Annotated in this window: 49 protein-coding genes (1 of these 49 running past the window's edge); 27 read left to right on the forward strand and 22 right to left on the reverse strand. The window is 65.9% G+C overall.

Annotated elements, in window-relative coordinates; translation table 11 throughout:
- The 5 genes from AC1DIO_RS19145 to AC1DIO_RS19165 form a co-directional block, all read left to right on the forward strand.
- Positions 1-174 (forward strand): aldehyde dehydrogenase family protein (locus AC1DIO_RS19145; RefSeq protein ID WP_476853973.1); only part of this gene is annotated, 174 nt, incomplete at its 5' end.
- A gap of 102 nt (positions 175-276) precedes the next feature.
- Positions 277-1,296: a putative 2-aminoethylphosphonate ABC transporter substrate-binding protein gene (locus AC1DIO_RS19150; RefSeq protein ID WP_441509085.1), complete on the forward strand. Its 1,020-nt coding sequence runs from the start codon at positions 277-279 to the stop codon at positions 1,294-1,296.
- Between the two features lie 156 nt (positions 1,297-1,452).
- Positions 1,453-2,544: a putative 2-aminoethylphosphonate ABC transporter ATP-binding protein gene (locus AC1DIO_RS19155; RefSeq protein ID WP_441491356.1), complete on the forward strand. Its 1,092-nt coding sequence runs from the start codon at positions 1,453-1,455 to the stop codon at positions 2,542-2,544.
- Complete coding sequence (locus AC1DIO_RS19160; protein WP_476853903.1) at positions 2,541-4,256, forward strand: putative 2-aminoethylphosphonate ABC transporter permease subunit; 1,716 nt, start codon at positions 2,541-2,543, stop codon at positions 4,254-4,256. The genes AC1DIO_RS19155 and AC1DIO_RS19160 overlap by 4 nt, the downstream gene beginning before the upstream one ends.
- 185 nt (positions 4,257-4,441) lie before the next feature.
- The gene (locus AC1DIO_RS19165) at positions 4,442-6,106 is read left to right on the forward strand and encodes a Na/Pi cotransporter family protein (protein ID WP_441509088.1); all 1,665 of its coding nucleotides are present in this window, start codon (positions 4,442-4,444) and stop codon (positions 6,104-6,106) included.
- Positions 6,107-6,443: 337 nt separating this feature from the next.
- Here AC1DIO_RS19165 and purU read toward each other — a convergent pair whose 3' ends face one another.
- The 3 genes from purU to AC1DIO_RS19180 all read right to left on the reverse strand — a co-directional run bounded on the left by purU (position 6,444) and on the right by AC1DIO_RS19180 (position 10,624).
- Entirely contained in the window at positions 6,444-7,346 is a 903-nt protein-coding gene (purU, locus tag AC1DIO_RS19170) for a formyltetrahydrofolate deformylase (protein ID WP_476853904.1), read from the reverse strand.
- Between the two features lie 4 nt (positions 7,347-7,350).
- Positions 7,351-9,780 (reverse strand): GcvT family protein, encoded by a 2,430-nt coding sequence (locus tag AC1DIO_RS19175; protein ID WP_476853905.1) that lies wholly within the window; start codon positions 9,778-9,780, stop codon positions 7,351-7,353.
- Between the two features lie 73 nt (positions 9,781-9,853).
- The gene (locus AC1DIO_RS19180; RefSeq protein WP_441507400.1) at positions 9,854-10,624 is read right to left on the reverse strand and encodes a DeoR/GlpR family DNA-binding transcription regulator; all 771 of its coding nucleotides are present in this window, start codon (positions 10,622-10,624) and stop codon (positions 9,854-9,856) included.
- A gap of 473 nt (positions 10,625-11,097) precedes the next feature.
- Here AC1DIO_RS19180 and AC1DIO_RS19185 point away from each other — a divergent pair, with 473 nt between their 5' ends.
- The 3 genes from AC1DIO_RS19185 to AC1DIO_RS19195 all read left to right on the forward strand — a co-directional run bounded on the left by AC1DIO_RS19185 (position 11,098) and on the right by AC1DIO_RS19195 (position 14,542).
- Positions 11,098-12,042, forward strand: coding sequence for an ABC transporter permease (locus AC1DIO_RS19185; protein ID WP_476853906.1), 945 nt, complete (start codon positions 11,098-11,100; stop codon positions 12,040-12,042).
- Positions 12,039-12,908 carry an ABC transporter permease gene (locus tag AC1DIO_RS19190; protein WP_441507398.1) on the forward strand — a complete coding sequence of 290 codons (870 nt, stop codon included), beginning with the start codon at positions 12,039-12,041 and terminating at the stop codon, positions 12,906-12,908. The genes AC1DIO_RS19185 and AC1DIO_RS19190 overlap by 4 nt, the downstream gene beginning before the upstream one ends.
- Positions 12,909-12,982: 74 nt before the next feature.
- Positions 12,983-14,542, forward strand: a complete 1,560-nt coding sequence (locus AC1DIO_RS19195) for an ABC transporter substrate-binding protein (RefSeq protein ID WP_476775934.1) — start codon at positions 12,983-12,985, stop codon at positions 14,540-14,542.
- On the opposite strand, the gene AC1DIO_RS19200 is transcribed toward AC1DIO_RS19195, so the two are convergent.
- A complete protein-coding gene (locus tag AC1DIO_RS19200; RefSeq protein WP_441507396.1) occupies positions 14,520-15,446 on the reverse strand; it encodes a LysR substrate-binding domain-containing protein in 927 nt (308 codons plus the stop codon). The genes AC1DIO_RS19195 and AC1DIO_RS19200 overlap by 23 nt on opposite strands.
- A gap of 211 nt (positions 15,447-15,657) precedes the next feature.
- Here AC1DIO_RS19200 and AC1DIO_RS19205 point away from each other — a divergent pair, with 211 nt between their 5' ends.
- Entirely contained in the window at positions 15,658-16,725 is a 1,068-nt protein-coding gene (locus AC1DIO_RS19205; RefSeq protein WP_476853907.1) for an NAD/NADP octopine/nopaline dehydrogenase family protein, read from the forward strand.
- Positions 16,726-16,928: 203 nt separating this feature from the next.
- On the opposite strand, the gene AC1DIO_RS19210 is transcribed toward AC1DIO_RS19205, so the two are convergent.
- Positions 16,929-17,267 (reverse strand): carboxymuconolactone decarboxylase family protein, encoded by a 339-nt coding sequence (locus AC1DIO_RS19210; protein WP_441507394.1) that lies wholly within the window; start codon positions 17,265-17,267, stop codon positions 16,929-16,931.
- 147 nt (positions 17,268-17,414) lie between these two features.
- Between AC1DIO_RS19210 and AC1DIO_RS19215 the strand changes: the two genes are divergently transcribed.
- From AC1DIO_RS19215 to mnhG, 8 genes are all read left to right on the forward strand, one after another.
- Positions 17,415-17,648 carry a TRIC cation channel family protein gene (locus AC1DIO_RS19215; protein ID WP_476775936.1) on the forward strand — a complete coding sequence of 78 codons (234 nt, stop codon included), beginning with the start codon at positions 17,415-17,417 and terminating at the stop codon, positions 17,646-17,648.
- Positions 17,649-18,053: 405 nt separating this feature from the next.
- Positions 18,054-18,599: a GreA/GreB family elongation factor gene (locus AC1DIO_RS19220; RefSeq protein WP_441507392.1), complete on the forward strand. Its 546-nt coding sequence runs from the start codon at positions 18,054-18,056 to the stop codon at positions 18,597-18,599.
- Positions 18,599-21,505, forward strand: coding sequence for a monovalent cation/H+ antiporter subunit A (locus AC1DIO_RS19225; protein ID WP_441507406.1), 2,907 nt, complete (start codon positions 18,599-18,601; stop codon positions 21,503-21,505). The genes AC1DIO_RS19220 and AC1DIO_RS19225 overlap by 1 nt, the downstream gene beginning before the upstream one ends.
- Positions 21,496-21,837 carry a Na+/H+ antiporter subunit C gene (locus AC1DIO_RS19230; protein WP_441491350.1) on the forward strand — a complete coding sequence of 114 codons (342 nt, stop codon included), beginning with the start codon at positions 21,496-21,498 and terminating at the stop codon, positions 21,835-21,837. The genes AC1DIO_RS19225 and AC1DIO_RS19230 overlap by 10 nt, the downstream gene beginning before the upstream one ends.
- Entirely contained in the window at positions 21,834-23,471 is a 1,638-nt protein-coding gene (locus AC1DIO_RS19235) for a monovalent cation/H+ antiporter subunit D (protein WP_441507405.1), read from the forward strand. The genes AC1DIO_RS19230 and AC1DIO_RS19235 overlap by 4 nt, the downstream gene beginning before the upstream one ends.
- Entirely contained in the window at positions 23,468-23,953 is a 486-nt protein-coding gene (locus AC1DIO_RS19240) for a Na+/H+ antiporter subunit E (RefSeq protein ID WP_441507391.1), read from the forward strand. The genes AC1DIO_RS19235 and AC1DIO_RS19240 overlap by 4 nt, the downstream gene beginning before the upstream one ends.
- A complete protein-coding gene (locus AC1DIO_RS19245) occupies positions 23,950-24,231 on the forward strand; it encodes a K+/H+ antiporter subunit F (RefSeq protein WP_476853908.1) in 282 nt (93 codons plus the stop codon). The genes AC1DIO_RS19240 and AC1DIO_RS19245 overlap by 4 nt, the downstream gene beginning before the upstream one ends.
- Positions 24,228-24,596, forward strand: coding sequence for a monovalent cation/H(+) antiporter subunit G (gene mnhG, locus AC1DIO_RS19250; RefSeq protein ID WP_441507389.1), 369 nt, complete (start codon positions 24,228-24,230; stop codon positions 24,594-24,596). The genes AC1DIO_RS19245 and mnhG overlap by 4 nt, the downstream gene beginning before the upstream one ends.
- Positions 24,597-24,783: 187 nt before the next feature.
- Here the strand turns inward: mnhG and AC1DIO_RS19255 are convergent, their stop codons facing one another.
- The 4 genes from AC1DIO_RS19255 to AC1DIO_RS19270 are packed head-to-tail and all read right to left on the reverse strand — an operon-like array spanning position 24,784 to position 29,685.
- Positions 24,784-25,620, reverse strand: a complete 837-nt coding sequence (locus AC1DIO_RS19255) for an ABC transporter permease (RefSeq protein ID WP_441491345.1) — start codon at positions 25,618-25,620, stop codon at positions 24,784-24,786.
- Entirely contained in the window at positions 25,617-26,597 is a 981-nt protein-coding gene (locus AC1DIO_RS19260) for an ABC transporter permease (RefSeq protein WP_441491344.1), read from the reverse strand. The genes AC1DIO_RS19255 and AC1DIO_RS19260 overlap by 4 nt, the downstream gene beginning before the upstream one ends.
- Positions 26,598-26,655: 58 nt before the next feature.
- Positions 26,656-28,266 (reverse strand): ABC transporter substrate-binding protein, encoded by a 1,611-nt coding sequence (locus AC1DIO_RS19265; RefSeq protein ID WP_441491343.1) that lies wholly within the window; start codon positions 28,264-28,266, stop codon positions 26,656-26,658.
- Positions 28,267-28,314: 48 nt separating this feature from the next.
- Positions 28,315-29,685, reverse strand: coding sequence for a M20/M25/M40 family metallo-hydrolase (locus AC1DIO_RS19270; RefSeq protein WP_441491342.1), 1,371 nt, complete (start codon positions 29,683-29,685; stop codon positions 28,315-28,317).
- A gap of 115 nt (positions 29,686-29,800) precedes the next feature.
- On the opposite strand from AC1DIO_RS19270, the gene AC1DIO_RS19275 reads away from it, so the two are divergent.
- Complete coding sequence (locus AC1DIO_RS19275; RefSeq protein WP_476853909.1) at positions 29,801-30,700, forward strand: LysR substrate-binding domain-containing protein; 900 nt, start codon at positions 29,801-29,803, stop codon at positions 30,698-30,700.
- A gap of 32 nt (positions 30,701-30,732) precedes the next feature.
- Here the strand turns inward: AC1DIO_RS19275 and AC1DIO_RS19280 are convergent, their stop codons facing one another.
- Both AC1DIO_RS19280 and pbfA read right to left on the reverse strand, forming a co-directional pair.
- The gene (locus tag AC1DIO_RS19280; protein ID WP_476775942.1) at positions 30,733-31,743 is read right to left on the reverse strand and encodes a 2-hydroxyacid dehydrogenase; all 1,011 of its coding nucleotides are present in this window, start codon (positions 31,741-31,743) and stop codon (positions 30,733-30,735) included.
- A 34-nt stretch (positions 31,744-31,777) separates the two neighbouring features.
- The gene (gene pbfA, locus AC1DIO_RS19285; protein ID WP_476853910.1) at positions 31,778-33,139 is read right to left on the reverse strand and encodes a (R)-1-hydroxy-2-aminoethylphosphonate ammonia-lyase; all 1,362 of its coding nucleotides are present in this window, start codon (positions 33,137-33,139) and stop codon (positions 31,778-31,780) included.
- Between the two features lie 206 nt (positions 33,140-33,345).
- On the opposite strand from pbfA, the gene AC1DIO_RS19290 reads away from it, so the two are divergent.
- Together AC1DIO_RS19290 and AC1DIO_RS19295 are read left to right on the forward strand one after the other, a co-directional pair.
- A complete protein-coding gene (locus AC1DIO_RS19290; protein ID WP_476853911.1) occupies positions 33,346-34,209 on the forward strand; it encodes a LysR substrate-binding domain-containing protein in 864 nt (287 codons plus the stop codon).
- 114 nt (positions 34,210-34,323) lie between these two features.
- Entirely contained in the window at positions 34,324-34,860 is a 537-nt protein-coding gene (locus AC1DIO_RS19295) for a hypothetical protein (RefSeq protein ID WP_476775945.1), read from the forward strand.
- A 219-nt stretch (positions 34,861-35,079) separates the two neighbouring features.
- On the opposite strand, the gene AC1DIO_RS19300 is transcribed toward AC1DIO_RS19295, so the two are convergent.
- The 11 genes from AC1DIO_RS19300 to AC1DIO_RS19350 form a co-directional block, all read right to left on the reverse strand.
- A complete protein-coding gene (locus AC1DIO_RS19300) occupies positions 35,080-35,631 on the reverse strand; it encodes a cysteine hydrolase family protein (protein ID WP_476775946.1) in 552 nt (183 codons plus the stop codon).
- 65 nt (positions 35,632-35,696) lie between these two features.
- Positions 35,697-36,632, reverse strand: a complete 936-nt coding sequence (locus AC1DIO_RS19305; protein ID WP_476775947.1) for a pyridoxal-phosphate dependent enzyme — start codon at positions 36,630-36,632, stop codon at positions 35,697-35,699.
- Positions 36,633-36,698: 66 nt separating this feature from the next.
- Complete coding sequence (locus AC1DIO_RS19310; protein WP_476776027.1) at positions 36,699-37,748, reverse strand: LacI family DNA-binding transcriptional regulator; 1,050 nt, start codon at positions 37,746-37,748, stop codon at positions 36,699-36,701.
- A gap of 1 nt (position 37,749) precedes the next feature.
- Positions 37,750-38,961: an alanine racemase gene (alr, locus tag AC1DIO_RS19315; RefSeq protein ID WP_476853912.1), complete on the reverse strand. Its 1,212-nt coding sequence runs from the start codon at positions 38,959-38,961 to the stop codon at positions 37,750-37,752.
- Positions 38,958-40,817, reverse strand: a complete 1,860-nt coding sequence (locus AC1DIO_RS19320) for a hydantoinase B/oxoprolinase family protein (protein ID WP_476853913.1) — start codon at positions 40,815-40,817, stop codon at positions 38,958-38,960. The genes alr and AC1DIO_RS19320 overlap by 4 nt, the downstream gene beginning before the upstream one ends.
- A 4-nt stretch (positions 40,818-40,821) precedes the next feature.
- Entirely contained in the window at positions 40,822-42,930 is a 2,109-nt protein-coding gene (locus AC1DIO_RS19325) for a hydantoinase/oxoprolinase family protein (protein WP_476853914.1), read from the reverse strand.
- On the reverse strand, positions 42,927-43,919 hold the full coding sequence (locus AC1DIO_RS19330; protein ID WP_476853915.1) for an ABC transporter ATP-binding protein: 993 nt from the start codon (positions 43,917-43,919) through the stop codon (positions 42,927-42,929). Before AC1DIO_RS19330 ends, AC1DIO_RS19325 begins: the two co-directional genes overlap by 4 nt.
- A gap of 1 nt (position 43,920) precedes the next feature.
- Positions 43,921-44,871 carry an ABC transporter ATP-binding protein gene (locus AC1DIO_RS19335; RefSeq protein ID WP_476853916.1) on the reverse strand — a complete coding sequence of 317 codons (951 nt, stop codon included), beginning with the start codon at positions 44,869-44,871 and terminating at the stop codon, positions 43,921-43,923.
- On the reverse strand, positions 44,868-45,833 hold the full coding sequence (locus tag AC1DIO_RS19340) for an ABC transporter permease (protein WP_476853917.1): 966 nt from the start codon (positions 45,831-45,833) through the stop codon (positions 44,868-44,870). The genes AC1DIO_RS19335 and AC1DIO_RS19340 overlap by 4 nt, the downstream gene beginning before the upstream one ends.
- Positions 45,826-46,761 carry an ABC transporter permease gene (locus tag AC1DIO_RS19345; protein WP_476853918.1) on the reverse strand — a complete coding sequence of 312 codons (936 nt, stop codon included), beginning with the start codon at positions 46,759-46,761 and terminating at the stop codon, positions 45,826-45,828. The genes AC1DIO_RS19340 and AC1DIO_RS19345 overlap by 8 nt, the downstream gene beginning before the upstream one ends.
- A gap of 11 nt (positions 46,762-46,772) precedes the next feature.
- Positions 46,773-48,230, reverse strand: a complete 1,458-nt coding sequence (locus AC1DIO_RS19350; protein WP_476853919.1) for an ABC transporter substrate-binding protein — start codon at positions 48,228-48,230, stop codon at positions 46,773-46,775.
- A gap of 559 nt (positions 48,231-48,789) precedes the next feature.
- Here AC1DIO_RS19350 and AC1DIO_RS19355 point away from each other — a divergent pair.
- The 7 genes from AC1DIO_RS19355 to AC1DIO_RS19385 all read left to right on the forward strand — a co-directional run.
- Positions 48,790-50,040 (forward strand): MFS transporter, encoded by a 1,251-nt coding sequence (locus AC1DIO_RS19355; RefSeq protein ID WP_476775955.1) that lies wholly within the window; start codon positions 48,790-48,792, stop codon positions 50,038-50,040.
- An 11-nt stretch (positions 50,041-50,051) separates the two neighbouring features.
- Positions 50,052-53,225: an amino acid adenylation domain-containing protein gene (locus AC1DIO_RS19360; protein WP_476853920.1), complete on the forward strand. Its 3,174-nt coding sequence runs from the start codon at positions 50,052-50,054 to the stop codon at positions 53,223-53,225.
- The gene (locus tag AC1DIO_RS19365; RefSeq protein ID WP_476853921.1) at positions 53,210-53,983 is read left to right on the forward strand and encodes a 4'-phosphopantetheinyl transferase family protein; all 774 of its coding nucleotides are present in this window, start codon (positions 53,210-53,212) and stop codon (positions 53,981-53,983) included. Before AC1DIO_RS19360 ends, AC1DIO_RS19365 begins: the two co-directional genes overlap by 16 nt.
- 216 nt (positions 53,984-54,199) lie before the next feature.
- Complete coding sequence (locus tag AC1DIO_RS19370) at positions 54,200-55,036, forward strand: DeoR/GlpR family DNA-binding transcription regulator (RefSeq protein WP_476853922.1); 837 nt, start codon at positions 54,200-54,202, stop codon at positions 55,034-55,036.
- An 18-nt stretch (positions 55,037-55,054) separates the two neighbouring features.
- Complete coding sequence (locus tag AC1DIO_RS19375) at positions 55,055-56,104, forward strand: ABC transporter ATP-binding protein (RefSeq protein WP_476853923.1); 1,050 nt, start codon at positions 55,055-55,057, stop codon at positions 56,102-56,104.
- Between the two features lie 40 nt (positions 56,105-56,144).
- The gene (locus AC1DIO_RS19380) at positions 56,145-57,443 is read left to right on the forward strand and encodes an ABC transporter substrate-binding protein (RefSeq protein ID WP_476853924.1); all 1,299 of its coding nucleotides are present in this window, start codon (positions 56,145-56,147) and stop codon (positions 57,441-57,443) included.
- 34 nt (positions 57,444-57,477) lie between these two features.
- On the forward strand, positions 57,478-57,671 hold the 5' portion of the coding sequence (locus tag AC1DIO_RS19385) for a carbohydrate ABC transporter permease (protein WP_476853925.1). 682 nt of this gene lie beyond the right edge of the window; the window shows 194 of its 876 coding nt (coding positions 1-194); it begins with the start codon at positions 57,478-57,480; its stop codon lies beyond the right edge, outside the window.

The following is a 57,671-nucleotide window of genomic DNA, read 5'->3' on the forward strand; positions in this document are numbered from 1 at the left end:
GTCGCGGAGCTCGAGGTCGGCACCGTCAACCTCTGGGAGGTTCCCGGCTACCGCATCGAGATGTCGCCCTTCGGCGGCATCAAGGATTCAGGCCTCGGCTACAAGGAGGGCGTCGTCGAAGCCATGAAGAGCTTCACCAACGTCAAGACCTGGTCCCTGCCCTGGACCGCATGACGAAGAAGACCAGCACAGGCGGAGCGATCCGCCTGTGTTTTACGATCTCAGGGGAAAACGCCGAAAGAGCGCTCTAATCGATCACCACGAGGGGATGAGAAGATGAAGAACTGGCTTGCTTCCTGCGTCATCGGGGCATTCGCGCTCGCACTGCCCGGCGTCGCCCTGGCGCAGAAGACGAAGGTAACGATCTACACAGCACTGGAGAACGACCAGCTCGGACCGTTCAAGGCCTCGATCGAGAAGGCCGTGCCGGACGCGGAGGTGGTCTGGGTCCGCGACTCCACCGGCGTCATCACCGCCCGCTTCCTGGCCGAAAAGGACAATCCGCGGGCGGATATGGTGATGGGGCTCGCGGCGTCCAGCCTGCTGATGTTCGAGAAGGCCGGGCTGCTGGAAACCTACAAGCCGGCCGGCGCCGATGCGCTGAAGCCGGTCTTCCGCGATCCCAACAGCCCCTATACTTGGACCGGCATGGACGCCTATCTCGGCGTCGTGTGCTACAATACGGCCGAGGCCAAGGGCGTGCCCGTGCCGGCCTCGTGGAAGGACCTGCTCAACCCGGCGTTCAAGGGCAAGATCGTGATGCCCCATCCGGCCTCCTCCGGCACCGGCTATCTGATGGTCGCCGGCTGGCTGCAGAGCATGGGCGAAGCCGAAGGCTGGAAGTTCATGGACGGGCTGCACGAGAATATCGGCGCCTATCTCCATTCCGGTTCCGCCCCTTGCGTCCAGGCAGCCCGCGGCGAGCGCACCATCGGTCTGGCGCTCGACATGCGCGGCGCCTCCGAGAAAACCAAGGGCGCACCGATCGAGGTCGTGATTCCGAAGGAGGGCGTGGGCTGGGAAATGGAAGCCAGCGCCATCGTCAAGGGCAGCAAGAACCTCGCCGTCTCCAAGAAGATCGCCGACTGGTCGACGACCAAGGCGGCGAACGAGCTCTACTCGCAGACCTACGCCATCGTGGCTGCACCGGGTGTCGAGAACAAGCCGGCCAACTATCCCGTCAATGCCGAGGCGGGGATGATCAAGAACGACCTGAGCTGGATGGCCGATAATCGCGAGCGCGTGCTCGCCGAATGGTCGAAGCGCTACGAGTCGAAGTCGGCGCCGAAGAACTGAGCCTTTGCCACGCCGCCGGCCCGCGCGAGCGGCCGGCGGCATGGTCTGTGCAAGACGCAAGTCCGTGCACGAAGCAAGTCCGTGCACCACGCAAGAGTGCGGCCTCGCCGTTGCCGGCGAGCCTGATCACTGCCTGTTCAGATGAAGGTCGGCATCATGTCCACGACTGCGCCCCCGTTCCTCTCGATCCGCGACCTCGCCAAGAATTACGGCGCGTTCCGGGCGTTGCACGATATCGATCTCGACATCCGCCGCGGCGAGTTCGTCTGCTTTCTCGGACCGTCGGGCTGCGGCAAGACGACATTGCTGCGGGCCATCGCCGGCCTCGACCAGCAGGATGGCGGCACCATCCTCATGGGCGGGCGCGACGTGTCGCGGGCCAGCCCGTCGGAGCGCGACTTCGGCATCGTCTTCCAGTCCTATGCGCTCTTCCCCAATCTCACCGTCACCGACAATATCGGCTACGGCCTGGTCAACCGGCGTCGCTCGTCTGCCGAGATCGCGCGCCGCGTCGAGGAGCTGCTGACGCTCGTCGGCCTGCCGGAGCAGGGCAAGAAATACCCGGTCCAGCTTTCGGGCGGCCAGCAGCAGCGCGTGGCGCTGGCGCGCGCGCTTGCCACCTCGCCGGAGCTGCTGCTGCTCGACGAACCGCTTTCGGCCCTCGACGCCAAGGTCAGGGTGCGCCTGCGCGACGAAATGCGCTCGCTGCAGCAGCGGCTCGGCGTGACCACGATCATGGTGACGCATGACCAGGAGGAGGCGCTCGCGATGGCCGACCGCATCGTCGTGATGCGGGACGGTGAGGTCGAGCAGATCGGCACGCCCGAAGAGATCTACCGGCGCCCCGCCACGCCCTTCGTCGCCGACTTCGTCGGGCACATGACCTTCATGGATGCGATCGTGACCGGGCCGGGCCGGGTCCGTGTCGACGAGCTCGACCTGCTCGTCGCCAATGCCACCCCCTTCGCCGTGGGGACGCCGGTGCGGCTGGCCATGCGACCGGAGGAGGTTCGCACCCGCAGCATCGGCGAGGATACGCCCAACCGCTTCGAGGCGCGGATCGGGGATCTGGCTTTCCTCGGCTCCTACTGCCGGGCGCATCTCGAGCCGACCAGCTCCCGTTCGACCCGGATCGCGGCCGATTTCTCGACCAATGCGATGCGCGATCTCGGCATCACGGCGGGACAGGTCTGCACCGTCGCTTTTCCGCCCGAGGCCCTGCATGTCTTTGCGGGGGGCGCACGATGAGCGACCTCGCACCACGGCTGACGATGATCGATGCGTCCGTGAAGGTATCGCCGGTGCGGATCAGCGAGCGCCATGTCGCCGGGGTCCTGATCGTCGCGCTCTGCGCGGTGCTGGTCCTGATCATCGCCCTGCCGCTCTGGGCGCTGCTCTCCAAGAGTCTCGAGGATACGCACGGGAACTTCGTCGGCCTGGCGAATTTCGTCAGCTATGCGACGACGCCGACGCTGTTCTTCTCGCTGCTCAACAGCCTCGCGGTCGCCAGCGCGACCACGGTCATCGTGGTGCCCCTCGCCTTCCTCTACGCCTATGCGCTGCGCCGCAGCTGCATTCCCGCCAAGGGCGTCTTCTATGCGGCGGCGATGATCCCTGTCTTCGCGCCGTCCCTGCTGTCGGGCCTCGCGCTGATCTATGTCTTCGGCAACCAGGGGCTGCTCAAGTCCTGGATGATGGGCGCCTCGCTCTACGGCCCGGTCGGCATCATCGCGGCGGAGACGCTCTACAGCTTTCCGCACGCCATGCTGATCCTCGTCACGGCGCTCGCCCTTTCGGACGGCCGGCTGCGCGAAGCGGCCGACGCGATGGGCACCTCGCGCTGGCGCATTTTCCGGACGATCACCCTTCCCGGCGCGCGCTACGGCGTGATCAGCGCGGTCTTCGTCGTCTTCACGCTGGTCATCACCGATTTCGGCATTCCCAAGGTGATCGGCGGGCAGTTCAACGTGCTGGCGACCGACGCCTACAAGCAGGTCGTCGGCCAGCAGAATTTCCCGATGGGCGCCGTGGTCGGCATCATCCTGCTGGTGCCGGCGGTGCTGGCCTTCTTCGTCGACCGCGTGGTGCAGCGGCGCCAGGGCGCCATGCTCTCGGCCCGCGCCGTTCCCTATGTGCCGCGCCCTGACCGGCGCCGCGATCTCGCCCTGCTCAGCTTCGTCGGCGTGATCGCCTTCGCGATCGTCAGCCCCTACGCGATCGCCTTCTGGGGCTCCTTCGTCAAGTATTGGCCCTACAACCTGTCCCTGACCTTGAGCAATTACAACTTCGCCGCGGTCGAGCCGGATGGCTGGAAGACCTATGCCAACTCGTTGCTGCTCGCGTCCCTGACGGCGGTGATCGGCACGGCACTGATCTTCACCGGCGCCTATCTGATCGAGAAGGTGAAGCTCTACCCGCGGCTGCGCGCCTTCGCCCAGTTCCTGGCCATGCTGCCGATGGCCGTGCCCGGCCTGGTGCTCGGCCTGGGCTATGTCTTCTTCTTCAATGCGGGCTGGAATCCGCTCGGCTTCCTGTACGGGACGCTGACGATCCTCGTGATCAACACCATCGCCCATTTCTACACGGTCGGGCACATCACGGCGCTGACGAGCCTGAAGCAGCTCGACAGCGAGTTCGAGTCGGTTTCCGCCTCGCTCAAGGTGCCGTTCTGGTCGACGTTCCGCCGGGTGACGGCGCCGATCTGCATGCCGGCTATCCTCGACATCGCGGTCTATGTCTTCGTCAACGCATTGACCACGGTCTCCGCCGTGATCTTCCTCTATGGCGCCGACACCAAGCTCGCCTCGATCGCGATCGTCCATATGGATGAGGCCGGCGCCATGGCGTCGGCGGCGGGCATGGCAAGCATCATCATGTTCACGGCCATTGCCGTGAAACTCGCCCATGCCGGCCTCGACCGCCTGGTCTTCGGCCGCCTGCAGCACTGGCGGCAACGCTAGATCATCGGGCCGGATATCGTATCCGGTCCGATGATCCAGCCTTCTGTGGCGCATCGGCTTTCCCGAAAACAGCAATCCACTTTTCGGGCMGATGATCCAGCCTTTCTGTGTTCGCATCGGCCTTCCCGAAAACTGCAATCCACTTTTCGGGCCGATGGTTTAGCGGCGCGCGGGAGAACGTGATCATGGCAGCGCAGACGCCAACCCAGATCCTGCTCGCGCTCGCCGGCGAGGTCGCCCTGCTGCTCTGGAGCGTGCAGTTGGTGACGGCAGGCGTTTCGGCCGCCTTCGGCAGCCGCTTGCGCGCGTTGCTGGCGACAGGTCTCGACAGTCGCTGGCGGGCCTTCGGCGCGGGTCTCATGGTGACGGCCGGCCTGCAATCCAGCACGGCGACCGCGATGATGATCGCCTCGTTCTCCGGCGCCGGTTTGATCGCGCTGGCGCCGGCCCTGGCGATGATGCTCGGCGCCAATGTCGGGACGACGCTGATCGTCCAGTTCGTCGGCTTCGACACCAGCATGATGGTGCCGCTCCTGCTCCTCGTCGGCTATCTCGGCATGCGCCGCTTCGGCCGGTTGGCCGCCAATGAAATGGCGAAGGCGCTGTTCGGGCTGGGCCTGATGCTGCTGTCGCTTCGCCTGATGCAGGCCACCATGGCGCCGGTCGAGCACTCGCAGGTGCTGCGCGCGGTTCTCGGCGCGCTCTCGGGCGATCCGCTGATCGCCCTGCTCCTGGCCGCGGTGCTCAGCTTTGCCGCCCATTCCTCGCTTGCGGCGATTCTGGTCGTGATGAGCCTTGCCGCGACCGGGGTCGTGGGAACCCAGACCATGCTGGCGATGGTGATGGGCTGCAATCTCGGCACGGCGCTCAATCCCCTGGTTCAGGCCATGAACGGGAATGCCGCGGCCAGGCGCGTGCCGGTGGGCAACCTCGCCAACCGCATCCTGGGCTGCACGGCCGGCCTGCTGCTTCTGCCCGTGCTGACACCGGTCGTGGAGCGGTTCGCGAGCCATCCGGCGCAATCGGCGGCGCTGTTCCACCTTGCCTTCAACATCGTGATGGCTGTGCTCTTCCTTGTCCCGCTGCCGGCTTTCGCGGGCATTCTGACACGCCTGCTGCCCGATCCCGCGCCGGAAGCCGACCCCTCGCGCCCGCGCTATCTCGATGCCGCAGCGCTCACCACGCCGACGCTCGCGCTCGCCAATGCGACCCGCGAGGTGCTGCATATGGCCGATGTCGTCGACGGGATGCTGAAGACGTCGCTGATGGCGTTCGAGGGCGACGATCCGGCCCGGGTGGCCGAGGTCAGCCGTGCCGACGACGTGCTCGACAACCTCTATAACCAGATCCAGCTCTATGTCGGCGCGATCGCGCATGAGACGCTGTCGCAATCCGACGAGCACCGGCTCTCGGAGGTGCTGACATTGGCGATCAATCTCGAGCATATCGGCGACATCATCGAGAAGAACCTGATGCAGATGGCCGGCAAGCGCATCCGCGACCAGCGCCGGTTGCCCGAGGACGCGCTTGCCCGCATCGCCGATACCCATGACCGGTTGCGCGATCACCTGCGCCTGGCGCTCACGGTCTTCATCTCGCAGGACGAAGCCACCGCGCGCCGGATCGTGCGCGAGAAGGAAACCTTCCGCGAACTGGAGCGGGAAGCGATCGAGGCCCATCTCGCCGAGATGCGCACCGGCAGCCGCGAAGCGGTGATCGTCAGCGCGCTCCAGCTTGATATCGCGCGCGATCTGAAGCGCATCGACGCCCATATCGCCGCCACCGTGCACGGACTTCTCGAACAGCGGGGAGCCCTGATGGGAAGCCGCCTGATGCGGGCGGCCGAGTGAGCGCACTTGCGGCTTGCCCACTCTTCGGGTGCGATGAAATCATCCTGCTCCCGCACTCCACCGTGTTCACCAGCAGCATGGTGACCGTTACCGGACCGCCGACGCCCGGAACGGGCGTGATGGGGGGCTCCTGGAGCAATGCCACCAAGACTGCGTCGCGGCTTTGCCTCCGGAATTGCGTGAAGACAAAGGGCTAAGGGATTGCAGGTGAATCCGATTTTCACCGGAAACGCTCTAGATCATCGGACCGGACATCGTATCCAGCCCGATGATCTAACCCTTTGTCTTTGCATCGGCTTTGCCCCGAAAACCGCAATCCACCTTTCGGGCCGACGCTCTAGCGAAAAATGACGGTCCGCCGGCCGGCCAGCATCACCCGCCGCTCGATATGCAGGCGCAGCGCACGCGCCAGGACGACCGCCTCGATGTCGCGCCCGACGCTGACGAGATCGTCGGGAGCCAGCGAATGATCGGCGCGCGCGACGTCCTGGTCGATGATCGGGCCTTCGTCGAGATCCGGGGTGACGTAATGGGCCGTCGCGCCGATCAGCTTCACGCCGCGATCATAGGCCTGATGGTAGGGCTTGGCGCCCTTGAAGCTCGGCAGGAAGGAATGGTGGATGTTGATCGCCCGTCCGTCGAGCGCGCGGCAGAGATCGTTGGAGAGCACCTGCATATAGCGGGCGAGCACGACCAGCGACGCATCGGTCTGCGCCACCAACTCCAGCAGCCTTGCCTCCTGCTCTGCCTTGGTCTCCGCCGTGACCGGCAGATAGTGGAACGGGATGCCGTAATTCTGCGCCAGCGGCTCGAAATCCCGGTGGTTCGAGACGATCGCGGGAATCGTGATGTTGAGGTTCCCCGTCGCCTGGCGGAAGAGCAGGTCGTTCAGGCAATGGCCGAAGCGTGACACCATCAGCAGGACGCGGGCCGGACGGGCCGTATCGACCGCGTCCCAGCTCATCTGGAAGGTGCCGGCCACGCCGTCGAACTCACGCCGGAACGCCGTGTCGTCGAAGCGGTCGCCGGCGGCGAAGGCGACGCGCATGAAGAAGCGAGCGTCGCGCGGATCGCTGAACTGCGCGCTTTCCAGGATGTTGCAGCCGTGCCGATAGAGCACGCCGCTGACGGCATGCACGATTCCCGGCCGATCCTCGCAGGCGAGGTTGAGGACACGGGCTGGCTTGCGCAGGACGATATCCCTGGGAATGGCGGGGGCGAGCGGCGTGAGATCGGTCATCCCTTCAGGCTCCGCGCGCCTGCCCGCGGTCGAGCGGTGCGGCGAGGCTCGCCGTCACGGGGATCGCCGTGCCCGCGAGATCGATCGTCCAGTTGCGCGCGTCGAGCCAGGCCTGGTCGATCGGCTCGTGACTTTGGGCCCAGCCGAGTGCGACGATTCCGCCGAGGGTTGCGCCGAAGGCCGCGGAGGTGATCTCGCCGACCGGCCTGCCATCGGCCAGGATCGCCTCGCCGCCCCAGGCCATCTGACCGTTCGGACGGGGGCCGACAAGCGCGACCAGCCGCTTGGTGCGCGGCGCCGCGCGGGCAATGGTGAGGGCGTCGCGGCCGATGAAATCGCCCTTGTTCAGCTTCACCGCGAAGCCGAGGCCGGCCTCGTAGGGATTGATGTCGGGCGTCAGCTCGCGTCCCCAGGCGCGGAAGCCCTTCTCGATGCGCAGCGAGTCGACCGCATAGTATCCGACATCGACAAGCCCGAGATCGGCGCCGGCCTCGTGCAGCAGATCGTAGATCGCGGCTGCGAATTCCGCGGGCACGTAGAGTTCGAAGCCCTCCCCCAGATAGGAGCGGCGGCAAGCCCAGGTCGTGGCATAGCCGATGGTGATCTGCCGGATCGCGTTGGCGGGGAAATCGACGGGATCGAAGGAGACGGGCGAGACGCGAGCGAGGATCTCGACGACCTTCGGGCCGGCCAGCGAGAGCACGGCATAGGCCGATGTCACGTCCGTCAGCGTCGCTCCCTCCGGGAGCTGGCGCCTGATCCAGTGCGCGTCGCGCGTCGCCTGGGCGGTGCCGGTCAGGAGCAGGTAGGTGTCGGGCGCGATGCGGGCGGCCGTGAGGTCGCTCTCGAAGGTGCCGCGCGCATTGAGCAAGGCCGTGTAGACCGAGCTGCCCACGGGAACCGCGACATCGTTGGCGGAGAGGCGCTGCAAGGCCGCTTCGGCCTGCGGACCCTGCAGCAGGAATTTGGCGAAGCTGCTCATGTCCACAAGCCCCGCCGTCTCGCGGCAGGCTCGATGCTCCGCGGCGACCGTTTCGAACCAGTTCTGCTGCCCGAAGGAATAGCTGATCCTGCGCTCATCCTCGGTGCGGGCGAAATAATTCGCGCGTTCCCACCCCATCTTGGAGCCGAAGACAGCCTGTTTGGCGGCCAGGCGCTCATAGAGCGGCGAGCGGCGGAAGGGCCTTGCGGTATCGAGTTCGCGGTTCGGCCAGGGCATGGCGTAGTGAAGGCCAAGCGTCTCCTTGATGCGATCCTTCAGCCAGGCCGGATTGTTGTTGAAGCTCGCGAACCGGCGAATGTCGACGGGCCAGAGATCGCTCGTGGCCTCGCCCGCGACGATCCATTCGGCCAGCGCGCTGCCGGCGCCGCCGGCAGAGGCGATCCCCATCGAGTTGAAGCCGGCGCCGATATAGACACCCGCCACTTCCGGAGCCTCGCCCAGAAGGAAATTGTTGTCCGGCGTGAAGCTCTCGGGACCGTTGAGGAAGGTCTTGATCTCGGCCGTCTCCAGGGCCGGCACGCGCTGCAGCGCGTTTTCCATCAGGATGGCGAACTGGTCCCAGTCATCGGGCAGGAGCTGGAACTCGAACGGATAGGGGATGCCGTCCATGCCCCAGGGTTTCGCGTCGGGCTCGAAGCCGCCCATCACCAGGCCGCCGACCTCCTCCTTGTAGTAGGTGTAGCCATCGGGATCGCGCATCACCGGCAGGTCCGGCGTCACGCCCTCGATTTTGCCGGTGACGATGTACATGTGCTCGGCCGAATGCAGTGGCACGGACACGCCGCACATCTGCCCGACCGCGCGTGACCATTGTCCCGCGCAGATGACCAGGACCTCGCATTCGACCCGGCCCTGATCGGTCTGCACCGCCCTCACCCGGCCCTTCTCCGTCTCGATGCCGGTCACGCGGATCCCCTCGCGCACGATTGCGCCGCGGCTACGGGCGCCGCGCGCCAGCGCCTGGGTGATGTCGGACGGGTTCGCCTTGCCGTCGCCGGGGAGCCAGACGCCGCCGACGAGATCGTCGGTGCGCATCACCRGCCATTTCTCGCCGGCCTCCTTCGGGCTCAGCTCCTCGATCTCCACGCCTTGAGCGCGCGCCGCCGAAATGGTCCGGCGCAGCTGTGTCATGCGTTCGGGCGTGCGAGCGACCGAAACCGAGCCGCAGCGTTTCCAGCCGGTGGCGAGCTCGGTCTCCTGCTCGAGCGAAGCGTAGAGCTCGGTGGAATAGCGGATCAGGCGCGTCATGCTCGACTGGCTGCGCAGCTGCCCGACCAGGCCGGCCGCGTGCCAGGTGGTGCCCGAGGACAGGCGCCCCTGCTCGAGCAGGAGCACATCGCGCCAGCCGAGCTTGGTCAGATGATAGGCGACGGAGCAGCCGACGATACCGCCGCCGATGATGATGACACGAGAGTGGGTGGGAATGGACATGAGCGCCTCCGCGATGGAGGCAGCCTAGCAGGCAAAATCCACAAAACAACAAAAAACCACAAAACGGGCAAAATCAGGAAACGAGCAGGCGCACTCCGTTCCTGGTCAGGTTCGCCGCGATCGGGTCCGGCGGAAGCCGGTCGACCAGCAGTCCCGCGCAAGCCTCGTCGCCGCCGATCCGGCTGGGAAGGACGAGGCCGAACTTGCTGCTGTCGGCCATCAGGAAGCCTTGCTCCGCCGCGTTCAGGAGAGCGCTTCGGATGGCCGCTCCGGCGCGCGTGTAGTCGGTCAGCCGCCCTTCCATGTCGACACCGCCAACGCTGACGAAGGAGACATCCGCCGAAAGGCGCCCGATCGCCCGCAGGGCCTCCGTGCCCGAGGTCGCATCCTCGTTGGGGTCGAATTCGCCACCGATCAGGAAGACGCGGGCGCCCGGCAGCCGGCTGGCCAGCCGCGCATTCTCGAGCGAGGTGGTATGCACGACCAGCCGCTTCCGGTCCGACCGCGCCAGCGCGCGCACCACGGCCTCGGTCGTGGTGCCGGAATCGAGCAGAATGGTCATGCCGTCGCCCAGCATGGAGGCGGCGAGCATGGCGATCAGGTCCTTGCCTGCGCGGTTCACGGTCCGGCGGCTGGCGAAGGAGGCTTCCGAACGCTCGGCCCGGATCGCTCCGCCATGAACGACAGCGAGCAGCCCCTCGGCCGACAAGGCCTTGAGGTCGCGCCGGATCGTCTCGCGGGAGACGTCGAGCGACAGGGCCAGTTCCTCGACGCTGATCGATTCCTGTCGTTCGAGACTGTCGAGGATGATGCGATGCCGTCGCGCAGCGATGTCGCGGGTCATGGAAACGGAGCCAAAAATCCTGGTCGGCGGAAGAAGCCGTCCCAATCTGCCACATGTCGTCGATTCGCGCTTGGCAATCGAACGGGGATGGCCGGGTTCCACTGTGGCCCGGCCGGACACGCTGAATCACGATCCGGCTGATGTGGAGAGTGGCCGCCAAGGCAGAAGACACCGCGCGGATGCCATAGCTTTGCAGAATGGCTTAGGCAGAAAAACGACTTTGACGAATAATCGACTCCCCTCCAAAGTTCGCTGACACGGTGCAAGCTCAGGTATGGATCGATTTTGGAACCGCTGATCACGAACGGGCATGCGCCAAGGGCGTGTTCTTCCCGATGGGCCGGGCCGCTAAGCCTCATGCATTTTCCGGGCACCATCGGAGCGATTCAAGACGTGGCCTTGCTCTCGCGACCGGGGCGCGGACCGCTGTTTTCCACCAGGTCGCAGCCTTCGACCGAGATCGATCCATCGCCATGACGGGCTTCGTCCTCAGGCGCCTGCTGTTCGCCATCCCGACGTTGCTGGTCATGTTGACGGCGATCTTCGTCCTCGTCCGGATGGTTCCCGGCGATGCCGCGCAGGTCGTTCTCGGCGACCAGGCCAGTGCGGCCTCGCTCGCCGCGCTCCGGGCGAAGCTCGGTCTCGACCAGCCGGTCTACGTCCAATACGTCTCGTTCCTGCTTAACGTCGCCCGCGGCGATCTCGGCCAGTCGTTGAGCAGCGGTCGCAGCGTCATCGAGGAAGTCAGGCAGGTGCTGCCGTCGACGATCGAGCTGACGGCAGCCGCGATCGTGATCGGCCTCCTCTTCGGCCTGCCTCTGGGCGTGGCGGCGGCACTGAGCCGCAACGGCTGGCTCGACTACGTCTCACGCGTCGTCTCGCTGATCGGCCTGTCCTTTCCCGCCTTCGTCTCCGGCATCCTGATGCTGATCGTATTCGCGATCCAGCTCGGCTGGTTCCCCGTGCTCGGCGGTTCCGGCGGCCGTCAGAGCTTCGCCGAGCACCTGCGGGGCCTGGCGCTGCCGGCGCTCAATCTCGGGTTGATCATGACCGCCTATGTCATGCGGGTGACGCGCGCTGCGATGCTGGGTGTCCTCACCGAGGATTACATCCGCACCGCCCGCGCCAAAGGAGTCGGCCCGGTCCGGCTCGTCGCCCGGCACGCGCTGCGCAACAGCCTGATCCCGATCATCACCGTGGTCGGTCTCTATTTCGGCACCCTGATCGGCAATTCGGTCCTGACCGAGATCATCTTCAACCGCCCCGGGCTGGGGAAGCTGATCCTCGGCGCTCTCAACTCGCGCGACTACACGCTGCTTCAGGGGCTGATGATCATCTTCGCCATCTGCGTCATCGCCGTGAACACGCTGACGGACCTGGCCTATGGCCTCGTCGATCCCAGGGTGAAATACTCATGAGCGCCGCTGCGGCTCCTTCCCTGGAAAGCAGGCCCGGCCGCCTGTGGCTGGCGCTCTCGCAGAACAGGCTGGCCTGGATCGGGCTCGCCCTGCTGGCGCTGATCGTCCTGGTCGCGCTGCTCGCCCCCTGGCTCGCGCCTTACGACCCGCTCGAACAGAACATCGCCGCCCGCCTCGAACCGCCCTCCGCCGAATACTGGCTCGGCACCGACAGCTTTGGCCGCGATGTCCTGTCCCGCCTGATCTACGGGGCAAGGGTCTCGCTCTTCGTCGGCTTCGCCGCGATCCTGGTCGCCATGCTGGTCGGGACGACGATCGGCGTGATTTCCGGCTATATCGGCGGCCTGTTCGATCAGATCGTGATGGGCGTGCTCGATGTCATGCTCGCCTTCCCGACCCTGCTGCTTGGCCTGATGATCGCCGCCATGCTGGGCGCCAGCCTGGAAAACCTGATCATCGCGATCGCGGTCACCGAGATCGCGCCCTTTGCCCGGGTCGCGCGGGCTCCGACCATCTCGCTGCGCGAGCGCGATTTCGTCGAGGCCTGCCGCTCCTATGGCTGCGGACCGGTCCGGATCATGACGCGCCATATCCTGCCGAACATGATGTCGGACGTGGTCGTGATGAGCTCGCTCTGGCTGGCGTCGGCGATCCGCACGGAGGCGTCCCTCAGCTTCATCGGGCTCGGCGTTCCCCCGCCCACCGCGACCTGGGGCGGCATGATCCGCGAGGGCTTCGAGAACATCCTCGACGCTTGGTGGCTCGCGGTGTTTCCGAGCCTGGCCATCCTGGTGACCGTGCTGGCGCTCAATCTGCTCGGCGACGCCCTGCGCGATGCCTCCGACCCACGGACCCAGTCCCGATGACCGAAGCCGCCACGCAGAAGAACCGCGCCCGGCGACCGGCGGCACCCATTGCAAGACCTAGGAGGACGACAGGAATGAAAGCCCGGATCATGGCCGTGACGCTGGCGACGGCCGCAGCCTTCTCGGTCGCGCCCTTGCAGGCCCCCTCTCAGGCCGCCGTGCTGCGCATCAGCCCCAACGGCACGGACATCGCGACGCTGGACCCGCACCGCGCCGTGTCGACGACGGATCAGTCCGTCGTCGCATGGATCTTCAACGGCCTGGTCCGCTTCAAGCCCGGCAGTGCGGACTCCGCCGATCTCGAACCCGACCTTGCCGAGCGCTGGGAGGCCTCGGACGACAAGACGGCCTGGACGTTCCACTTGCGCCGCAACGTCAAGTTCCATGGCGACTGGGGCGAGCTGACGGCCGACGACGTGGCCTTCTCGCTGAAACGCGCCGCCAGCCGCGACACCTCCACCTTCGCGGCAAGCCTCGCCAATATGGTCGGCGTCGAGGCCCTCGATAGCCATACAGTGAAGGTCACGCTGCGCGAGCCGGACGCGTCTTTCCTCAATCTGGTCAGCAATTATCGCGGCGGATACATCGTCAGCCGCAAGGCGGTCGAGGCGCTGGGCAACCGCTTCGCCACCAGCCCCGTCGGCACCGGGCCGTTCAGCTTCGTCGAGCACATCACGCAGCAGCGCGTGAAGCTCGCCGCCAACACGGCCTATTTCCGCGGCCAGCCGAAGATCGACGGCATCGACTACCGCTTCATCCCGTCCGACAGCAGCCGCGAACTGGCCTATTCCTCGGGCGAGCTCGACATCTTCTACGCCAAGCGCGAGCAGAAATGGGTCGATCAGGCCCGCCGTCGCGGTAATGTCGTCGTCGACATCTTCCGGCCTGGCGAATACCGCACCCTCCACATCAACCGCACGGTCGCGCCGCTGGACGACCTTCGCGTGCGGCAGGCACTCGCCCATGCCATCGACACGGCCCAGATCGAGCGCTTCGTCGGCGTCGATGTCGGCCCGCGCGGCTGCTCGGTCGTGCCGGACGGCTATCTCGGCTCGGATTGCTCCTATGGTGCCTACACGTTCGATCCGGCCAAGGCGGCCGCCCTGCTGAAGGAAGCGGGACATCCCAACGGCGTCACGATCCGGGCGACCACCTCCAACATCTCGGCCCATCTGCCGGCCATGGAGATCATCCAGGCCCAGTTGGCCAAGGTCGGCATCAAACTTGAGCTCAACGTGGTCGACCATCCGACCTATCACGACCAGATCCGCAAGAATGCGAGCGCCCTGGTCTTTTACGGCGCGGCCCGCTTCCCGGTGGCCGATACCTATCTGTCGGAATTCTACGCCTCGAAATCGGCGGTGGGCAAACCGACTGCGGTGGCCAATTTCTCCCATTGCGCGGTCGCCGATGCCGAGATCGACGCCGCGAGGCACGAGCCCGATCAGGCGAAGCAGATCGCCCTCTGGCATGAGGCGCAGCGCAAGATCCACGAGGATGTCTGCTCGGTGCCGATCAACGACATCCTCCAGGTCTGGGGGCGCAGCAGCAAGGTCGACTATGGCTATCCGCTCAAGGGCGCCTTGAACCTGTCGCTGCCGATCACCGAGGTCACGACCCTGGCAGAACGTTGAAGACCTCGCCCATCATGGCCGCGATCGCCTCCTGCGCAACGCGAAGGAAGGTCTCCACGAAGATCTTGTTTCGCGCCTCGCGTGGGTAACAGAGCCAAAGGTCGGTCTCGATCTTGAAGGAAAGGCGCCGGATCTCCACGCGGTCACGGACCGCGTGGGCGAACACCGGATCGAGGATCGAGATCCCCAGCCCCGAGGCGACGAGCTCGCAGATCGTGCCGGTCAGGTTCGCATCGGCAACGATACGGGGCTGGACGCGGTGCTCGGCCAGCCTGGCTTCGATCTGCACCCTCGTCTTGTTCTCCGACGCCAGGGCGATGAACGGAGTCCCCGCGATATCCTGAGGAGTGACGACATGCTTGCTGGCGAGGCTATGGCCGCGCGGCATGATGCAGACGAGCGGATGCGTCGTCAGCGGAACCGCATTCAGATACGGGTTCTCCATCGGCGCGCTGACGATGCCGACATCGATCTGCCGTCTGACGAGCCAGTCGATCACGACCTGCGAGCTGCGGCCCAGGATCGACACATAGGCGTCCGGATGCTTCGCGAGGAACCGGCTGGTGGCCTGCTGCGTCAGGTGGCCCGTCAAGGCCGGAAGCACGCCGACGGACAATTGGCCGATGTCTTCGCGCTGGATGGAATCGATGGCGCGCTCGATCTGCCGCAAGCCTGCGAAGGTCCTGTCGACCTCCTCGTAGAGGCGGATGCCCCTCTCCGAAGGGACCAGGCGCCCGCGCAGGCGCTCGAACAACTGCAGGCCCGCATCCTCTTCGAGATGGGAGATGAGCTTGCTGACGGAGGGCTGCGAGATGCCGAGGACATTGGCGGCCGCCGTCACCGATCCCGTCTCCACGACGGCCTTGAAGGCCTCGATTTGCCTGAGCTGCAGGGGCCGCTTCATCGCCTCGCCTCGTTGCCTTCCAGCGCTCCGTCMGGAGCGGGCCGGCGCGAATCCCTGCCGCCAGAAGAATGGGTTTCGGCTCTGAAGGTCAACGCCGAGGCTGGTTTCCACGCGGCTTGGGATCGCGCTGCCGATCTTCCATGCCCATCCGCGCCCGGCACAGGCATGGGCCGGGCCGTCTCGTTTCATTCGATCACATTGGAATAATCAGATGCGTGTCGCCATCATCGGCTCGGGCGGAATCGGGCGCGGCTATGCCGCCTACCTGTCGACCCATGGCCACCACCCCGTGCTCTTGTCGCCGAGCGGGGCGGCCCAGGCCGAATTCGCAGGGGCGGCGCTGCTGTCCGTGACGGGTAAGATCGAAGGGGAGTTTCCGCTCGCCGTGGCACGGAGCTGCGCCGAGGCCGTGGCCGGCGCGGATGCGGTGATCATCGCCGTGCAGGCCAACGGTTTCCGCAAGGTGTGCGATGCACTCGCGGCGCATCTGCGAGAAGGTCAGGCCGTCATCTTCAGCGCCCATTGCTCGTTTGCGGCGCTCTATCTGCATCGCCTGCTGGAGCAGCGCGGATTGGAGCTTCCGATCGCCGCCTGGGCGACCACGGCCCTGACCGCTCGGAAGAGCGGCCCCCGCAGCGTGCATGTCTCCGGCATCCGCAAGCGGCTGGACGTCGCCACCCTGCCCGTTCGGCATAGCGCAGCCGGACTGGCACTCTGCGAAGCACTGTTCGGGCATCGCTTCCAGCCGCGCGAGGACCTGCTGGCGATCATGCTCAGCAACCTCAATCCGCCCGCGCATATGGCCAACATGCTCGGCAATTTGACGCGGGCGGAACGCGGCGAGGACTGGCCGAATTACGGCTCGATCACCTCCGGGGTCGGGCGCATCATCGAGGCTCTCGACACTGAAAGGCTGGCCCTGGCCAACGCCTTCGGCCTCAGCGTGCGCAGCGTGCAGGAGCATTATGCGCTGTCCTTTGGCGTCGAGCCCGGCCCGGTCGGAGACATGGCTGCAGCGGTCTATCGCCTGCGGCCGGAGCTGGCCGGGCCCAAGACGCTCGATACGCGCTTCATCACCGAGGATGTGCCGTTCGGCCTGGTTCCCCTCGAATTCCTCGGTGCGATCTGCGGACTGCMCCTGCCGGTCCATCAAGCCGGGATTGCCCTGTTCGACGCAATCGCCGCTCGTGATTTCCGGGCCGAGAACGACCTCCTGCCGGCGCTCGGTCTCGCGGCGCTGAGCCCTGCAGAGCTGCACCATGAGCTTCGGAATGGCTAATTGTCCCGCCGGCATTCAAGACGTCCGCACCCGGTAAATTTCGGCAGCAGACAATACTGATGTCTGCCGCCGCCCCTGACTTGATTGGCCATTCTGCGAGTCGTCGCTTTTGAAATCGCCTTCAGTGCGATGCCCGTCTCGGCGAGCAACTTGAGCTTCTCAAGCTCCTCACGTGTCCAGGGTTCCGATTTTGGAAACCATCATTACCCCTCGGAATGACCCACCGAATTTGGCACGGCCTGATCAAAAGCTTCGAGCGCCACCGGTAGAGCTTGGATCACGATATTACCGACGGCGGGCATCCCTGCGAGAATCGCGCTGATCACCTCTTCTCTGCTCGCGCCGAACGCTTTCGCTTCGGCGACGTGGAAAGCAAGTCCGCTCTCCAAACGAACGGCTGCGAGAATGCCGATATAGACCAAGGCGGCCGTCTTCCGATCGAGCTGCGATGCCGCGCCGAGTTTTTGCACAGCCTCGAGCCACACGCTCTGATGCACCGGCGCTTCCTGGAGGAAGGTCTTGAAAGCGTTGCTGATCAGCATTGTATCGGTCACTCGCACTTGTCGTTCCGGGCCACTCCCGAAATACGCCATCTATAACTGCTGGTGCGGGATTCGCCCAAGAATTGCCGCAACCATCAGCGGCAATTGGCAATCCCCGCGCGGATGTTGGCCGATATCGGCGGGGGCATGACGCGCGACGTCCTTCTCGCTGAGATTCCACAGGTATTGCGATCGAATCTATATGCCGTTGCGGCACTCGCCGGCGCGTCCATCGTCGTCATCGGTGATCAAATTGGTTTTTCCCATGGCGCCTCGGCCCTGGCCGGAGCGGCTTTATGTCTCGGGCTTCGCTCCATGGCGATGAGACATGGTTGGCGGTTGCCGATTGCCACCTCTCCGCGCGAGGGCGCGCGACAATAGATGCCTCTGGAGATGAGAGAGGGTCGTGAACTTGCTGATGCCGAGAACTCAGCGTTTTAAAAAATAATATCGCCTTATAGAAGAATATTTTTGGATGACCTTTGCAATAGAAAGCGCCGCAGATCGACATCACGAGAGCATCGTCTCGTCAAATATCATTTGACGGGACGGTTATGACTTACTCACGTCCGATATCGGCTCCCTTGACTTCCCCACGGCGACATTCCACGTAGGTGATATGCGGATCGACGTCCTCACTCTTCACTTCGAGCGGGAGTGCCCCATCACAGGGGACTGACCCCGACCCGGCTGCGTCGCGGCCCGGTCCGGGCAGAGGCTGGCATTCCCGCGTACCGCGGGTTGCGCAGGTCACACAGAGCGGCAACCCATTCAGACATTCCTCTCATGACTGCCTGCAACTCGCTGGTGGCAAACATGATTTGCGCATTGAAACGACCAGTCACCGTGCTTCCGGCCAGCGATTATGTGCGGCTGCAAGAGCTGGCGCATTTGCTCGGCGAGCAAATTCATCCGCTCGCGTCCGCGCTTTTGCGCAAGCTGGACCGCGCCGCGTGGCGTGAGGCGGACGATATGCCGGAGCAAACGGTCCTGCTGGATGGTTTCGTCACCTATCGTGTCGGGGGCACGGGGCAGCCCGAACGCCGACGCTTGATCGATCCCGCAGACGGAATGTGGCCGCCCGCTGAGTTATCGGTGATCACGCCTCTGGGCATCACAGTGCTTGGGCTTTCGGTGGGCGATCGGGCCCCGATGATCGGGGCCGACGTTCGCGCGCCGCCATGGGTCGACGTCTTGGCGGTCGACCCTGTGACGACGTCGGGGATCGTCCGAGGGCTGGCCCCCTCGAATGCGCGCACGATCCACTCGTCGTTGGCGGATCAGCCTCGATGGCCTAAGAACGGACGACGCCTCCCAGGCAAAGGAGAATGATGGAACTTTCCCCGCTACTGCTGATCCTCATTCTGCCTTTCGTAGCCAGCCTGGCGGTGGTCCTGTCCCCGGGGGCCTCCCGCGAACCGGTGACCTGGATCACCGGTCTCACCTTGCTGGCCTGCCTCATCATGACCTTGTCGCTCTACCCATCCGTGAGCGGCGGAGATGCCCTCCGGCATCAGATCGACTGGATCCCGTCTCTCGGACTGAACTTCACGCTGAGGATGGATGGCTTCGCCTGGATCTTCGCGGCTCTCGTCAGCGGTATCGGCCTCCTGGTCGTCATGTACGCCCGGTATTACATGTCMGCCGACGATCCGGTCCGGCGCTTCTATCTGTTCTTTCTGGCATTCACGGGCTCGATGCTGGGCGTGGTCCTTTCGGGCAACCTGGTGCTTCTGGTCGTGTTCTGGGAACTGACCAGCATCTTTTCCTTCCTGCTGATCGGCTACTGGCAGCAGAGCCAGGCAGCGCGCGACGGCGCCCGCATGGCCATGACGGTCACGGGCATGGGGGGCCTCGCTCTGCTAGGTGGCGTGCTGATCGTCGGTCATATCGTCGGCAGCTACGACCTCGACGACGTACTCCGATCGGGCGACCTCATCCGTTCGCACACTCTATATGTCCCGGCGCTCCTGCTGATCCTCCTCGGCACGCTGACGAAAAGCGCGCAGTTTCCCTTTCATTTCTGGCTGCCCAACGCCATGGCGGCGCCGACGCCCGTATCGGCGTTCCTGCATTCGGCCACCATGGTCAAGGCCGGGGTCTTCCTCATGGCGCGGCTGTGGCCGGTGCTCTCCGGTACGCCGGAATGGTTCATGATCCTGGGCATCGCGGGAATGACGTCGTTCGTGCTCGGCGCTTACCTCGCCATGTTCCAGAACGACCTGAAGGGACTTCTCGCCTACTCCACGATCAGCCATCTGGGCCTGATCACGCTGCTGCTCAGCCTCGGCAGCCCGCTCGCCGCCGGCGCGGCCATCTTCCACATGCTCAACCACGCGACGTTCAAGGCATCGCTGTTCATGGCGGCCGGCATCATCGACCACGAGACCGGCACGCGCGATATGAGGCGGATCTCCGGACTGTTCCGGTACATGCCGATCACCGGCACGCTGGCCATGGTGGCCTGCGCCGCCATGGCTGGCGTACCGCTGCTGAACGGCTTCCTGTCGAAGGAGATGTTCTTCGCCGAAGCCGTGGAGACCCACGCCGATTCCTGGCTGGACACCGCCGCCCCCTACGCCGCCGTGCTCGGCAGCGCCCTGGCTGTGACCTATTCCCTACGGCTGATCCATTCGATCTTCCTGGGAGCGCCGCCCGAGAGCTTCCCCCGCGAACCCCACGAGCCGCCGTTCTGGATGCGGTTCCCGGTCATGTTCCTGGTCGTCGCCTGCCTCGTCGTCGGGATCTTCCCGGCCTACACCATCGGCCCGTTCCTGCATGTCGCGGTGTCGTCCGTGCTCGGCGGCGCCGCGCCGGAATACAGCCTGGCTCTGTGGCACGGCTTCAATCTTCCCCTGGCGATGAGCATCGTCGCGCTGGTTGCTGGCGTGCTTTTGTATCGCGTCGCCGGCGCTTACCTCGAACGTTGCGAGCGTCCCCCGCTTTTTGGTCGGATTCAGGGACAGCGCATCTTCGAGCGGGTCATGGTCGCGATTTCGTGGCGATGGGCGCATCTGTTCGAGGGCGCATTCGGCACCAATCGTCTTCAGCCCCAGATGCGCCTGCTGGTGGCGGTGGCTGTCGCCGCAGGGACCGTCCCGCTGCTCGCTTCGGGCCTCTCCTTCGGTCCTTCCGGCAATGGGACGACGGATTTCGCCTTCACCGGCCTTTGGTCCGTCGGCATGATCTGCGCCGTCGCAGCCGCCTATCAGGCCAAGTTCCATCGGCTGGCGGCCCTTGCCCTGCTCGGCGGGACAGGGCTCGTGACCTGCCTGACCTTCGTCTGGCTTTCTGCGCCGGACCTTGCGGCCACCCAGCTCGTCGTCGAGATCGTGACCACGGTGCTCATCCTGCTCGGTCTGCGGTGGCTGCCCAAGCGCTCGCAGGACGTGCCCGAACCGAGGGGCTGGCAACCGCGCCTGCGCCGCTTCCGGGACCTTGCCATCGCCGTCGTCGCAGGCCTGGGCATGACGGCGATCTCCTACGCGGTGATGACGCGGACGCCGCCGGACTCGATCGCGAAATTCTTCGTCGAGAAGGCCTATAGCGAAGGCGGCGGCCTGAATGTCGTCAACGTCATTCTCGTCGATTTCCGCGGCTTCGACACGCTTGGCGAGATCACGGTCCTCGCCGTCGTGGCACTGACCGTCTTCGCGCTGCTCCGGCGTTTCCGCCCCGCACCGGACAGCATCGAGAGGCCCGAGCAGCAGCGCATCCAGCGCTCCAATGACGAGGCTGAGCCGGACACGGAGGTCGGAGCGACCAAGGCGGAATATCTCTACGTGCCGTCCGTCATCATGCAGTGGATGTTCCCGGTCGTGATCGTACTGGCCGCCTATCTCTTCCTGCGCGGTCATGACGCTCCGGGAGGAGGCTTCGCCGCAGGCGTCGCGATGGCGGCGGGCTTCATCCTGCAATACATGGCGGCGGGGACGATCTGGGTCGAGGACAGGCTGCGCATCCTTCCCGTTGCCTGGATCGGCGGCGGTCTCCTGCTTGCGGCGTCCACCGGAGCGGCCTCGATGCTCCTGGGCGATTCCTTCCTCACCTCGTATTTCCGGTATCTGGAGCTGCCGATCGTCGGGAAGGTCCCTCTGGCGAGCGCGACCCTGTTCGATCTCGGCGTGTTCGGCGTCGTGGTCGGGGCGACGGTCCTGATGCTGATCGCTATCGCCCATCAATCCATCCGCCGCCTGCGCGCGGCCCGTCTCGAAGAGGAGCGCCAGCGATGGAACTGACGCTTGCGATCGCCATAGGCGTGCTCACCGGATCGGGAGTCTGGCTGGTCCTGCGTCCGCGCACGTATCAGCTCGTCATCGGCCTTTCGCTCCTCTCTTATGCGGTGAACCTTTTCATCTTCAGCATGGGCCGTTTGCGGGTCGCTGCAGCCCCCGTGCTGGGACCCGGCGGTGCAGGCAATCCGGCGGACCTGGCCGACCCGGTTCCGCAGGCGCTCGTGCTCACCGCGATCGTGATCAGCTTTGCGACGACCGCCCTCCTCCTCGTGGTGCTGCTCGTCGCCCGTGGGCTGACCCGCAACGATCACGTCGACGGGCGAGAGCCGAACTGATGGACTGGACGAGACACCTTCTCATCGTCCCGATCCTGCTCCCGTTGATCACGGGGGCGGCTCTCCTGCTGATCGACGAGCTGCGCCACACACTGAAGGCGTGTCTCAGCATTGCGTCGGGCGTGCTGCTCCTGGTGACCGCGATCGTTCTGATGCGACTGGCGGACGGGGTTGCCGACGGAGGCGGCGCCCTCTCCTCATCCTATGCCCTCGCCAACTGGCCGGCGCCGTTCGCCATCGTGCTCGTGCTCGATCGGCTGTCGGCGCTGATGCTCGCCCTCGTATCCACGTTGGCGGTCGCCGCGCTTGTCTTCTCGACGGCGCGCTGGCACCGGGCCGGCCCGCATTTCCACACGCTCTTCCAGTTCATGCTCATGGGGCTCGCAGGCGCGTTCCTCACGGGCGACCTCTTCAATCTTTTCGTCTTCTTCGAGGTCACGCTGGCGGCGTCCTACGGCCTGCTGCTGCACGGATCGGGCGCGTTCCGGGTACGAGCCGGCCTCCATTATATCGCGATCAACCTGGCCGCTTCGCTTCTCTTCCTCATCGGCGTCAGCCTGATCTATGGGACCGCCGGAACGCTGAACATGGCAGACCTCGCCGTCCGCCTCCCGGGACTGTCCGCAGAGGACCGGGCGCTCCTTCACACAGGCGCCGCGATCCTTGGCATCGCGTTCCTGGTCAAGGCCGGCATGTGGCCGCTCTGCTTCTGGCTGCCTTCCGCCTATATGGCGGCGGCCGCCCCCGTTGCCGCGATCTTCGTCGTGCTCACCAAGGTCGGCACCTATGTGCTTCTGCGCCTCTCCCTGCTGCTTTTTGCCCCCGAGGCCGGGGGCACGGCGGGCTTCGGCGGGACGGTGCTGCTCTGGGGCGGGATGGCGACGATCCTCTTCGCGACATCCGGGGTGCTTTCGTCCCAGGCGCTGGGCCGGCTCGCGGGCTTCAGCGTTCTGATCTCCTCGGGGACTCTGCTCGCGGCCGTCGGCATCGGCAACACTGCGGTCGTGTCGGGCGCCTTGTTCTACCTCGTCAGTTCGAGCCTCAGCGTCGCTGCCTTTTTCCTGCTGATCGAGCTGGTCGAGCGGACACGTGAACCAGCGGCAGACGTGCTGTCGGTCACCATGGAGGCGTATGGCGACGAGACGGACGAGAGCGAGGAGCACGAGGATCAGGAGGTCGGCGTGACCGTACCGGGGGCGCTCGCCATCCTCAGCGTCTCGTTTGGATGCGTCGCGCTCCTGCTCGCGGGCTTGCCGCCGCTATCGGGGTTCATCGCCAAGTTCGCGATGCTGACGGGCATGTTGAATCCGGACGGACTCGGCTCTCTCGCCGAGATCCCGGGGCGCATTTGGCTGCTGGTTGCGCTGGTCATCCTGTCGGGCCTTGCGACCCTTGTGGCCATGATGCGCAGCGGTGTCCGGATCTTCTGGGCGCCGCTTGAGGAACTCGTTCCGCGCGTGGTCATGGTCGAGGTCGCGCCGATCGTCGCATTGCTGGCGCTCTGCACGGTCCTGGCCGTGTGGGGCGGTCCGATGCTCAGTTACACGGAGGCTGCGGCCCGTTCGCTTCACGCCCCGTCGACCTATATCCAGAGCGTGCTGGGAACGGGTCATCCGCCGGGCGGTGCGCAATGAACCGCCTTCTCCCCTATCCGCTGCTGACCGCGGCACTGCTGCTGATGTGGCTCCTGCTGACCTCTTTCTCGACCGGGCAATTCCTCGTCGGGGCGGTCGTCGCGATCGGAGCCACCCTTGCGATGGCGGCGCTCCATCCATCCAAGCCCCGGCTGAGGCGATGGCAGCTTCTTCCGAAGCTTCTGGGCATCGTCACGCTGGATATCCTGCAGTCGAACATCGCCGTCGCCGGCATCATCATCCGCGGAGATCGTCGCGACCGTGTCGCGGGCTTCGTCGCCATACCGCTCGACCTGCGCGACAAGACGGCGCTGGCGGTGCTGGCATGCATCGTTACCAGCACGCCGGGGACCGCCTGGGTCGAATATGCCCCCGAATCCGGCGTGCTCCTGCTCCATGTCCTCGACCTCGCCGACGAGGCCGAGTGGATCGCCGTGATCAAGAACCGCTATGAGGCGCTGCTTATGGACATCTTCGAATGACGGCCGCGATCCTCCTGTGGGCAGTGACGGCCGCCCAGGCCATGCTCGTCGTCGCCATGGGGTGCTACGCCTACAGGGTCATCCGGGGGCCGCGARCGCAGGACCGGGTCCTCTGCCTGGACGCCATGTACGTTACCGCCATGCTCCTGGTGCTGACGATCGGCATCCGCTCGGGAAGGGCGATCTATTTCGAGGCGGCCCTGATCATCGCAGTACTGGGTTTCGTATCGAGCATCGCGCTCGCCAAATTTMTCATGCGCGGCGAGGTGATCGAATGACCCACGCCGAGAACCTCCCCGCCTGGGCGGCCCTGCTGACGGCCTTTTTGGTCCTTCTCGGTTCCGGGCTGACACTCCTCGGAGCCATCGGAACATTGCGCTTTCGCAGGTTCTTCGAGCGGGTTCATGCACCCACGCTGGGCACGAGCTGGGGGACGGGTGCGATCGGGCTCGCGTCCATTGTCTGCTTCTCGGTGCTGGGTTCCCGGCCCGTGGTGCATGAACTCCTGATCGGCGTTTTCATGATCGTCACGACGCCGGTCACCCTCATGCTGCTCGCCCGCGCGGCCCTCTATCGCGACCGAACGGAGGGAAACGGAGAGGCGCCTCCGCGCTCGCTCCTGCGCCGCACGCACGGTGGATAGGCGCTGCGTCGCAACCTGGAGCCGGCGGCCAGCGCAGCCCTCGATGCAGCGAAACACTTATCGGCGAGAGCCCGGCGCGACGCGAAAGATCGCTGCGGTCGCGTCGTCGCTCACCAGCAAAGCGCCGTCCGGAGCGACTTCTGCATGGTCGCCCCATGCCATACATGCCAGTTCAGCGGGTGTTGCCTCAGCGCTCCTGCAGCTTCGGATTGAGCGCGTCGCTCAGGCCCTCACCGACGAGATTGATGCAGAGCACCGTCAGCAGGATGGCCATGCCGGGGATCGCCGACATCCACCACGCCGTCCGCAGCATGGTGCGGCCGATGCCGATCATATAGCCCCAGGAGACGACGTTCGGGTCCGAGAGCCCAAGGAAGGACAGGCCGGATTCCGTCAGGATGGCCGTCGCCACCAGCAGGGACGAGACGACGATGACCGGTGGCAGGGCGTTGGGCAGGATATGCCGCGCCGCGATGCGAAAATCGGACATTCCCATGGAGCGGCAAGCCTGGACGTATTCCCGGTCGCGATGGGCCATGAATTCGGCCCGTGCCAGCCGCGCGACCGGCGGCCAGGACACGATCGCGATCGCGCTCATCACGCTGATCAGCGAGGGCCGGAAGATCGCGATGATCACCACCGCCAGGACGAAGGAGGGAATCGTCAGGAAGAAATCGGTGAGCCGCATCAGCAGGATGTCGCTCCCCCGGCCGCAATAGCCGGCGGCCGCTCCGACGACGACACCCAGGATCGTCGCGCACAGGCTCGCCGCCACCCCGATCAGCAGCGAGACCCGGCCGCCATGCAGCAGGCCGGCGAGGATATCCCGTCCGGTCACGTCGGTGCCGAGCGGAAAGCGCGCGGAGGGCGTCTGCGCCGGTCGCCCGATCATGTCGAAGGGATCGACCGTGTAGACCATCGGGCCGAATATCGCCGCGAGCACGATCGCCAGCAGCAGGACGAGGCCGACGACCGCGCCCCGGTTGCGACGGAAACGCCGCCAGAAATGCAAGCTCCGCTTCATCGCGCCAGGATCCTCGGGTCGATAAGGCCATAAACGAGGTCGACGAGCAGGTTGCAGAGCACGACCAGGATCGACGAGATGAACAGGATGCCGAGCAGCAGGTTCAGGTCGCGCTGCAGCAGGCCGTCGAACAGCAGGCGCCCGAGGCCCGGCCAGCCGAACACGGTCTCGACCAGGATCGAACCGCCGAGCATATGGCCGATCTGGACACCGCCCAGCGTCACAACCGGCATCAGCGCGTTGCGGGCTGCATGCGTCAGGCTGATGCGTCCCTCCGACAGGCCCTTGGCGCGGGCCGTCGTGATGAAATCGGATGAATAGACCTCGAGCATCGAGGCCCGCATCAGCCGGGCATAGACCGCGGCATAGAAGAGCCCGAGCGTCAGCGCCGGCAGCACGAGGTGGCGGGCGATGTCGAGGGCGCGGGCCAGCGGCCCCATCTGCGCGCCGATCGTCATCATGCCGCCCGAAGGCAGCACGCCCAGCGTCACCGAAAACAGCACGATCAGCATCAGGCCGAGCCAGAACTGCGGCATCGCATAGCACAGCAGCGCCAGCACCGAGACGATCGTGTCGACCCATTTGCGGTGCCGCATCGCCGCGACGACGCCACAGAGCACGCCGACCACGATGGCAATCCCGATCGCCGTCAGCATCAGCAGGAGCGTCGCCGGCATGCGGTCTGCGATCAGGTCCAGCACCGGCCGCTGCTGGACGTTGGAGACGCCGAGATCGAAGGTCAGCAGCTTGCCGAGATAGATGAAGAACTGCTGGTAGAGCGGCCGGTCGATGCCGAACGAGCGCCGGAGTTCGTCGACGAACTCCTTCGATGCACCGCCGGACTGCGCGCCGATGATCTCGGCCGCGTCGCCGGGCGCGAGGTGGAGCAGCGCGAAGTTCAGCACCGCGATGCCCAGCACGCTCGGAACCACCTGGAGCAGGCGAACGGACACGAAACCGAGTGACAGGGAGGACATCAGGCCGTTTCCCGGAACGAGGAGGTGATGACGGGGCGCGAGCGCATCGGCGTTCCCATCAGTCCTTGGAGACCCCGTCCCAGGATGAATACATCGAGATGCCGTTGGTGATCAGGCCCTTCACCTTGCGGTTCCAGACATGGGTGTAGGACATCTCCATCAGGAAGATCACCGGCAGCTCGTCGTGCAGGATCTGCTGCAGCTCGTCGAACTGCTTCTTGCGGGCAGCCGGATCAATCTCGCGGGCGGCGAGCCCGAAGAGCTGGTCGACCCGCGCATTCCGGTAGCCCATCGAGTTGGTGAAGGTGGCGCCCTTCCTGATGAAGTCGGAATGGAAGGTGCGCTCCACGCCGATCGAGGGATCGGAATAGTTATGCGAGAAGGTGCTGGTGAGATTGAAGCTCCAGTCGGTGTAGACGGCCTTCAGCCAGCCGCCGAGATCGGCGCTCTGGGTCTCGACCGCGATGCCGACCTTGCCGAGCTCCTGGCGGACATATTCGCCGAGCCGGGCCCAGTTCTCGCCATAGGGCAGGAAATGCTGGGTGATCTTGAAGCGGACCCCGTCGGCACCGCGCCGATAGCCGGCCTCGTCGAGAAGCTGGTTGGCCTTGCGCGGGTTGTACTCATAGGGCTTCAGCGCCGTGTTGAAGGCGGAGTTCGTGCTGACGACGGGACCGCGCGCCGGCTTGCCCTGGCCGTACCAGATCACATCGACGATGCGCTCGCGGTCAAGCGCGAGGCTGAGCGCCTGCCTGACCTTGAGATCGGCGAGCGGCTTATCGCGCATGTTGACCTCGAGCCAGAGATTGGGACCGAGCGCCTCGGCTCCGGCCTGCGAGGCCTCCAGCGCCGGGATCTTCTCGAGCCGCTGCACCTCCGCCTCGGGCAGGCTGCTCATCGGGGCGAGATCGACCTCGCCGGTCTCGATGGCGATCGCGCGCGCCGCGCCGTCCGGCATGATCCGCTGCACGACCTGGTCGAGACAGGGGAAGCCCTTGCGCCAGTAGCCTGGATTGCGCTCCAGCGTGATGTGGCTGCCCTTGCGCCATTCCTTGAAGCGGAACGGGCCGGTCCCGACCGGGTTCTGCATGATCGGCGCAGCGCGGACCGCAGCCACCGCCTTCACGTCGACGCCGTCGAAGGCGTGCCTTGGCATGATCGGCGCCTCGCCGGGCTGGAAGACGTTCATGAAGAACGGCACCGGCGCCTTGAGCTTGAACACCACGGTCAGGTCATCGGGCGTCTCGACCGCCTCGACGTCGCCGAAATAGACTTTTCCGCGGGAATGATAGGGGCGGATGATGTCCTCGACGCTGAACTTCACATCCTGCGCCGTGAAGGGCTTGCCGTCATGCCAGGTCACGCCCGGCCGCAGCTTGAACGTATAGGTCTTCTTGTCGTCGGAGATCGTCCAGGATTCGGCGAGGCCCGGCTTCGGCGTCAGGGCCGGGCCCTCATAGGTCAGCAGGCTCTCATAGATCTTGGTCGAGATCAGCGCGACCGGAACGGCCGAGGTGGCGATCGTCGACAGCGAGGTCGGCTCGAGCGAATAGACATAGGTCAGCGTCCCGCCGGTCTTGGGACAGCTCTGTGCCAGCGCAGCGGCGCCGCAAAGAGCGAGCGCCAGCGGCGTTGCTGCGAGGATAGCCGGAAGCCTGCTCATACCCATGTCTGGACATCCCCTTTATGATTGGGCGAACCCTTGCTGGGCCGCCTCCTACCGTTCCGTGCCGCACCACTCCGCGATGAACGCGATCAGGTGTTCGATCGCCGCGAGAAAATCGTCGATCGGAATATGCTCGTCGGGCTTGTGCGCCTGGGCGATGGAGCCCGGCCCGAAGATGATGCTCGGGATTCCGCCCTGGTTCACGAGATGGCGCATGTCGCAACAGAAATGGCCGGGATAGGCCGTGCCGTCTCCCCCCCGTCGCGCCAGCACCTCCCCCATCACACGCGCAACGGGAAGGTCAGCGGGCTGATCCGTGCTGTCGTCATGATGCAGGAATTCGAGCCTGGCGGGATGGCGGCGCAGCCTCTCGTCGGCGGCGTTGGCGCCTGCGATCGCGTCACGGAAACCATCCATGATATCGGTCACGGCACCGAGCGAGGGCGCGAAATAGGCACCGCCCTTGATCACCACCTCCCCGGCCGTAACCGTCTCGTAATGGCCGCCCGCGATCTTGCCCATGGTCAGTGAAAAGGGCGGCTTGGCGCCGGCCGGCGTGCCCTGGTTGTAGCGGCGCTCGAGCCCGAGCAGCGCCTCGATCACCGGCGGCAGCATGTCGACCGCTCCCAGCCCCTCCAGCGTGCCGCCGTTCCAGCGCGCGCCCGGCGAGCGCTGGACCCCGCTCAGCGTGACCTGCCAGTAGAGACCGCCGGGATGGCTGTAGGCGATGGTGTTGCTGGTCGGTTCCAGCACCACGGCCGCATCGGCCGCAGCCCCACGCGTGACGAGGTCGAGCGTGCCGTTGCCGGCATGCTCCTCGTTGACGACGCAGTGCAGCGTGACGTCGCCGTTCAGGCGCGTTCCGGCCTCGCTGAGATAGCGCATCGCCAGCAGCGCGGCCATCAGGCCGCCCTTCATGTCGGAGGTGCCGCGTCCATACATCAGGCCGTCAGTGATCTCCGCGCCGAAGGGATCGCGCGTCCATTGCGCCAGGGGCTCGACGGTGACCGTATCGATATGGGCGTTGAGAATAAGCGAGCGCCCGCCGCCCGTGCCCCGCCAGGTGCCGACGACATTGGGCCTGCCATCATAGTTCAGCACCGGCTCGAGGCCGCTGTCGCGCAGGGCCTCGAAGGTCGGGAGCCCGGCATAGGGCAGGATCAGGTCGTGCTGCCAATGCGTCGGATACTGCGCGACATCGGGGAAGGCCTTGAACATCGCCTCGACATCCGGCTCGGCCTGCGTGACGGCAGCCCCGGCGGAAGACAGGATCTCGACCATGCGCCCCTGCGCCGCCCCCTCCTCTCCCGTGAGGCTGCGGATCCGGACGATCTCGGCCAGGGCTGCGACGCTCTGGGCGCGCCGGCTCCTGGCCAGCGCGAGTGCTGCTGCTGCCTGCGAATGTGTTTCTGCGCTGTCCACGATGTTCGCCTCGGGTTGATCCATGAGCCGAACGTCGCAGCGCTAAAACTATTAGACAAATTAGAAGTTTTATATCGATACATAGAGAAATTAATGGGTACGAGTGCGATCACCGATGATCTACACGCAGATCCGGGCCTTCGATGCGGTGGCGCGCGAAGGCAGCTTTTCGCGGGCCGCCGAGGTGCTCGGGCTGACGCAGCCGGCGCTGACGATCCAGGTCAAAGCCCTGGAGGAGCGGCATGGCATCAAGCTGCTGCATCGCGAAGGACGGCGTGTCCGGCTCACCGAGGCGGGCGAGCGGCTCTATTCGCTGTCGCGCCAGCTCGCGAGCCTGGACGAGCTGATCGAGGAAACGCTGGCGGCGTCGCAGGAACTGCAGGATGGCAGCCTGCGGCTGGCTGTGGACGGCCCCCATATCGTGATGGGCCTGTTCGCCCGCTTCATGGCGTTGCATCCGCGGGTCAGGCTCTCGGTCTCGACCGGCAACAGCCGGATGGTGCGGCAGGCGCTGCTCGACCGCCATGTCGATATCGGCATCCTGCCCGCCGTCGCGGACCATCCGCATATCCACGCGATGCCGCTCTGGCATCACCGCGGCGTGGTGATCGTCGCCAACAGCCACCGCTGGGCCGGTCGCCAATCGATCTCGCTGTCCGAGCTGGACGGCGAGGCGATGATCGGTMGCGAAGACGGCTCGATGACGCAGAAGCTCGTGGACGCCGCCTTCGCCCGCGCCAAGGCCAAGCCGCGCTATGTCCTCGAACTGGGCAGCCGCGAGGCCTTGTGCGAGGCGGTGGCGGCCGGCCTCGGCCACGGCATCGTCTGGGAGCTCGAAGCCTATGGCTCCGGACGCTTCACCACCCTGCAGCTCAGCGATGGCGAGGTGGCGAGCACGGATTATGTCGCCTGCCTCAAGAGCGAGCGGATGCGTTCCGTCGTCAAAGCCTTCTTCGACGTCACGGCCAAGCTGCCGGACGACCGCAGCGACATCCGCGCGCTGCGGTCGGGATGAAGCCGCCCGGGGGAAGCGGGTACATTTGCGCGTCAGGCGAAGGCGACGTTCTCGCGCTGCGCGCGGAGCCGTGGATCACGCGAGCGCACCTCGACCGGCCGCCCGTCGAGAACCTCGAAGCAGCGGGCGAGCGTATCCTCCGAGAGGCGCCGCATCGCCTCGACCGTGAAGAAGGTCAGGTGCGGGAAGAGAATGACGTCGTCGCGGCCAAAGAGCGGGCTGAGCACATGCCCGGCCTTGGCCAGCGGTTCCGTCGAATAGACGTCGAGCCCGACGCCGCCGAGACGGTCGGCCAGCACGGCCTCGACGAGCGCCGCCTCGTCGATCAGCGCTCCCCTGGAGACGTTGACCAGCACGGCGGAGGGTTTCAGGCAGGCGAGCTCGGCGCGGCCGATCAAGCCGCGTGTCGCCGCGTTCAGCACGCAATGGAGCGAGACGAAATCGCATTGGCGCAGCATCGCATGCAGATCGTCGACCTTCTCGATGCCGGCCTCAGCGAGCGTTGCCCGGTCGACATGGGGATCGTAGCCGAGAACCCGGGCCCGAAAGCCCTGCCCCGCCATCCGGGCCATGCTGCGGCCGATCTTGCCGGCACCGACGAGCCCGAGCGTGGCGCCGGAGATATCGCGGCCGATCCAGCGCTGTTCCGGCCAGATCCAGCCCTCAGTCGCCATGGCGCGGCCGATTTCGGGCAGGCGCTTGGCCAGCGCGATCATCAGGGCGAAGGCGCCCTCCGCGACGGTCTCCTCGGCATATTCAGGAACATTGACGACCGGGATCCCACGCGCGCTTGCGGCGGGGATATCGATCGCATCGATGCCGACGCCGTATTTGACGATGCCCTTGAGCCTGGGCGCAGCCGCGATGACGCGGGCCGTGATCGGCGTGTAGCACATCAGGATCAGCTCGGCGTCGGCGACGGCCTCGATCAGCACGGCCTCCGGGATGCCATCGGGCAAGGTGACGAGCTCGACGCCGCGGGCTCGCAGGCCGGCGTCGATCTCGGGGCATTCCAGTTCACGGTCCGTGCGGACGGCTTTCATAGCGGACCCTTTCGGTCGGGAAGTCAGAGGCGCCTCAGCCGGCCGCGATCGCGGTCTCGACGATGTCGAGCGCGCGGTCCAGGTCGGCTTGCGGGATCACCAGCGGCGGCGAGAGCGTCAGCACGTTGCCCTGGCTGATCTTGAAGCTCAGCCCGGCTTCGAGGCAGCGATAATAGACCCGTTCGGCGAGCGCGTTGTCGGGCGCCATGTCCGCCTTGTCGGCCACGATCTCGACCCCGAACATCAGCCCGCGCCCGCGCACGTCGCCGACATGGGGCGAGCCCTCGCCGAAGGCGCGCAGGCGCGCGATCGCCAGGCCACCGAGCTCAGCTGCGCGCTCCGGCAGACCCTCCTCGCGGATGATCGCGATCGTGGTCAGTGCCGCGCGCGTCGTCACCGGGTTCTTCTCATGGGTGTAGTGGCCAATCGCGAAATCGCCGGCGACATCGAGGTCGCGCCGCGCGATCGCCGCGGCGATCGGCAGGATGCCGCCGCCCAGCGCCTTGCCGACGACGAGAATGTCCGGCGTCACCCCGTCATGCTCGCTGGTGAAGAAGCGGCCGGTCTTGCCGAGCCCGGTCGGAATCTCGTCGAAGATCAGGAGCGTGCCGTGGCGGTCGCAAGCCTCGCGCACCAGTTTCCAGAAGCCGGGCGCCGGCGGGTTCGGGGTCGCCCGCATCGGCTCGGCGACGAGGGCCGCGAAATCGCCCTCCCGGCCGAGCACATAGGAGATCATGCTGGCGCAGGCGCGAGCCGAATCCTCCAKGCTGTTATGGCCATAGGCGCAGTGATGGTTCGCCCAGGGCGCGACATGCTCCGCGCCCGGCAGGAGCGGCCCGGCAATGCCGGAGCGGAAGGTCGCCTCGCCGCCGACGCTCGAGGCGCCGAAGCCCGCACCGTGAAACGCATMCCAGAAGGACAAGGTCTTGAAGCGCCCGGTTGCGGCGCGCGCGAGCCTGAGCGCCACCTCCACCGCATCCGAACCGCCCGTCGTGAACAGCACCTTGCCGAGATCGCCCGGGGCAAGGCGGCCCAGCGTCTCGGCCAGCTCGACCGCGGGCTCGCAGGTGAAGCGGCGCGGCGCGAAGCAGAGATCGTCGATCTGCTGCTTGATCGCAGCCTTCAGGCGGGGATGGCCATAGCCGATATGGTGGACGCTGTTGCCATGGAAATCCATGTAGCGGCGCCCGGCCGTATCCTCGATCCAGATGCCCTCGGCCTTGGCGATCGCCGTGACGCAGGGGCTCGACAGGCTCTGGTGCAGGAAGGCGTCCGCGTMGCGCTTCAGCAGGCTCTGCGTCGCCTTGTCATCGAGCCGCGCCGACCAGGCGCCGCGCGCCGCCGAGGTGTTCGACTCGCCTTCGGTATGCACGAGCTTGGCGGAAAGACCTGACATATCTGAAACTCCCGGGCCAAGGCGACGCGCCGGCGTTGCGGCGGGCGTTCCCCTGGCGACTGCTTTCGACTGGCGACTGCTTTCGATGTCGGCATCATCGCCGGCAATGGAGCATCTGAAAAATCGTTATTTTCGATCGACGCATAAATTGAATCGTTGCATTGATGCGTATCGCCTCCCCGGCTCCACCCTGCCCGKATCCCGCCATGCGCTATGTCCAGCTCCGTGCCTTCCACCAGGTCGCGCTCGCCGGCGGCTTCTCACGCGCCGCGAGCGAGCTGAACCTGACGCAGCCGGCGATCTCCGATCAGGTCCGCAAGCTCGAGGAGGAGTATGACGTGCTGCTGTTCAGCCGGCAGCACAGGCAGATCGCCCTGACCGCGATGGGCGAAAGGCTGCTCGCGATCACGCACCGCCTGTTCGATGCCGAGGACCAGGCGCGCGGGCTGCTCTTAGAGTCGCGCGCCTTGCGGCTCGGGACCCTGCGGCTCGCGGCCGATTCCGTCCATCATGTCCTGCATGTGCTGACGGCGTTCCGCGAGATCTATCCGGGTGTGCGGATCACGGTGAGCGCCGGCAATACCGAGACCATCGTGGCGCAACTGCAAAGCTACGAGGCCGATATCGGCGTCCTCGGCGACATGGCCCCGCACCGCGATTTCGAGTTCGTTGCGCTGAATGCAGCGCGGATCATCGCCGTCGTCGCAGCCGACCATCCCTTTGCCGCGCGCCGGTCGCTGTCGCTGGCGGAGCTTGCCGGCATGGCGCTCGTGATCCGGGAAAGCGGCTCGCGGACGCGCCGGCTGCTCGAACAGCGCGCGTCCGAGACCGGCGTCAGGCTGACCTACGCCATCGAGGTCGAAGGGCGCGAGGCTGCGCTCGACATCGTGGCGGCGAGTGGCGGCATCGGTTTCGTCTCGGAGGCCGAGCTGCGCGGCGATCGCGGCCTGGTGCGCATCGCCCTCGACGGGCCGCCGATCCTGATGGAGGAATCCCTGATCTGCTTGAGCGAACGCCKGGACAACAAGGCGATCAAGGCCTTTCTGGACGTCGCGCGGGATCTTTCTTGATCAGGCTGGACTAAACCCGCCCCGTTCCGTCTCGCACCACGCCCGCGCGCGCCAAGGGCTGACGGCAACGCAGCCGGTCCAAATCGTTGCTTTGAATGCAGCATCGGAAACCCGGTGGCGACTCTCTGCGAATCCGGCAAACCTGCCTTAACTACGATCCCGCATCCCATACACAAATGGTCGACGTCACTTGAAAGTATATTTGAAGCGGATGTCGCTTCGTGTCAGTATTCCCAGCAGAAATTGCGACACTCGATATCGCTGCCGCCTTCCGCCCTTGCCTATGCGTTCCTTGCCTATGTCTTCTGGTGGGTTCATGAGGGGCGTACCATGTCGGCTCAAGAACGCGGGCTTGCCCGTCTCATGCTTAAGATTCCTGCGTTCCGCAATCGCTTCGCACGAATGCAGGATCTACGGTTTCGCAGCGTCTGCGAGGAGTACGATCTCGTCTGGGAGGTGATCACCCAGTGGTCCCAGGACGGGCGCTGCGCGATGTTCAACTTCGACGATTACCGCCGCCTCGCCGCCTCGATCGAGAGCGACGCCATTGCGATGGCCGAGGCCGTTCCGGACCCCGGCACCATCGCCAAGGCGGCCAGTCCGCAGCTAACGCCATCGGCATCCTCGGAGTCCGACAAGCCGCCCCGCTGACAGACAGGCAACGCCTGTCAGCATCCGCCAAGCCTGGCACACTCTACCGGGGTCTTGCGGTGTCCGCTCGCGGTTCCCTTCCCCGCGAAATCCGGGCACAGGGCGCGCCAGTTGGGATTGTCGGCATGACGACGCTGCCTGTGATCCTGCGCGTCGGCCCCTCCCTCCGCGTCCTTCGAACGGCCCAGCGTCCCGCCGCAGGTCAAGCTGCATTCCGCCTCACAGGACCAGGACGCGTCCGCCGAACCCGGAGCGGAACAGGGCGTCATGGGCCTCCTGATCCGGATCAAAGCAGCAGTCCTGGACCAGACGCAGATCGTAATCCGCATCACAGGCCCAGGCGACGCTGGACAGGACCACGCCGGTGGTGCTGATCCCGGCCATGACGAGCGTGCTGACACCGCGCGTGCGAAGGTCGGCGTCGAGTGACGTGCCGTGGAAGACGCTGGCGCGCGGACAGGCATAGACGAGGTCACCCGGCTCGATCGCGAGGCCCGCGACGGGCAGACCGGTGCGAAATCGTCCGCTCGGGAGATAGGGCGTGATCTGGCGGTTGGTTCCCGGCGGGGCATGTTCATAGTCTGCGCCCAGCGAAAAATTCGGGAACAGCACCGGCCGGCCCGTGGCGCGCCAGCGCCGGATCAGTGCGTTGCACCGATCCAGCAAGGGCGATGGCTTCTCTCCGAACAGGATCTCGAACACGTCGACCTGATAATGCATGACGACGAGGGCCGCTCTCTCGATGTATTCGCCCCGAATATCGACCGACATCACAATCACCCCAAGTTGAATTTCAAGCGTTGTTTGACACGCGCTGCGGAAACACAGGCCTCGTCCTAGATTTCACTTTCTGATGAGAGACTGTGGCGCCATACAGTCAATTGCTCCACCGTCGATGTCGCCCCGCCGCAGACGATGACCAGGATGTTCTGGTAATCGGCGAGTTCCGCGACATTCTGGTAGAGCGTGGCGATGCTCGCCCCGCATGCCGGTTCGACGAGGATGCGATGGTCGTCCAGGAACCGCAGGCACGCCTCCACCGCCTGAAGATCCGAGACCACGGCGCAGTCGATGCGATGCTGTGCAAGAAGAGCAAAGGCATGCTCCGAGACCTGGCGCGCACCGAGCGAGGTGGCGATGCTCTCGATCGCTGGCAGAACGATGCGCTCGCCCCGGGCAACCGACTGGGCAAAGGAGGACGCGCCCGTCGTCTCCACCGCAAGAACGGGACAGTTCAGCGTGTGGCGCTGCAAGCCTTCGATGACGCCACTGAGCAATCCGCCGCCGCCGACGGAGAGAACGACGAGGTCGGGCTGCACTCCATCCTCGACCACCTCATCGATGATCGTCGAGTGCCCCCGCCACACCACCGGGTCGTCGAAGGGGTGGATGAACGCATCGCTCTCACCCAGCATCGCAAGCGCGCGCTCGTTTGCCTCCTGCCAGGACGCACCGTGGATCAGGACATCGGCCTTCATGTCCGAGATCAGGCGACAGGCTCTTGGCGATGTCGTCTCGGGGACGACAACCGTGACGGGGATGTCGAGCTCACGCCCGGCATAGGCGACGGCGATCCCGGCATTGCCGCCAGACGAGCTGACGAAGCGTTTCACGCCGCGCCTGGCATGGTCCTGACACGCAAGGCCAATTCCGCGGAGCTTGAAGGACCCCGAGGGCTGAAGGGATTCAAGCTTCAGCCACACCCTTCGCCCGCTCGCCCGGGAGAGAGCAGACGAGTGGTGTGTCGGTGTTCTGACATGGAGGGACATCATGACTTTCCTCTCCACCACCGTGGAGCCGAGACGATCGATCAGTGATCAGCAACGATTTTGCGGACGCTAAACATGCTCGCCGCCGCCATCGTTCAAAGGCGCCGTGGAATGCCGGACCTTGAGTTGCATGCCGACGGATAAGCGCTCCGATGCCGTTTCCGGCTGCTTGTCGGACATTTTCTTCAGCAGAAGCGTGGCTGCGAGCTGGGCTACTTTCGTGCCGTTGCCGCGCACGGCCGTGATCGATGGCGTCATGACTTCCAGGATACTGGCGTCACCGATCGACACGATCGACATGTCGCGCGGCAGCACGAGGCCGCGTTTCGCGCAGAAATGCAGGATACCGGGGATCTCGTCGATATTGGCGATGATCGCCGTGATCGGCCGCTCGCCACGGCATAGGGCCTCAAGCTTGCGGGCTCCGAATGCGCCCACCTCGAAGATACGACCTGCCGGCGGCTCCAGCCCCCGGTCTGCGAACGCCGCATCGAAACCGGCCCGCTGCTCCCGCCCGACCCAGGTGTCGAGGTGGCCGGCGACGAGCGCGATCTCGCGATGCCCCAGCGCGAGCAGATGCTCGGTTGCCCTGCGGGCGCCGACGCGATGCTCCGTCAGGACGGTATCGAAACCGCCATCGGGGCTGCGCTCCCAGAGCACCATTGGAATCGAGATGGCGGTAAGCCGCCGCGCCGTCTCCGGATCATTGTCGCGATTGACCGCCAGGAGCATGCCGTCGACGACGCGGTTCTGCAGCAGCGACAGGATCTCGGCCTCGCGGCTGTCGTCGAAATGCGTGCTGGCAACGATCAGCGTGTAGCCGGCGCGACGCAGGGTATTTTCCGCGGCGGCGATCATTTCAGCCGCTATGGGCTGGCGGATATCCGTGACGAGGCAGCCGACGGCGTAGCTTTTTCCGAGCCGCATGGAGCGCGCCACGGAATTGGGGTGATAGCCCAGGTCCTGGACGGCCTTGAAAACCTGCTCGCGCAAATGAGGCGCGACATTCTCGTTGCCATTGAGAACCCGTGAAGCGGTGCCGAGCCCGACACCGGCCCGGCTCGCGACGTCCTTGATCGTGATCGGCCTGGGCTCGTCCGCCGACTGCCTCGTCCCCATCTTAGCCACGCCAACCGTCCCTCTCCTGCCCCTGGCCGACATACACGTGCGGCAAGGAGCGCGCGAGCCGCGGGACCAGTTCGATGACCGTGATGCCGATCGCCGCCGCGAGATCATGGATCGAGATTTCGTCGGTGCCCTGCCGCCCCAGGACCACGACCTCATCGCCGGGGGCGACGTTGGAGATCCCCGTCACGTCGATGACCGAATGCTGAAAGGTCCGGCGCCCGAGCACGGGGCAGCGCCGGCCGTGGATCAGAACCTCCCCGAGCGGCGGAACATGGTTCAGCCCATCCCAGAACCCGATCGGCGCGACCGCGGTCCGCATGCCGCCTTCGATGGCGATCGGCGCGCCATAGCCGATCCCCAGCACCGTTCCCGGAGGATGCTCCTGGACCTGGATGATCCGGGATTTCACGGCGGTGAGCAGAGGCGAGAGGCCGCCGCTCTCCATCCAGTGCTCGTCAAGCCCGCCGCCATAGATCAGGCGCCCGGGGTCGACCGCATTGAAGAGCATGTCGGGATAGGCCAGCACCACCCGGCTCGACGCCAGCATGAGGATGAGATCGTCGTGGCCGGCTGCCGCACCATCGGCTGCCGCCTGCCGGAAGAGCTCTGCCTGCTGCCTGCTGACGCCCGGATCATCCGGAGTGCTGAGATGCGAGTACAGGCCGCGCACCCTGACATGATCGGCGGCACGAAGACGCTGCAGCACGCCGGGCCATTGCTCGGGGCGCAGGCCGTAGCGGCCAAGCCCGCAATCGACCTCGACAAAGACCTCGATCCGCTCGCCAGCCGTCAGCACCGCGTCCATATCGGCCATGCTCTGGACCGTGACCGTGGCGCCGAGCCTGGCGGCGGCCGGCAGATCGCCCGGCGTGGTCGACGCGAACAACAGGACGGGAAGCGTCGTGCCGGTGCTGCGGATCGAAACGACTTCGTCAGGGCTGCCGGCGCAAAAGCCGTCGACGCCGGCCCGTTCCGCGGCCTTCGCGACCGCGGCGGCGCCAAAGCCGAAGCCGTCGCCCTTGCAGACGAAGTAGATGCGAACATCCCGTCCGACCAGACTGCGCGTTGCCGCGACATTCCGGCTCAATGCACCGAAATCGAGCTCCGCCCAGCTTGGGCGCAGGAGCCGGGCGAGATCGTGCCGGCGGCAATCGGTCCGGTTGTGGCCCGGATCGATTGCCGAGAGTGCGACTTGCGCCGTCATGCCAGCTCTCCCTCATATTCCGGGCTCAGCGCCGCGCGGCCCTGATCCCCTTCCATGAAGAGACGGAGCTGCGCTTCCGCCAGTTTCGGCAAATCGGACGCCAGGCCATCGCGACGAATGTCCGTTGCGACCCGGTCTGCGCGACCGTTCGCTCCGGTTACGACACCATAGACGTCGCGGGCGAACTCCCTGGTGAAGCGGCCGTCGCGGACATCGGCTGCGACATGGTCCGGGTCACGTTCGAGCGGATCGCCATTGCCTGCCCCGCCGGGGGCGACATGGGTGAAGAGATCGCCCTTGCTGAGAGCGAGCGTCCGCATCGGCATCACCGGGAGCAGTTCAGTCGTGCCGTTCCGATCGATGATATTGAGCGATGGAGAGCCCGGACATCCGCCGAAGAGGCCCGGCGGCAGATGCGCGCGCCGGTCCGAGCGGATTGTCAGCTGCGCGTCATCCCCGAGGATACGGTACGAGCGCGTGATCGCCATGCCGCCACGGCGGCGGCCGGCACCGCCTGAATTGGCAACGAGACCATAGCTCTCGATCCGCAAGGGATAGCGCGCCTCGATCAGTTCAATAGGCATGTTCGAGAGGTTCGCCCCGGGGTTGGCGATACCGTCGACCCCGTCCTTCGTGGCCCGGCCGCCCCAGCTTCCGAGAATGCCATCGGTGATCAGCCAGGTCTTCCCCTCGTGGATTCCGCTGAGCGACACGGCGGAGGGTCCGCCCTCGCCAGCGGCCGGCATCCGGTCCGGCACGATCTGGGCAAACGCGTTGAACAGCACATCGAGCATCCGATAGGCCATGACGCCGCGGGCCGCGCAGGCCGCCGGCGGACGCGGGTTGACGATGGTGCCGAGCGGAGCCACGACCCGAACCGGCCGCGTATAACCCTCGCAGTTTGGAACCGCTGCCTGGACGGCGCAGCGCAAGGCGGCATAGGCGACCGAATAGGTGATCGCGACGGGTCCGTTGATGGCGCCCGGAACCTCCCCGCTGGTCCCCGTCCAGTCGATCTCAAGCTCGTCGCCCGCAACCGTGATCGTCACCTTGAAGCGGATCGGCCCGCCGCCCTCGCCGAGGCCGTCGATGAAATCCTCGGCCTTATAGACGCCGTCAGGCATCGCGCGGATCTCGTCGCGGACGAGCTTTTCCGCGTAGTCGTGCAGTTCCGCCAGCATTCCGCGCATGGCCGGCGCGCCGTATTTTTCGAGCACCTTGCCGAAGCCGCGTTCGGCCGCGGCGCAGGCCGCAATCTGGGCCCGAAGATCGCCCAGAACCTGTTCCGGAACGCGGGAATTGACCTCCAGGAAAGCCAGGAGGTTCTCGTCCATCCGGTCTTCGTGCATCACCTTGATAAGCGGGATCCGCAATCCTTCCTGGAAGATCTCGGTGGCATGCAGGGCCATGCTGCCCGGCGCCATGCCGCCGAGATCAGTGTGGTGGACGAGGCTCGCTACGAAGCCTTCGACATGGCCGGCGTGGAACACCGGCTTGACCAGATAGACGTCCGGCAAATGCATGCCGCCGGCCCCGTAGGGGTCGTTGGTGATGTAGCCGTCGCCCGGCTGCATCGTCCCGCCGAAGCGTTTCAGGATGTTGACCATCACGCTCGGGAACGAGCCGAGATGCACCGGATTGGTGAGGCCCTGGGCGATGATCAGGCCGTTTCGATCGCAGAGCGCCGTCGAGTAGTCCATCGAGTCCCGGACGATCGGCGAATAGGCGCTGCGCAGGATGACGAGCGCCATCTCGTCGGCGATGGACGCGAGCGCGTTCTTGACGATCTCCAGGGTCACCGGATCGGAGCGCGACAATTCGGGGCCAGAATGGGGGGCACTATGAGGGGCGAGCATGACGTCACCTTTCCGAGGCTGTGAGTACGAGATTGCCCAATTCGTCGAGACCCGCCGTCCAGCCAGGAGGAACCACGCAGGTGGCGTCGTATTCCTCGACGATCAGCGGGCTTTCCCGGTCGCCGGCCGCGAGGTCGAGACGCGTGATGATCGGCGTCTCCAGGTGCCCCCAGTCCGGTCCGAACCAGCAGGTCCGCATCGATGGAGAGCCCGGCTCCCCCGTTCGCGCGTCCGGGGCCGAGGGCCGATAGGCGTCGGTCCTGTCGCTGCGGGGACGGCCGGTCACGCGGATATTGACGATCTCGAGCGGATCGCTCGTCGATGCATGGCCGTAGGTCTGCTTGTGCTCGCGGTGGAAGGCCGCGCCCATGGCGGCGATGTCGATGGGGTCGCCCGGACGGTCGGTCAGCCCGATCGTCAGCTCATAGGCCTGCCCGGCGTAACGCAGGTCGGCCAGCCGCTCGATTTCGATGTCCGCTCTGGTGAAGCCGTCGGCCTCCAGGCCGGCGAACATGCTGGTCTCGAGCTTGCGGTAGGCCGTATCGAGCCTGTCGGAGTCGATCGCCTCGAGCGCGCAGAAATAGGTCTGCATCAGGTCGTGCTCGGTCGTCGAGTAGAGCAGGCCAAGCGCGCTGAAGACGCCGGGATGGGACGGGACGACGACACGCCTCATGTCGAGGAGGCGCGCGATCTCGGCTGCCACCGCCGGACCGTTGCCGCCGAAGGCGAACAGGGTGAAGTCGCGCGGATCGCGACCGCGATAGGTCGAGACGGCCTTGACGGCTCGCATCATCGTCGAGGCCGCGATGGCGTAGACGCCATGGGCGGCCGTCTCGAGATCAAGCCCCGTGGGGACGCAGACCTGCTCGCTGATCGCACGCCGCGAGCGCTCCGCATCGAGGCGCACGGCACCGCCGGCGATGTATTCCGGATTGATGTAGCCGAGCACGACGAGCGCGTCGGTCAGCGTCGGGCGGGTTCCGCCTGTGCCGTAGCAGGCCGGGCCCGGGACGGCGCCGGCACTGTCGGGACCGACCTGGATCAGGCCGCCGGCATCGACCCGGATGATGCTGCCGCCGCCGGCGCCGATCTCGGAGACGTCGATGAACGGCAGCTTCACCGCGTGCCCGCCGCCCTTGATCAGCTTGCTCGAGATGTTGATCCCGGTCCCGACCTCGTACTCCGTCGTGCGTGCCGGCTGGCCCTGCTCGATGATCGCGGCCTTGGCGGTCGTGCCGCCCATGTCGATCGTGATGATATCGTTTGAGCGTCCCGCCGCTCCGATGCGGGCGGCAGCGATGACGCCGGCCGCGGGACCGGACTCGATGATGCAGGCCGGCTTCTCGCTCGCGGACAAGGCACTCATCACGCCTCCGCTCGACTGCATGACCTGCAGCGGTGCGTGAATGCCGGCATCGCGCAGCCGCGTCGACAAGGCGCGCAGATAGGAGCGCACGACGGGCCCGAGATAGGCGTTGACCACCACCGTGCTCGTCCGCTCGTATTCGCGGATCTCCGGCAGGACATCGCTGGAGCAGCTGACGAAGACCTCGGGGCCGAGCATCCCGGTGAGAATCTCGCAGGCCCGCCGCTCGTGCTGCGGATTGGCATAGGCGTGCAGGAAACTGACCGMGACTGCTCGCGTGTCGCTCGCCGCTATGCTGCGCGCCGCCTCGACGACGCTGTCCTCGTCCAGGGGCAGGACGATGTCGCCATGGGCTCCCATGCGCTCGGCAATCTCGTAGCGCCGATGGCGCGGCACCAGCGGTGTCGGCTTTTCATAATTCAGATTGTAGAGCTCGGGCATGCGCAGCCGGCCGAGCTCGAGGACGTCGCGGAATCCGCGCGTCGTCAGCAGCGCGGTCGTGGCGCCCTTGCCCTCCAGGATCGCGTTGGTTGCCACGGTCGTGGCGTGCACGACCTCCTCGATCTCGGTCGGCTTGCCGCCGATGCGAGCCAGCAACGCAAGCACGCCCTCGACGATGCCGCGGCTGTAGTCGTCGGGCGTCGACGGTCGTTTGAACGAATGGACCGTCTGACCGTTCTCCAGGAAGGTGATATCCGTGAAGGTGCCGCCGATATCGGCACCCACTCGAAACGAGCGCGCTGTCATAGGTTGGTCTCCGCTAGGTTTTGGACCGAGATGGGCGCTGCGTGACAACGGACGAGCCGATCGCCGAGGTGAACCTCGGGTGGCTCGCTTTGCGCACAGATCGGAATCCGGTTGCTGCAACGGGGTTCGAAGGGGCAGCCGCCATGGCGGGCCGCTTCGGGCAGTGGCGGTTCGGCCGGGCGATTGCGCCCGGCGAGCCCGCGCGGGATGGCGGCGACCAGGCGCTGCGTATAGGGATGCGCTGGCGCCGCCAGAATCTCTGCGGCAGGACCCATTTCGACGATACGGCCGGCATACATCACCAGCACGCGGTCGCAGAACGCCCCGACGAGCCCGAGATCGTGGCTGATGATCACCAGCGTCAGGTGCCTGTCGCGATGCAGCTGCTGAAGCAGCGCAATGATCTCGTTCTGCACGGAGACGTCGAGAGCCGATGTCGGCTCGTCGGCGATCAGCACCTCCGGCTTCCTGGCCAGGGCGCGGGCGATCCCGATCCGCTGCTTCTGGCCGCCCGATAGCTGATGCGGCAGCCGACCGAGCAGTTCCGGCCCGAGGCTGACCTGCGCCAGCAGGGCATCGAGCGCTCCCGGCGCGAGCGGCCCGCCGAAGGCTTCGCTCAGGCTGCGCGCGACGGTCTTGCGCGGGTTCAAGGCCGTGTGTGCGCCCTGGAAGACGAACTGCACGCGGTTTCGGAAACGCTGCCAGTCCGCGGCCGCAAAGCTCGCAAGATCGCGTCCTTCGAACGAGACCTGACCGCTGCTCGGACGGTCGAGCCCGACGAGAAGCCGCGCGAGCGTCGACTTGCCGCTGCCGCTTTCGCCGACGATGCCGAGCACGTCGCCGGCCTGGACCTCGAAGCTCGCCCCGAGCAGAGCCGACGTCGTCCTCCGGTCGAGCAGGCGCGCCAGCGCCGAACGCGCCAGGGGGTAGCGCCGGCTTGCGCCTGCGGCGGCAAGGAGCGGCGGCGGGACTGTTTCGGCTTGGCTCATCTCAGACGCTCCGCCAGCAGGCGCTGACATGGCCGCCCTCACCCCGCAGGCTCGGCCGCAAGCTGCAGTCCGTGTCAGCCAGAGGGCAGCGCGGCAGGAAATCGCAGGCGCCTTCGCCGGGGTTCCCGGTCAGGCGGCCGGGCTCAGCGGCGCGCAGCGGGCGGCCTGGCCTTGGCACGGAGTCCAGCAGGAGACGCGTGTAGGGGTGACGTGGCGACGTGAAGATCGCCTCCGTGCTGCCGGTTTCGACGATCCGGCCGCGATACATCACCGCGATCTGGTCGCAGAACTCCGCGACGAGATCGAGATTATGCGAGATGAACAGCAGGGTGATCCCGAATGTCGCGCTGATGTCGCGCAGCAGCGCAACCACCTGGGCCTGAACGGTGACGTCGAGCGCCGTCGTCGGCTCGTCTGCGATCAGCAGGCGCGGCCGGCAGGCGATCGCCATCGCGATCAGCACACGCTGGCGCATGCCGCCGCTGAGCTCATGGGGATATTGGCCGCTCCGGCGGTGCGGATCGTCGATACCAACCTTGCCGAGGAGCTGTTTGGCCTCCGACCAGGCCGCCCCGGGGCCCGGATCGTCATGGCTGCGAATGGCGTCGACGAGCTGCCGGCCGATCGTGAAGGCGGGATTGAGCGCGGTCATCGGATCCTGGAAGATCATGGCCACCTTGCGGCCACGCAGGTCGCGGCAGGCGCTCTCGGGAATGGCCGTGATGTCCTGCCCTTCGAGGTTCATCGCGCCCCCCACGACCCGGCCCGAGCGCCCAAGCAGGTGCATGATCGCCAGCGCGGTGACGCTCTTGCCCGAGCCCGACTCGCCGACGATCGCGAGTTTTTCGCCGGCCCGCACCTGGAGGGTGACGCCGTGAACCACCGTCCGGGACGCGGCGCCCTGACCAAAAGCGATGGACAGGTCATTCAGGGACAGCACGGGCGCGCTCATAGTGCCGGTCCCCCATCACGCCGCCGGGGATCGAGCACCGTCCGGAGGGCGTCGCCGACGAGGTTGAAGCCGATCACGGTCAGGAAGATCGCCAGGCCCGGCCAGGTCGCGACCCACCATTCGTCGGAGAAGGCGAGCGAGCGCGCATCGGCCAGCATTCCACCCCAGCTCGGGGTCGGTGGCTGCACGCCAAGCCCGATGAAGCTGAGCGAGGCTTCGATGATGATGCCGATGCCGATCAGGACGCTCGCCTGGACGAAGATCGGCGAGAGGATGTTGGGCAGGATATCGCTGGCCATGATGGACCAGGACCCCGCGCCTTGCAGGCGCCGCGCTGCTACGTAATCCGCCCTGGCCTCGGCCAGGGCCAGGCCGTGGGCGACGCGCGCCAGCCCGGGGATGAACAGCAAGCCGACGAGGAGAATGATCTTGGCTTCGTTGGGGAGCACGAGCGGCCCCAGCTGCACCGATCCGGTGCCGAAGATTCCGACGATCGCGATCGCCCAGACGAGCAGCGGGATCGCCGCGAAGATATCCATCAGGCCGAGCAGGACGGTCTCGACGAGCGTGCCGCTGTAGTAGCCGGAGAGGATACCGACCAAGAGCCCGCCGGAGAGGCCGATCGCGACGGTCAGCACGCCGATCATCAGGGATCCGCGCGCACCCCAGACGAGCCGGGCGAGGATGTCGCGGCCGACCTCGTCGGTGCCCAGCAGGAATGACGGCCCCGGAGGCTCCAGCCGATGCTCCATCATCAGATCGAGGGGATCGTGCAGAGGGAGCCAGGGGGCGAGAAGCGCAGCCAGGACGACGAAGCCGACGATGACCAACCCGGCCAGGCCGATGCGCGTCTGAGCGAGGCGGCACATCGTGCCGGTGAGCCCGGACAGCCGGGGCACGGCGCGGATGCCGGCGGCCGATGCCATTGGCGCAGGTGCTGTCGAACGCGCGGCGTCAAGCATGTCTCAGCCTCGGATTGATCAGCCGCTGGATGAGATCGGCAGCGAGATTTGAGAGGATGAACATCACCGTGACGACCAGGACGGTAGCCTGGATCATCGGATAGTCGCGTTGCGTGATGGCGGTCAGCAGGGCCCGCGAAAGACCYGGTATGTTGAAGAMCAGCTCGATGATGATCGCCCAGCCGAACATGTAGCCGAACGACATCCCGGCGACGCTGACGAAGGGTGGAAGCGCGTTCTTCACCACGTAGCGCGCGACCAGACTGCGTCTCAAGCCGAGAGCATGCGCGGTGCGGACGTAGTCCTGACCCAGGATCTCGATGACGGAAGCGCGCATCAGGCGGCTGAGCGCACCGATATAGTAGAGCGCGATCGACAAGGCCGGCAGCACCAGGGAGGCGAGATGGGCGTGCCAGCCTTCCGAGAGCGGCGTAATCCCGATCGGCGGCACCCAGCCCAGCCTGACGGCAAAGACACGGATCAGGATCAGGGCGAGCCAGAATCCCGGGACCGACACCGCCATCAGGGATAGCACCCTGATCAGGTGGTCCGGCCAGCGGTCTTCCGTCAGCCCGGCGACCAGGCCGAGCGGAATCGCGCCGGCCAGCGTCAGGAGAAAGGTCGCGACCACCAGTTCGACGGTGACCGGCAGGCTCTCGCGCAGCTCGAGATCGATCGAACGGCCGGTGATATAGGAGGTGCCGAAGCCCGAGCGGGGAAGCTGCGCAACCCATGCTGCGTATTGGGCGGGCAAAGCGCGGTCGAGACCGCGATCGCGCTCGAACTCATGGATCTGCTCGACGGTGGCGTCCGTGCCGAGCACGATCCGCGCCGGCGAGAGCGGGGTCAGCCGCGTGAGCGCGAAGAGGAGCGCGCTGACCACGACGAGCACGGCAAGACTGCTGAGAATGCGACTGGCAAACCACATGGTTTCTCGCCTCAGCGGAGATCGGCCACGGCCGCGTCGGTCAGGCGCAGCGTGATCCCGGTATTCGGCTCGAAGCCCTGCACATTGCTGCGCCAGAGGTTGAAGCTGTGGACGGCTCCGATCCAGGTCGACGGCGAGTCCGCCGCCAGGATCGCCTGCATATCGGCCAGGATCGGTCCCAGAGACTTTTCGTCGTCGACACGGAAGCTCTCGGTCAGAAGCGTATTGAGCCGCTCGTTGCTGTAGCCGGAGCTGCGCGTCATCACCTGGTTCGGTGTATAGATGCCCTGAATGATGAAGGTGGGATCGGAGGGACCGATGACCGCCATGAGCGCGGAGGTCTGGTTGCCGCCAAAAACCTGCTCGATGAGTTGGCCGGTCTCGAGCGGCTGGAGTTTGACCTTGATTCCGAGCCGGGCCAGCGATGCCTGGATGAAGAGGGCCGCGTCCGCGACGTCCAGCAGATAACCCTGCGACGAATAGAGCAACTCGAATTCGGCCCCGGACGCATAACGGGATTTGGCGAGATGAGCCTTCGCTCTTTCCAGGTTGAAGGCCAGGTCTTCAGCCGCCTTGGCATTGTACCACCAGGCCGAGGCGGGAGCGGGCACAGCCGAGGGCTCGACCAGACCGTTGAAGATCTTCTCGGCGATGGTCTTGCGATCGGTCGCCAGCGAAACCGCCTTGCGGAAATCGGGGTCGTCGAACGGTGGCTTTCGGGTGTTGTGGATCATCAGCATCATGCTGCCGAGCGCCGGACGGCTCGCCCCGGTGATGCCCTGCGCCTTGGCCTGCCGCAGTCGCAGATAGTCGCGGACCGGCGGCGCCCCGATGATGTGGACCGATTTCGACATCAGCGACGCGATGCGGGCCGCCTCCTCGGAGACGATCCGCACGCGCAACCGGTCCCAGCCCGGGAGATCCTTGCGCCAGTAATTCGGGTTGCGGCGGAACTCGACGACATCGTTGGACCGCGCGGAGACGAAGATGCCGGGCCCGGTTCCCAGGCCCTCAGGCCTCTTCTGGAAGATCTCGTTGCCGTATTTCTCGCGGCTCCCGGCCGGAAAGATACCCATGTATTTGGTCATGTAGTCGAGGAAGGGCCGGAACGGCGCCTTCATCTTGAAGCGCACCTTGTGGCGCGCCAGGATCTCGACGGATTCGATATTCGTCCAGACCGAGCGCCGCAGCGCCTTGTTGGCCGGGTCGAGAATATAGTCGTAGCTGTACTTCACGTCCTCGGCCGTGAAGGGCTGTCCGTTCTGAAACGCGACGTCGTCCCGCAGCTCGAAGATGTATTCGGTCCGGTCTTCGGAGATCGCGGGCAGCGACTTTGCAAGCAGTGGCCGCCGCCGCCCCTCCCCGTCGATCTCGATCAGATTCTCGAAGATGAGCTGATTGACCACCATGGCATCGTGGTTGCCCTGGTTGATCGGATCGAAGGTCGACGGGTTCGAAGGGATAGCCACGACCAGGGATCGCTCATCCGCCGCCTGCGCCGGGAATGGCAGCCCCAGCCCGCCAACGGCTGCCGCCCCGCCCCGGAGGAAAGCACGGCGATCGAGAGAGTCATAAATCATKGCAATCCCCTCGTGGAAACGTTTCCATCATTAGTGGAAACGTTTCACCAAGAATCTTCCTTGTCAAGTGGCCTACCTCGCGGGTCAGCACATGTGCTCGAACGGCCCATGCCCGCCACGGGCGCGAGCAGCCAATCCCGATCGCAGCACAACCAGAGCAAAAATCGACGGAGCGACAGCTCCGTAACGGTTCAGGCGAACCGAGCCAGCCCTCTCAAGACAGCCACCCTTGGGAGTGCGGCTCGGCTGGAGTTTGCGCCTTGACCTTTCCGGCAGATCACAACAGATGGGCGTGTGAATGTTTTCATGACGTAACGTTTCGAACATTCGGTAGTTCAGGCGTTGCCGGTTCCGGATGGATAGGCAGATTTGACGTCATGATCCTTGGCCGGGACGAGCCCTCCCCTGCACGATCCCGGCACAGGGCGCGGCCGTCGCGAGTGCCGGCATGACGACGCTCTCCATGATCCTGCGCGTCGGCCCCCTCCTTGCCATCATCCTGATCGACAGCATCGGCTACACGATCGTCGTGCCGGTCCTTGCCGCGGCGCTCATCGGCGATCAGCCCCTGATGATGGCGGCAGCGCCTGCCGGCCTGCGCTATCTCGTCTATGGCGTCGCGCTCGGCCTCTACGAACTCGTCATGCTCTATGCCGCGCCGGTGCTCGGAGAGATCTCCGACCGCATCGGGCGAAAGCGGATCCTGATCCTTTGCATGCTCGGCATGGCCTTGAGCTTTGCGCTGATCGGCGGCGCCATCGCCTATAACCTCGTCGCCCTGCTGCTGATCGGCCGCTTCATCGGAGGGGCCACGGCAGGCAGCCAGGCCGTCGCACAGGCCGCTGCCGTGGATGCGAGCAGCAGCCAGACGCGCGCGCTCACGCTCAGCCTCTGCCTGTTCGCGTCGTCGCTGGGCTTCATCGTCGGCCCGCTGATCGGCGGCGCGTTCTCGCATGATGCCGCTGCTGTCCTGAGCGATTTCATCCTTCCGATGGCCCTGACCGCCGGTGGCGCCCTGATCGGCCTCGTCCTGATCGCGACGACATTCCAGGAGGCACGCGAACCTCCCGCGCAGGCCGACCCGACGCCGATCAATCTGCTGATGGGAGTGGCGGGGTTTCGCGCGGCGCTGCGCGATCCTGCCATCCGCCATCTGATGCGGGTGTTCGGCCTGATGCAGACCGCCTGGGGAACCTATTTCCTGTTCCTGCCCAGCCTGGTGCTGAACCGGTTCGGCGAGGATGCGGGCACCATCTCATTGCTCATGGCCACGCTCGGCATCGGCTTTTGCATCGCCTACGGCCTCTGTCTGCCCGTGCTCGAGAAGCGGTTCGACCCGCGCGCCATCGCGACATGGTCCTTATGGAGCACTGCCGGGCTGATCGCGGCCTCGCTCGCCGTCCCCCGCCTCGACCTGCTCTGGATCATCGCCTTTCCCACGGCAATCACCGTATCGGTCGCCTATGGTGCGATCATCACCCTGTTTTCCCGGGCCGTCAGCGATGATCGCCAGGGCTGGGTCCTCGGGATCGCGATCGCGATCAATGCGCTCGTCTGGGGCCTGTCTTCGATTCTCAACGGCGCCCTGAGCGCGATCAGCTATCTCGCGCCGTTCGGGCTGTGCCTCGCCACGCTGGCTGCCAGCGCGTTCCTGATGTCATCGCCAAAGGCATCGCCTGCCGCTGCGCGCCAGATTTGACGGGGATTTCCATGTTCCACCGCATTTTCGAGGATACGGCGCGGCGCCTGCCCACGGCACTGGCGATCAAGGCCGGTGAACGGCGGCTGAGCTATGCCGAGCTCGATGCCTGGGCCCACGAGATCGCCACAGCCATCCGTCAGTTCCTGCCCGCCGGCGAGAGCACATCCGAGGCAAGGCTGATCGGCCTGTGCATGCCACGCGGCATCGCGGCTGTCGCGGGCATCCTCGGCATTCTCAAGGCGGGATGCGCCTGGGTGCCGCTTGATCCGTCCTATCCCGAGGACCGCCTGCGCTTCATGCTGGAGGACGCAGCCGCGCCCGTGGTGCTGACGCTGGACGCGACACATGATGCGGCCTTCCTCCGCGAATCCGGCTGCGCGCTCCTGAATCTCGACAGGCCCCTGCCGGCAGCGGGCAGCATGCCGGCGGCACCGCCCGATGATCCCGAGCGCACGGCCTACGTCGTCTACACCTCTGGTTCGACCGGCCGACCCAAGGGCATTCTCGGCTCGCATGCCGCGATGCTCAGCCGCTTTGAATGGATGTGGCAGGAATTCCCGTTCGAGAGCGGCGAAATCTGCTGCAGCAAGACCGCGCTCAATTTCGTCGACTCGATCTGGGAAATGCTCGGCGGCCTGCTGAAGGGCATTCCCAGCGTCGTCGCCGATGATGCGACAGCGCGCGATCCGTTCCAGCTGCTGCAGCTTCTCGCCGATGAGCGCATCACGCGCCTCATCCTGGTGCCATCCCTGCTGGCGGCCCTGATCGAGGCTGCCCGCGCCACCGGCACTCGCCTGCCCCGTCTGCGCTATCTGACATCGTCAGGCGAACTGCTTCCGAGCGACCTTGCCCGCCAGGTCACGGAACTCGGCGAGAGCGTCACGCTGATCAATCTCTACGGCTCCTCGGAGATGGCGGCCGACGCCACCTGCTGCACCGTCACCCCCGCTGCATTGACGGGCAAGATCGTCTCGATCGGCAAGCCGATCGGGCGGATGCGCATCCATGTCGTCGACGACCATCTCCAGCCCGTCGGTCCCGGCGTCGCGGGCGAACTCTGCGTCTCAGGCCCAGGGCTTGCGAAAGGCTATCTCGGACGCCCGGACCTGACCGGCCAGGCCTTCATTCCCAATCCGTTCGCAGAGCCCGGTGAACGCGAGCATGCGCGGCTGTTCCGGTCCGGAGACATGGTCTCGACCCGGCCCGATGGCGAGCTCGACTATATCGGCCGCAAGGATTTCCAGATCAAGATCAGGGGCTTCCGCATCGAGCCCGGCGAGATCGAGACGACGCTCGCAGCCCATCCGAAGATCCGTGCCTGCGCCGTCAGCGCCGCGGAAACGGCGGGAGGACGGCAACTCGTCGCCTTCTGCGTCTTGCCGGCTGCCGACAGCTTCGACAGCACCCTGTCCAGTGAATTGCGCCGATTTCTGCTGACGCGCCTGCCCGACTACATGGTGCCTTCGCGCTTCATCCAGATCGGGGCGCTGCCGCGGCTTCCCAACGGCAAGCTCGATCGCAACGCCCTGACGGTGAGCGACGAGGCCCCCGTCGTGGAGGAAGCCGACGCGACCTCGACCGAGATGGAGCGCCGCCTTCTGGCGATCTGGAGGGCGGTGCTCGGGCAGTCCCGCGTCGGCATGGACGACAATTTCTTCGAGATCGGCGGCGATTCCATCCAGGCTTTTCGCGTTGCGGCGCGTGCGCGAGCCGATTCCGTCGTTCTGACGCCGGCCGATATCCACGACTATCCGACGATCCGCGCTCTCGCCGCCCTGCTCCAGGGCAGGACGAGCGTTGCCAGCGCATGGACCACCCCCGGCGCGGTCTCGCCGCTCAGTCCGATGCAGAGCTATTATTTCACCTGGGCCAGGCCGAACCCCGACATGTTCAATGTCGGCTTCATCACCCGTCTTGGCGCCATGCTCGACCCGTCCCTGCTGCAGGGCGCACTGAACGACGTCGTCGCCCATCACGATGCGCTGCGCCTGCGCTTCACGAAGAGCGCTGATGGCCACTATGCGCAGCACTATATCGCGCTGCCGGAGGCCCAGCGCGTCCCGGTGCACGTGCTTGCGTTGCCCGCAGTGCCCCTTGAGACGCAGCTCGGCTTCATCGGCAGCGAGATCGAGCGGCTGCACGCGACGCTCGACATTGCAAACGGCCCCGTGATGACGGTCGCCCTGTTCGCCGATCCCGATGGCAGCAACCACCATCTCTTCCTGACGATGCATGAGCTCGTCACGGACGCCCTGTCCCTGCAGGTCACGCTCGAGGATCTGCGCACCGCCTATGATGCCCTCGAAGCCGGCAAGCCCGTCGTGCTGCCTGCCAAGACCACGCCCTATCACCAATGGGTGGAGCAGGTGATCGCCTATGCGCGAAGCCCGCAGGCCGAGGCGCAGCTCGATTACTGGATCGGCGAGGCGAGCGACGCCCTGCCCTTCCCGGAGGATGCGCAGGTCGAGGGAGCGTTGCAGCGTGACATCGACAGCCACGGCTTCGAGGTTCTCGATGCAGGCGAGGTGGCAGGCCTGCGCGAGCGGCTGGGCGGCGCGGCTCAATCGACCCTGATTCACGCCATCGTCGCCAGTCTCGCCGTCACGGCCAACCGGTTGTCGGGCCAGCGCAACCTGATCTTTCACAAGGTCGCCCATGGCCGGGAGAGCTGCATCCGCGCTGCCGATCCCTCGCGCACGGTCGGCTGGTTCATCACCCACACGCCGATCACCGCCCGCCTGCCCGATGGCGAGCTCGACAGCGAGCCGGCGCTCGCCGCAGCGCTCGAGGCGGTCGCGGCGCAGTACCGCGCCATCCCCGACAATGGCATCGGACACAGCGCGCTGCGCTACTATTCAAGCGATTCGCGGGCCGAGCTCCTGGCGCGCGAGGACAAGGTGCGCACGTTGTTCCAGTATATCGGCAATGTCTGGGAGGATAATTACGACGGCGTGCGCTTCCTCCCGCCTCACCCGTCGCTGATGGACGTTCCCGATACGGTCGCGGCAGGCAACCTCGCGGATTACCATCTGCACGTCTATGCCTATGTGATGAATGACTGCTTCCGCATGAAGTTATTCTATACGCGCCCGAATTACCGGAGCGAGACCATCCTTGCGATGGCGGAGATCTTTACCGGATCGATGAAAGCCATGCTGGTGCCGGGATGGCGCGCCAACTGACGCTGGCGAGCGACATCGCGGACGGGCACCTCCTGCTCGCCCGGGCACAGCTGCCCGAATTGACGGATGCGCTGCCAAAGGGCACGCAAGGCAGCGTGCACCTGCTCAGACTGGCGCAGATCGCTCGTCGCGATTGGGCCTTGCTGTCAGGGTTGCTGGACGCGGCGGAAAGGCAGCGCGCGGCACGTTTCCGGTTCGAGGCCGACCGGGACGCTTATATCGCGGCCCATGGCCTGCTGCGGCTCGCCATCGCGTCCCGGCTGGGAGCCAACCCGGCGGAGCTGCACATCAGCCACCGGGCAGGCAAGAAACCCGCCCTGACCACGAAACCCGCCCTGATCGAGCATCGATCCGATGCTGGGGTTCCGCCGATCGATTTCTCGCTGTCGCACACACGCAGCTGCGTCGGCTGCATCATTGCCGAGGGGATCAGCGTCGGCATCGACATCGAACCGACGCGCGATCCGCCCTCCGAGGGTGAAGGCCCGCTCTCGCCCCACGAGATCGCGTGGCTGCGCACAAGGCCGCCCCGGTCTGCCGCAGCCGAGTTCACCAAGCTCTGGTGCCGCAAGGAGGCGCTGCTGAAGTCGCTCGGGTCGCGCGAGCCGATGAGCATGAGCAGGTTTTCCGCCATTCCAGGGCAAGCCATCGCGCTTCCAGCGGGAAGCGGTTTTCCCGCCCAGGACATCAGCGTCACATCGCACCTGACAGATGACGGCATCCATATCGCGATCGCAGTGCGATCCGCCGTCCGCTAATCTGAGGCCGATCAGCGTTTCCAGGACGCGTGCCCTTGCCGTCCCGGCTCGCAGCGTGCGAGCACGCGCCGTCTCCCAACGACAGCTGGTCGCCTGCGCATTGCTCCGGGCGCGGGTTGGCACGAGATCGGCCCCGAGGCTGCGCGCTTGACGTGATCGCTATCAATCGTATGGTGATCGAAATCGCTCAAGCCACATTTTCTCGCCGAGGCCAGGTTGCAGCACGCCTCTTCCCCTCCTTCAGACGATGACGATCCCGAAGGCGAAGACGTCGCCTCGGAGCGCGTCCTCTCCGCTCCCGAGCGCCAGGCGCTGGTCCTGCAGCATTTGCGAACGCATCTCTTCGTCGACGTTCAGGCGTTGCGGCGGGAGCTTTCAGCCTCCACCGCCACTATTCGCCGTGATCTGACCGAACTGGAGGCGCGTGGCTTGCTGCGACGGACCCATGGCGGGGCCGTCAGCGTCAACCAGGTCACGTTCGAGAACACCAATTCCGTGCGGGCGCAGAGCCATGCGGATGAAAAGGGGCGCATCGCCGAGATCGCGGCCGGGCTCATCGTCGATGGCGACGCGGTGCTCATCGATAGCGGCACCACCGCGCTCGAGGTCGCGCGCCGGATCGCGGGCAACCCGACACTGACCTTCGTCACCAATGGAGCGGACGTGCTGGCGGTCCTTGCCGCGGCCGGCGCCCGGCAGATCCATGTCATCGGCGGCGAGTATGTCGACATCAATCACTCCTTCGCCGGCTCGCTCGCGGCCGAGATGGTCCGAAAATTCAACGTCGACAAGGCGGTGCTCAGCGTCTCCTCKGTCGATCTGAAACGCGGCCTGATCTGCACGCAGCAGCCGGCAGTGGCCGCGGTGCAGCAGGCGATGATCGATATCGCTCAGACGGTGATCGTCGTCGCCGACCATTCGAAATTCGAGCGGACGGCGCTGTCGGTGATCGCGCGGCTCGATCGGGTCGATCACGTCGTCACCGGAAGGGAGGCGCGTCCCCACGTCGCCGCACTGCCGGACAAGACGATCAAAAAATTCATCTTCGCCTGAACCGGCGCGGGAGGACGAATGGCCGATATCAGGGTCGAGAACCTCGTCAAAAGCTGGGGCGGACTGCGCGCGGTCGACGACATCAGCTTCGACACCAGGGCGGGCGAATTCGTCGCCCTACTCGGGCCGTCGGGTTGCGGCAAGTCGACGACGCTCAGGCTGATCGCAGGGCTGGATGCGGTCAGCGCCGGGCGCGTCGTGCTGGCAGGACGCGACGTCACCGCCCTGCCCGCCTCGAAACGCAACCTTTCGATGGTCTTCCAGTCCTACGCGCTGTTTCCGCACCTGAACGTCGCCGAGAACGTGACCTTCGGCCTTTCGGTGCGCGGCGTCCCGAAGGCGGGGCAGGCAAAGCGATTGAAGCATGTCGCCGAGCTGCTCGGCCTCGCCGCTCTGCTCGACCGCCGGCCGAGCCAGCTTTCCGGGGGGCAGCAGCAGCGCGTCGCGCTCGGCAGGGCGCTGATCGCCGAGACGCCGATCTGCCTGCTCGACGAGCCGCTCTCCAATCTCGATGCCCAGCTGCGCTCCGAAATGCGCAACGAAATCCGTTCTTTGCAGCAGCGGCTCGGAATCACCATGGTCTTCGTCACCCATGACCAGACCGAGGCGATGAGCATGGCCGACCGGGTCATCCTGATGCGCCAGGGCCGGATCGAGCAGAACGGCGCGCCGGCCGATCTCTACGAAAAGCCGGCCTCGGTCACTGTGGCAAAATTCATCGGAACGCCGCCGATGAACATCCTGGCGCTCGATGACCGCGAGGGCGGCGCGGTCGTCGCCGGCAGCGCGGGACCGGCCGTGGGGCCGGCTGGCGGGAGGCCGGTCGTCCTCGGCATCCGCCCGGAGCATGTTGTCCTGGGTTCTGAGGGGCTGCCGGCCACGGTGGAGACCACCGAGTATTTCGGCGCGGATTCGATCATCGCCTGCAGGGCCGGCTCGCAGCGCGTGCTGGTGCGCATGCCGGGCAAGCCCAGCCTCGGCACAGGCACGGCGGTCCATCTGAGCTGGCCGCCCGCCGCGGCGCATGTCTTCGACCAGGAGAGCGGCCTGCGGCGCAGCGCGGCCTGACGACAGCGACGTTCAACACACAAAAAAGGGAGGAAGAGCAATGCAGCATTTCAGGATGACAGGCTTCAGGGCGGCCGTCGCGTCGCTGGCGCTGGCCGGGCTCACGGCCGTGGCCGAGGCCAAGACGCAAGTGACATTCTACTATCCGGTGCAGGTCGGCGGCCCGCTGGTGCAGGTCATCGACGGCTATGTGGCGAAGTTCAAGGCGGCCAATCAGGAGATCGACGTCGTGCCGGTCTATTCCGGCAACTATAACGATACGACGACCAAGGCCCTGACCGCGGCCAAGAGCGGCAAGCCGCCGACCACGGCCGTGCTGCTCGCCACCGATATCTTCACGCTGATCGACGAGGACGTCGTCCAGCCGCTCGACGACTTTGCCAAGACGCCGGACGATAAGGCCTGGATCGCCGGCTTCATGCCGGCCTATCTCAAGAGCGCGCAGGTCGATGGCAAGCTTTGGGCCGTGCCGTTCCAGCGCTCGACCGCGGTGCTCTACTGGAACAAGAAGGCCTTTTCCGAGGCCGGCCTCGATCCGAACAAGCCGCCGACCACCTGGGACGAGATGGTCGCCTACGGCAAGGCGGTGGTGAAGAAGGACGCCTCGGGCAAGGTGACGCGCTGGGGCGTCGGTATTCCCGGCAATGTCGGTTCGGCGCAATGGCTGTTTGGCGCGCTCGCCGCCCAGAACGGCGCCAGGCTGATGAACGAAGCCGGCACCGAGAGCTATCTCACCGATCCGAAGGTGGTCGAAGCGCTCAAGTTCTGGGTCGATCTCGGCAAGGTCCATGGCGTGCATCCGCCCGGCATCCAGGAATGGGGCACGACCCCGGCCGACTTCCTTGAAGGCCGCATCGCCATGATCTGGACGACGACCGGCAACCTGACCAACATCGCCAAGAACGCGACGTTCGACTTCGGCCTGGCGCCCTATCCAGGCAAGGTCGCGCCCGCTTCGGTGCTCGGTGGCGGCAATTTCTACATCTTCTCCGGCGCCCCGAAGGAGGAGAAGGATGCGGCCTTCAAGCTGATCAAGTTCCTGACCTCGGACGAGATCCAGGCCGACTGGGCCATCCAGACCGGCTATGTCGCCCCGCGCGACGGCGCCTGGAACCAGCCTAACCTGAAGGAGTATGTCGCCAAGCTGCCTGCCGCCGAGGTGGCGCGCAAGCAGATCGCGGCTTCGGTGCCGGAATTCTCGACGCATGAGAACGCCCGGACCACCAAGGCGCTGAACGACGGGCTCGCCGCCGCACTGACCGGGGCGAAGACGCCGGAGAAGGCCATGACCGATGCGCAGGGCGAAATCGAGCGCATCCTGAAGCCCTACAAGAAATGAACCCTCCGAGCGTAGCCGGGATCGGAGCAGGACGATGACCGCATCCCGCAATGCGTTGTACGGCGCCTTGGTGCTCTTGCCGGCAGCCGTCCTGCTCTGGGTCTTCACCTATCAGCCGATCCTGGCGACGCTCAGTAACAGCCTCTACTCGACGCCGCGCGGGCGCCGGGCTTCCGTCTTCATCGGCCTCGATCACTACCAGACGATGATCGCGGACCCGGTGTTCTG

The organism is Allobosea sp. 05T439 (assembly GCF_056396005.1).

Coding starts and splice junctions, on each gene's coding strand:
- AC1DIO_RS19150 (WP_441509085.1), top strand. CDS start 277: ATGAAGAACTGGCTTGCTTCCTGCGTCATCGGGGCATTCGCGCTCGCA.
- AC1DIO_RS19155 (WP_441491356.1), top strand. CDS start 1,453: ATGTCCACGACTGCGCCCCCGTTCCTCTCGATCCGCGACCTCGCCAAG.
- AC1DIO_RS19160 (WP_476853903.1), top strand. CDS start 2,541: ATGAGCGACCTCGCACCACGGCTGACGATGATCGATGCGTCCGTGAAG.
- AC1DIO_RS19165 (WP_441509088.1), top strand. CDS start 4,442: ATGGCAGCGCAGACGCCAACCCAGATCCTGCTCGCGCTCGCCGGCGAG.
- purU (WP_476853904.1), bottom strand. CDS start 7,346: ATGACCGATCTCACGCCGCTCGCCCCCGCCATTCCCAGGGATATCGTC.
- AC1DIO_RS19180 (WP_441507400.1), bottom strand. CDS start 10,624: ATGACCCGCGACATCGCTGCGCGACGGCATCGCATCATCCTCGACAGT.
- AC1DIO_RS19185 (WP_476853906.1), top strand. CDS start 11,098: ATGACGGGCTTCGTCCTCAGGCGCCTGCTGTTCGCCATCCCGACGTTG.
- AC1DIO_RS19190 (WP_441507398.1), top strand. CDS start 12,039: ATGAGCGCCGCTGCGGCTCCTTCCCTGGAAAGCAGGCCCGGCCGCCTG.
- AC1DIO_RS19195 (WP_476775934.1), top strand. CDS start 12,983: ATGAAAGCCCGGATCATGGCCGTGACGCTGGCGACGGCCGCAGCCTTC.
- AC1DIO_RS19200 (WP_441507396.1), bottom strand. CDS start 15,446: ATGAAGCGGCCCCTGCAGCTCAGGCAAATCGAGGCCTTCAAGGCCGTC.
- AC1DIO_RS19210 (WP_441507394.1), bottom strand. CDS start 17,267: ATGCTGATCAGCAACGCTTTCAAGACCTTCCTCCAGGAAGCGCCGGTG.
- AC1DIO_RS19215 (WP_476775936.1), top strand. CDS start 17,415: ATGACGCGCGACGTCCTTCTCGCTGAGATTCCACAGGTATTGCGATCG.
- AC1DIO_RS19220 (WP_441507392.1), top strand. CDS start 18,054: ATGACTGCCTGCAACTCGCTGGTGGCAAACATGATTTGCGCATTGAAA.
- AC1DIO_RS19230 (WP_441491350.1), top strand. CDS start 21,496: ATGGAACTGACGCTTGCGATCGCCATAGGCGTGCTCACCGGATCGGGA.
- AC1DIO_RS19240 (WP_441507391.1), top strand. CDS start 23,468: ATGAACCGCCTTCTCCCCTATCCGCTGCTGACCGCGGCACTGCTGCTG.
- mnhG (WP_441507389.1), top strand. CDS start 24,228: ATGACCCACGCCGAGAACCTCCCCGCCTGGGCGGCCCTGCTGACGGCC.
- AC1DIO_RS19255 (WP_441491345.1), bottom strand. CDS start 25,620: ATGAAGCGGAGCTTGCATTTCTGGCGGCGTTTCCGTCGCAACCGGGGC.
- AC1DIO_RS19260 (WP_441491344.1), bottom strand. CDS start 26,597: ATGTCCTCCCTGTCACTCGGTTTCGTGTCCGTTCGCCTGCTCCAGGTG.
- AC1DIO_RS19265 (WP_441491343.1), bottom strand. CDS start 28,266: ATGGGTATGAGCAGGCTTCCGGCTATCCTCGCAGCAACGCCGCTGGCG.
- AC1DIO_RS19280 (WP_476775942.1), bottom strand. CDS start 31,743: ATGAAAGCCGTCCGCACGGACCGTGAACTGGAATGCCCCGAGATCGAC.
- AC1DIO_RS19300 (WP_476775946.1), bottom strand. CDS start 35,631: ATGTCGGTCGATATTCGGGGCGAATACATCGAGAGAGCGGCCCTCGTC.
- AC1DIO_RS19305 (WP_476775947.1), bottom strand. CDS start 36,632: ATGATGTCCCTCCATGTCAGAACACCGACACACCACTCGTCTGCTCTC.
- AC1DIO_RS19310 (WP_476776027.1), bottom strand. CDS start 37,748: ATGGGGACGAGGCAGTCGGCGGACGAGCCCAGGCCGATCACGATCAAG.
- alr (WP_476853912.1), bottom strand. CDS start 38,961: ATGACGGCGCAAGTCGCACTCTCGGCAATCGATCCGGGCCACAACCGG.
- AC1DIO_RS19320 (WP_476853913.1), bottom strand. CDS start 40,817: ATGCTCGCCCCTCATAGTGCCCCCCATTCTGGCCCCGAATTGTCGCGC.
- AC1DIO_RS19330 (WP_476853915.1), bottom strand. CDS start 43,919: ATGAGCCAAGCCGAAACAGTCCCGCCGCCGCTCCTTGCCGCCGCAGGC.
- AC1DIO_RS19335 (WP_476853916.1), bottom strand. CDS start 44,871: ATGAGCGCGCCCGTGCTGTCCCTGAATGACCTGTCCATCGCTTTTGGT.
- AC1DIO_RS19340 (WP_476853917.1), bottom strand. CDS start 45,833: ATGCTTGACGCCGCGCGTTCGACAGCACCTGCGCCAATGGCATCGGCC.
- AC1DIO_RS19355 (WP_476775955.1), top strand. CDS start 48,790: ATGACGACGCTCTCCATGATCCTGCGCGTCGGCCCCCTCCTTGCCATC.
- AC1DIO_RS19360 (WP_476853920.1), top strand. CDS start 50,052: ATGTTCCACCGCATTTTCGAGGATACGGCGCGGCGCCTGCCCACGGCA.
- AC1DIO_RS19365 (WP_476853921.1), top strand. CDS start 53,210: ATGGCGCGCCAACTGACGCTGGCGAGCGACATCGCGGACGGGCACCTC.
- AC1DIO_RS19375 (WP_476853923.1), top strand. CDS start 55,055: ATGGCCGATATCAGGGTCGAGAACCTCGTCAAAAGCTGGGGCGGACTG.
- AC1DIO_RS19380 (WP_476853924.1), top strand. CDS start 56,145: ATGCAGCATTTCAGGATGACAGGCTTCAGGGCGGCCGTCGCGTCGCTG.